Origin of the sequence: Marinicella sediminis, assembly GCF_002000055.1 — a bacterium.
GTDB classification, from domain to species: Bacteria; Pseudomonadota; Gammaproteobacteria; order Xanthomonadales; family Marinicellaceae; genus Marinicella; species Marinicella sediminis.
This window is the reverse complement of sequence record NZ_MVBD01000007.1, coordinates 57,672-115,342: the sequence shown is the minus strand read 5'-3', so window position 1 is coordinate 115,342 and position 57,671 is coordinate 57,672. Positions and strand designations below refer to the sequence as shown.

General features: G+C 50.3%; 45 protein-coding genes (1 of these 45 only partly in view). 21 read left to right on the top strand and 24 right to left on the bottom strand.

The genetic code is table 11. The features are described 5' to 3' along the window. Positions 1-606: the 5' portion of a GGDEF domain-containing protein gene (locus tag B0475_RS11090; RefSeq protein WP_077411927.1), read on the bottom strand. Its footprint begins 459 nt before the window's first position; the window shows 606 of its 1,065 coding nt (coding positions 1-606); its start codon is at positions 604-606; its stop codon lies off the left edge, out of view. A 92-nt stretch (positions 607-698) separates the two neighbouring features. Here B0475_RS11090 and B0475_RS11085 point away from each other — a divergent pair, with 92 nt between their 5' ends. Together B0475_RS11085 and B0475_RS11080 are read left to right on the top strand one after the other, a co-directional pair. Beyond that, a complete protein-coding gene (locus B0475_RS11085; protein ID WP_077411926.1) occupies positions 699-1,328 on the top strand; it encodes a CAP domain-containing protein in 630 nt (209 codons plus the stop codon). A 449-nt stretch (positions 1,329-1,777) separates the two neighbouring features. Beyond that, positions 1,778-3,316, top strand: a complete 1,539-nt coding sequence (locus B0475_RS11080; RefSeq protein ID WP_077411925.1) for a serine hydrolase domain-containing protein — start codon at positions 1,778-1,780, stop codon at positions 3,314-3,316. Between the two features lie 25 nt (positions 3,317-3,341). On the opposite strand, the gene B0475_RS11075 is transcribed toward B0475_RS11080, so the two are convergent. Further along, positions 3,342-4,619 (bottom strand): FG-GAP repeat protein, encoded by a 1,278-nt coding sequence (locus tag B0475_RS11075; protein ID WP_077411924.1) that lies wholly within the window; start codon positions 4,617-4,619, stop codon positions 3,342-3,344. A gap of 365 nt (positions 4,620-4,984) precedes the next feature. Between B0475_RS11075 and B0475_RS11070 the strand changes: the two genes are divergently transcribed. After that, positions 4,985-6,628, top strand: a complete 1,644-nt coding sequence (locus tag B0475_RS11070) for a Na/Pi cotransporter family protein (protein ID WP_198538217.1) — start codon at positions 4,985-4,987, stop codon at positions 6,626-6,628. On the opposite strand, the gene B0475_RS11065 is transcribed toward B0475_RS11070, so the two are convergent. The 4 genes from B0475_RS11065 to B0475_RS11050 form a co-directional block, all read right to left on the bottom strand. Then, positions 6,622-7,773 carry an aminotransferase class I/II-fold pyridoxal phosphate-dependent enzyme gene (locus tag B0475_RS11065; protein WP_077411922.1) on the bottom strand — a complete coding sequence of 384 codons (1,152 nt, stop codon included), beginning with the start codon at positions 7,771-7,773 and terminating at the stop codon, positions 6,622-6,624. The two genes, B0475_RS11070 and B0475_RS11065, sit on opposite strands and share 7 nt — an antisense overlap. 102 nt (positions 7,774-7,875) lie before the next feature. Further along, complete coding sequence (gene bioB, locus B0475_RS11060; RefSeq protein WP_077411921.1) at positions 7,876-8,841, bottom strand: biotin synthase BioB; 966 nt, start codon at positions 8,839-8,841, stop codon at positions 7,876-7,878. Between the two features lie 285 nt (positions 8,842-9,126). Then, a complete protein-coding gene (locus B0475_RS11055; RefSeq protein ID WP_077411920.1) occupies positions 9,127-13,305 on the bottom strand; it encodes an Ig-like domain-containing protein in 4,179 nt (1,392 codons plus the stop codon). Positions 13,306-13,320: 15 nt separating this feature from the next. Continuing rightward, positions 13,321-14,502, bottom strand: a complete 1,182-nt coding sequence (locus B0475_RS11050) for a PQQ-dependent sugar dehydrogenase (RefSeq protein ID WP_077411919.1) — start codon at positions 14,500-14,502, stop codon at positions 13,321-13,323. A 262-nt stretch (positions 14,503-14,764) separates the two neighbouring features. Between B0475_RS11050 and upp the strand changes: the two genes are divergently transcribed. From upp to B0475_RS11035, 3 genes are all read left to right on the top strand, one after another. Then, a complete protein-coding gene (gene upp, locus B0475_RS11045) occupies positions 14,765-15,391 on the top strand; it encodes a uracil phosphoribosyltransferase (protein ID WP_077411918.1) in 627 nt (208 codons plus the stop codon). A 62-nt stretch (positions 15,392-15,453) separates the two neighbouring features. Beyond that, a complete protein-coding gene (locus B0475_RS11040; RefSeq protein WP_077411917.1) occupies positions 15,454-16,179 on the top strand; it encodes an SGNH/GDSL hydrolase family protein in 726 nt (241 codons plus the stop codon). 65 nt (positions 16,180-16,244) lie between these two features. Further along, entirely contained in the window at positions 16,245-17,294 is a 1,050-nt protein-coding gene (locus B0475_RS11035; RefSeq protein ID WP_077411916.1) for a 2OG-Fe(II) oxygenase, read from the top strand. On the opposite strand, the gene B0475_RS11030 is transcribed toward B0475_RS11035, so the two are convergent. Then, complete coding sequence (locus B0475_RS11030; RefSeq protein ID WP_157892879.1) at positions 17,288-18,610, bottom strand: serine hydrolase domain-containing protein; 1,323 nt, start codon at positions 18,608-18,610, stop codon at positions 17,288-17,290. The genes B0475_RS11035 and B0475_RS11030 overlap by 7 nt on opposite strands. Before the next feature lie 169 nt (positions 18,611-18,779). Here B0475_RS11030 and B0475_RS11025 point away from each other — a divergent pair, with 169 nt between their 5' ends. Genes B0475_RS11025 through B0475_RS11015 form a run of 3 tightly spaced genes read left to right on the top strand, consistent with a single transcriptional unit; the run spans position 18,780 to position 23,211 of the window. Beyond that, positions 18,780-19,541, top strand: a complete 762-nt coding sequence (locus B0475_RS11025) for a LolA-like protein (protein ID WP_077411914.1) — start codon at positions 18,780-18,782, stop codon at positions 19,539-19,541. A 15-nt stretch (positions 19,542-19,556) separates the two neighbouring features. Continuing rightward, positions 19,557-22,688 (top strand): VPS10 domain-containing protein, encoded by a 3,132-nt coding sequence (locus tag B0475_RS11020; RefSeq protein ID WP_077411913.1) that lies wholly within the window; start codon positions 19,557-19,559, stop codon positions 22,686-22,688. 55 nt (positions 22,689-22,743) lie between these two features. After that, complete coding sequence (locus B0475_RS11015; protein ID WP_077411912.1) at positions 22,744-23,211, top strand: GNAT family N-acetyltransferase; 468 nt, start codon at positions 22,744-22,746, stop codon at positions 23,209-23,211. Here B0475_RS11015 and B0475_RS11010 read toward each other — a convergent pair. From B0475_RS11010 to B0475_RS10995, 4 genes are all read right to left on the bottom strand, one after another. Continuing rightward, entirely contained in the window at positions 23,186-24,391 is a 1,206-nt protein-coding gene (locus B0475_RS11010; protein WP_077411911.1) for a S41 family peptidase, read from the bottom strand. The two genes, B0475_RS11015 and B0475_RS11010, sit on opposite strands and share 26 nt — an antisense overlap. Before the next feature lie 68 nt (positions 24,392-24,459). Next, positions 24,460-25,239: a helix-turn-helix domain-containing protein gene (locus B0475_RS11005; RefSeq protein WP_077411910.1), complete on the bottom strand. Its 780-nt coding sequence runs from the start codon at positions 25,237-25,239 to the stop codon at positions 24,460-24,462. Between the two features lie 12 nt (positions 25,240-25,251). Then, positions 25,252-25,845, bottom strand: coding sequence for a hypothetical protein (locus B0475_RS11000; protein WP_157892878.1), 594 nt, complete (start codon positions 25,843-25,845; stop codon positions 25,252-25,254). Next, on the bottom strand, positions 25,835-26,377 hold the full coding sequence (locus tag B0475_RS10995) for a hypothetical protein (RefSeq protein ID WP_077411908.1): 543 nt from the start codon (positions 26,375-26,377) through the stop codon (positions 25,835-25,837). The genes B0475_RS11000 and B0475_RS10995 overlap by 11 nt, the downstream gene beginning before the upstream one ends. A gap of 65 nt (positions 26,378-26,442) precedes the next feature. On the opposite strand from B0475_RS10995, the gene ggt reads away from it, so the two are divergent. From ggt to B0475_RS10975, 3 genes are all read left to right on the top strand, one after another. After that, positions 26,443-28,137 (top strand): gamma-glutamyltransferase, encoded by a 1,695-nt coding sequence (gene ggt / locus B0475_RS10990; protein ID WP_077411907.1) that lies wholly within the window; start codon positions 26,443-26,445, stop codon positions 28,135-28,137. A gap of 198 nt (positions 28,138-28,335) precedes the next feature. Beyond that, the gene (locus B0475_RS10980; RefSeq protein ID WP_077411905.1) at positions 28,336-28,980 is read left to right on the top strand and encodes a DUF11 domain-containing protein; all 645 of its coding nucleotides are present in this window, start codon (positions 28,336-28,338) and stop codon (positions 28,978-28,980) included. Positions 28,981-28,996: 16 nt separating this feature from the next. Further along, complete coding sequence (locus B0475_RS10975; protein WP_077411904.1) at positions 28,997-29,845, top strand: class I SAM-dependent methyltransferase; 849 nt, start codon at positions 28,997-28,999, stop codon at positions 29,843-29,845. Between the two features lie 7 nt (positions 29,846-29,852). On the opposite strand, the gene B0475_RS10970 is transcribed toward B0475_RS10975, so the two are convergent. The 6 genes from B0475_RS10970 to B0475_RS10945 form a co-directional block, all read right to left on the bottom strand. Beyond that, complete coding sequence (locus B0475_RS10970; RefSeq protein ID WP_077411903.1) at positions 29,853-34,376, bottom strand: glycosyltransferase; 4,524 nt, start codon at positions 34,374-34,376, stop codon at positions 29,853-29,855. A 359-nt stretch (positions 34,377-34,735) separates the two neighbouring features. Beyond that, on the bottom strand, positions 34,736-37,261 hold the full coding sequence (locus B0475_RS10965) for a M14 family zinc carboxypeptidase (protein ID WP_077411902.1): 2,526 nt from the start codon (positions 37,259-37,261) through the stop codon (positions 34,736-34,738). Continuing rightward, positions 37,258-38,505: a multifunctional CCA addition/repair protein gene (locus tag B0475_RS10960; RefSeq protein ID WP_077411901.1), complete on the bottom strand. Its 1,248-nt coding sequence runs from the start codon at positions 38,503-38,505 to the stop codon at positions 37,258-37,260. Before B0475_RS10960 ends, B0475_RS10965 begins: the two co-directional genes overlap by 4 nt. Further along, positions 38,502-40,493 (bottom strand): transglycosylase SLT domain-containing protein, encoded by a 1,992-nt coding sequence (locus B0475_RS10955; RefSeq protein WP_077411900.1) that lies wholly within the window; start codon positions 40,491-40,493, stop codon positions 38,502-38,504. Before B0475_RS10955 ends, B0475_RS10960 begins: the two co-directional genes overlap by 4 nt. A 2-nt stretch (positions 40,494-40,495) precedes the next feature. Further along, positions 40,496-41,146, bottom strand: a complete 651-nt coding sequence (locus B0475_RS10950) for an HD domain-containing protein (protein WP_077411899.1) — start codon at positions 41,144-41,146, stop codon at positions 40,496-40,498. After that, positions 41,143-42,045 (bottom strand): recombination-associated protein RdgC, encoded by a 903-nt coding sequence (locus B0475_RS10945; RefSeq protein ID WP_077411898.1) that lies wholly within the window; start codon positions 42,043-42,045, stop codon positions 41,143-41,145. Before B0475_RS10945 ends, B0475_RS10950 begins: the two co-directional genes overlap by 4 nt. 246 nt (positions 42,046-42,291) lie before the next feature. On the opposite strand from B0475_RS10945, the gene B0475_RS10940 reads away from it, so the two are divergent. After that, positions 42,292-42,474, top strand: coding sequence for a hypothetical protein (locus B0475_RS10940; RefSeq protein ID WP_077411897.1), 183 nt, complete (start codon positions 42,292-42,294; stop codon positions 42,472-42,474). A 156-nt stretch (positions 42,475-42,630) separates the two neighbouring features. Beyond that, positions 42,631-42,792: a hypothetical protein gene (locus B0475_RS17670; RefSeq protein ID WP_157892877.1), complete on the top strand. Its 162-nt coding sequence runs from the start codon at positions 42,631-42,633 to the stop codon at positions 42,790-42,792. Here B0475_RS17670 and B0475_RS10935 read toward each other — a convergent pair whose 3' ends face one another. Both B0475_RS10935 and B0475_RS10930 read right to left on the bottom strand, forming a co-directional pair. Next, on the bottom strand, positions 42,793-43,923 hold the full coding sequence (locus B0475_RS10935; protein WP_077411896.1) for a saccharopine dehydrogenase NADP-binding domain-containing protein: 1,131 nt from the start codon (positions 43,921-43,923) through the stop codon (positions 42,793-42,795). Continuing rightward, positions 43,907-44,512, bottom strand: coding sequence for a DUF4166 domain-containing protein (locus tag B0475_RS10930; RefSeq protein ID WP_077411895.1), 606 nt, complete (start codon positions 44,510-44,512; stop codon positions 43,907-43,909). Before B0475_RS10930 ends, B0475_RS10935 begins: the two co-directional genes overlap by 17 nt. 149 nt (positions 44,513-44,661) lie before the next feature. Between B0475_RS10930 and B0475_RS10925 the strand changes: the two genes are divergently transcribed. The 5 genes from B0475_RS10925 (at position 44,662) to B0475_RS10905 (ending at position 49,407) form a co-directional block, all read left to right on the top strand. Next, entirely contained in the window at positions 44,662-45,264 is a 603-nt protein-coding gene (locus tag B0475_RS10925) for a LysE family translocator (RefSeq protein WP_077411894.1), read from the top strand. 65 nt (positions 45,265-45,329) lie between these two features. Further along, complete coding sequence (locus B0475_RS10920) at positions 45,330-45,881, top strand: RNA polymerase sigma factor (RefSeq protein ID WP_077411893.1); 552 nt, start codon at positions 45,330-45,332, stop codon at positions 45,879-45,881. Next, positions 45,878-46,606: a hypothetical protein gene (locus tag B0475_RS10915; protein WP_077411892.1), complete on the top strand. Its 729-nt coding sequence runs from the start codon at positions 45,878-45,880 to the stop codon at positions 46,604-46,606. The genes B0475_RS10920 and B0475_RS10915 overlap by 4 nt, the downstream gene beginning before the upstream one ends. 10 nt (positions 46,607-46,616) lie before the next feature. After that, positions 46,617-48,146 (top strand): HEAT repeat domain-containing protein, encoded by a 1,530-nt coding sequence (locus tag B0475_RS10910; RefSeq protein WP_077411891.1) that lies wholly within the window; start codon positions 46,617-46,619, stop codon positions 48,144-48,146. Between the two features lie 67 nt (positions 48,147-48,213). After that, positions 48,214-49,407: a HEAT repeat domain-containing protein gene (locus B0475_RS10905; protein ID WP_077411890.1), complete on the top strand. Its 1,194-nt coding sequence runs from the start codon at positions 48,214-48,216 to the stop codon at positions 49,405-49,407. Between the two features lie 72 nt (positions 49,408-49,479). Here B0475_RS10905 and B0475_RS10900 read toward each other — a convergent pair whose 3' ends face one another. The 3 genes from B0475_RS10900 to B0475_RS10890 all read right to left on the bottom strand — a co-directional run bounded on the left by B0475_RS10900 (position 49,480) and on the right by B0475_RS10890 (position 53,989). Continuing rightward, on the bottom strand, positions 49,480-50,223 hold the full coding sequence (locus B0475_RS10900) for a hypothetical protein (protein ID WP_157892876.1): 744 nt from the start codon (positions 50,221-50,223) through the stop codon (positions 49,480-49,482). 186 nt (positions 50,224-50,409) lie between these two features. After that, entirely contained in the window at positions 50,410-50,871 is a 462-nt protein-coding gene (locus B0475_RS10895) for an FKBP-type peptidyl-prolyl cis-trans isomerase (RefSeq protein WP_077411888.1), read from the bottom strand. A 79-nt stretch (positions 50,872-50,950) separates the two neighbouring features. Further along, positions 50,951-53,989 carry an aminotransferase class III-fold pyridoxal phosphate-dependent enzyme gene (locus tag B0475_RS10890; protein ID WP_109862386.1) on the bottom strand — a complete coding sequence of 1,013 codons (3,039 nt, stop codon included), beginning with the start codon at positions 53,987-53,989 and terminating at the stop codon, positions 50,951-50,953. A gap of 225 nt (positions 53,990-54,214) precedes the next feature. Here B0475_RS10890 and B0475_RS10885 point away from each other — a divergent pair, with 225 nt between their 5' ends. Continuing rightward, a complete protein-coding gene (locus B0475_RS10885) occupies positions 54,215-55,219 on the top strand; it encodes an isoaspartyl peptidase/L-asparaginase family protein (RefSeq protein ID WP_077411887.1) in 1,005 nt (334 codons plus the stop codon). Positions 55,220-55,285: 66 nt separating this feature from the next. On the opposite strand, the gene B0475_RS10880 is transcribed toward B0475_RS10885, so the two are convergent. After that, positions 55,286-55,687 carry a hypothetical protein gene (locus B0475_RS10880; protein WP_157892875.1) on the bottom strand — a complete coding sequence of 134 codons (402 nt, stop codon included), beginning with the start codon at positions 55,685-55,687 and terminating at the stop codon, positions 55,286-55,288. Positions 55,688-55,913: 226 nt separating this feature from the next. Further along, positions 55,914-57,020, bottom strand: coding sequence for a murein hydrolase activator EnvC family protein (locus B0475_RS10875; RefSeq protein ID WP_077411885.1), 1,107 nt, complete (start codon positions 57,018-57,020; stop codon positions 55,914-55,916). 220 nt (positions 57,021-57,240) lie between these two features. On the opposite strand from B0475_RS10875, the gene B0475_RS10870 reads away from it, so the two are divergent. Continuing rightward, complete coding sequence (locus B0475_RS10870) at positions 57,241-57,666, top strand: rhodanese-like domain-containing protein (RefSeq protein WP_077411884.1); 426 nt, start codon at positions 57,241-57,243, stop codon at positions 57,664-57,666. The last annotated feature ends 5 nt before the right edge of the window (positions 57,667-57,671 follow it).

Sequence of the window (57,671 nt, the reverse complement as noted above, 5' to 3'; positions counted from 1 at the left end):
GTTCATCAGGCCGGTCAGGTGATCCCGGGTTGCCATGGTCTGTAATTGTTGCTGGGCCTTTTCATTGGCCAGTTCATAAGCATGTGACATGCCCCAGATGGCCATCACCACACACACCACATTGGCCACCGCAGCCAGTGATTGCCAGAATGTCAGGAAGTCAAAGTGCATCAGGTGCCAGGTAACCACCAGCCCCAGGAACAGCGAGGTCAGTAACAAACCCCGCCTGGAACCCAGCAATAAATAGGTCATTAAGGGTATGGTGGTGATCCAGATGTGGATGTTTTGGCTGACTCCTGGGTGATTCAGGGCAAACAACAGAAAACAGCCAAAAAACACCACGTAAGTGGTCGCCAGGCTCAGGTAGGTGTTGAAGGGGATGGGTTTTCTGATGCGCCACAGCGCCAATGCCGTGATCAGGACAATGATCAACTCCAGCCAGGCCAGCAGTTGCAGGTCCCTGTTGAAGTTGACGATGGCGAACCAGAATGCGCCAAAGAAGTTCAGCAACAACAACACCTTGAACACGTTGATTCGGTGGGTGCTGATGGCGTCATTGGTCATGAATGAAGTACTGGCTCGGAGTGATTGATTGCCAACCATCATAACCAAAGCGTGTCAGGCTGACAATCCTGATTGATCGGTCGCAGATGATACATGTTAGGATATGGCTTCAATCACATTATTTTTTATCAATTATGTTTGCTCTGTTGATCCTGTTATCGGCGTTGTTATCAGAGCCCTCCGAGGGTGATGCATCGGATTGTGGCCTGAACCCTCAGTCGCTGGAATTGGCCAGCCTGGTCATCAACCATACATCGCAAAAGCGCACAGCAATGAGGTGTAATGAATTGTTGGCTGAGATCGCTGCCAAACGGGCTGCATCATTGCTCAACGGACAAATTGATGAACAACATACACCCAACCAAATCCTCATTGAAAACGGCTATCGGTTTGCCTCTTTTTATCCACCTACCGGCAATCAGGTGGAAGCAGTGGCGAAAAACATGCGGTCGGCTGAAGCGGTCATGACTTACCTGACGCAGAGCAACAAGCACCATGATCATGTGCTGGGCTATGGTGAGTTTTTTTCCCGGCAAAATGAACTGGGTGTAGGTTATGCCGAGAATGAAGCGGGTCAAACGCAGTATGTGGTGCTGATTGCTGAACCCTATGCGACGCCAAAAATTGTGTATAAACAAACCTTCCAGGCCCCCAAAATGGTCACCAAAGCCAACTGCCCAAAAAACTGGCGACATTCCAGTGATGCTCAGGTGAGGAAAGTCTGCAAGGGCATCGAAGCCAGAGAAAAACAACAAAAGAAATAACAAGCTACAGAGAAAGAGCATTCTGGGGTACTGTTTGAGAAAAATAAACGGCCTCCTGGCCTTCAGAACACTGGTGTAAAGTCGGAGGAGTGTGGCGTCCCTGCCTTTTTTTCCTTGTTTTGACTGAAGAGAGCGGCGTCCTTGCCGACAAACCAAGGCATCCATCCAGGGTTTCAGACAGCCTTGTCTGTTTTACCACTGCTTCCTGTCAATGGCCTGACATCCGTGTATGGACAGACCTTGTATCCATGACATGCCATCAGTTTCCGTACTCGCTATTCCTGGTCCTCATTGTATCGATGGGCCGCAAAAAAAACTTTTACTGGCGGGACAAACATTATGAAAAACAGGACACATGGGCGGGAGACAGTGGTTTGGCCAATTTTTCCCGATTCATTGAGGTATCAAGCCAGGCCTCCATTATAATGATCCATCAATGACCGGAGGTGATGATGAAAAAAATGCTGCTGTTGTTGCTTTTGAGCTTTTCCACAGTTGATGGATTTGAATGGCCGGAACAGACTCCGGAAGCAGCCGGATTGGATGCGGCATATCTGAATGCCGCCATTGCTCAGATCCAGTCAGGCGAAGTGGGTCAGATTCGTTCACTGATCATCATCAGAGACGGTCAACTGGTGACTGAGCGGTACTTTAACAACAGCGGAGAAAAGCGTCCGGTGTTCTCAGTGACCAAAAGCATCGGCTCGGCCCTACTGGGGATCGCCGCATATCAGGGCGCCGAAATCAATCCGGCTGCCTCGATCCTGGATTACTTGCCTCAATATGACAATGTCCCCAATCGGGCTCAGGTCAGCCAAATCACCTTGCATGATCTGTTGAATCAACGCCATGGATATCGTTGGGATGAGTGGAGTACACCATTCACCGATCCGGCCAATCCGGTTTACCAGATGATGGGAACTTTTGACTGGTACCGAACCGCCACGCAATGGTCGGTGTTAACCACCCCGGACCAGCTGTTTGCTTACAGTTCGGGCCATTCTTCACTGATGAGTCCGATACTGCAAAACCGCACCGGCCGGGATGTCTATGAATTTGCACAAGCCGAATTGTTTGACCCGCTGGACATCACCGATACCGACTGGAATGTGTTTGATCCCCGTAATCCCAGTCAGGGCATCACCGATTTCCCCTGGGGTCTGCAACCCATGGGTTTTGGATTGTGGATGAAACCCATTGATCTGGCCAAGGTGGGTGAACTGTACCGCCTCAACGGTGTGTGGCAAGGTGAACGGTTGTTGGGTGAAGAGTGGATCAGTCAATCGGTGGTCAGGTACAGTGACGGCAACAGCGACCCGGCGGTGTTCAGCAGTGAGTATGCCGGATATGGTTATCAGTGGTGGATCACCCGTTTGACCGATGATCGGGGTCGGCCATTTGACATGTATTATGCCAATGGTTTTGGCCGGCAGTACATATTTGTGATTCCACAGATCAATACAGTGATTGTCTCCACCGCCGCTGACTACAACACCAGCAGTACCACGCCTGGTATGGGCACGGTGTTGCGGGAAAACCTGTTGTTGGCATTTGGTACAGATGAGTTGCCGCCGTTTCCCATGTCCAGTGACCTCAATGGTTCCTGGTATGATCCGGCCACCAATGGTCAGGGCATCAACATTGAAATCCTCAATGAAGGTCAGACATTTTTAGGCTATTGGTATACCTTTGATGCCACTGGCGATCATCAGCGTTGGTTCACCCTGCAGGGTGAAGTTGTCAATGATGTGGCCAGTTTTCAAATCATCAGCACCACCGGCGGGGTGTTTGTGGACCCGGCGACAGTCGAATTATCGGTATGGGGCAGCGGCACCATGAGTGCCACCGATTGTTTGTCAGCCACCTTCACTTTTTCATCTGAGGTGGAATCAGTTGCCGGTGAAATACCGTTGTCAAGACTCACGGGTTCGACCGGCGGCTGCGTGAACAGCAATCAACAAGCTCAGCCAGGCCCCAGGTTGTACTGAGGCCTGAGCATGCGGGACCAAAGGATCAGTGAGCTGATTTTTTCAGCCTTCCTGTATGCAGCAACTTTTGCTGGTGCAAGTGGGCAGCTCCTGCTCCTGAAGGACTGGCATCCATACCAGTGGCACCGATGATGATATGACCCGTACTTTGATCAAGGCTGCGACCAAACACATGGTCGCCGACATAATCTGGTTGAAACGGCTGGTTTTGTTGCCATAATTGAGCAGATTGGTTGAACTGGTAGGCTGCCCCGGTGAGGTTGTCATGCGCATAGGGTGCGCCGATCAGTGCTGACCCATCCAGCAGACTGACGGCTGAGCCAAAACGATCTCCGGACGTCCCGTCCATGGCGGTCAGGGTGGCGGTATGTCGCCAGCCAAATGAATCTTCTGCAAACACCAGGGCAGCGCCCTGTGCCAGGTTTTTACCAGTCGCGCCTATCAGTGCCTGTTGGTCATCAAGGCTCACTGCGATACCAAACCGGTCGTTGTATTGTCCATTGGGATCAGACAGTTTTGCTGATTCAACCCATTCACCCATATGCCATTCAAACAGGTAAGCTGCTCCGACGGGGGTGCCATTGATCTGATGTTGATGAGCGCCAATCAGGGCCCGGTCTCCTGACAAGCTCACGGCATGGCCAAACTGATCTCCCTGGCCACCATCAGCGGCATTGAGTCTGGCGGTTTGGACCCATTGGTCTCCCTGGAGTTCGAACACATATGCCGATCCGCCGCTTTGGGCCACTGCGTCATGATGACTGGCACCGATCAGAATCCGGTTTTCAGATTGACTGATGGAAATACCAAAAAAGTCAATGTACTGTCCATCCAGGGACGTTAATTTGGCGGTTTGTTGCCAGCTCAGACCGTCAAACTCAAAGACATAAGCTGATCCTGAATCGGTACCCAGATCATCATCCTGCACCGCGCCGATCACTGCGGTGTTGCCTGACAAGCTAACGGAATACCCGAATGAATCGCCTGCTTCACCATCAGCCGCCAGCAGTTTGGCTTTTTGAGTCCATTGGTTATTCGACCAAAGAAACAGATATGCCGCACCAGCCTCAAGTCCATTGTCATCATCTCTGGGAGCGCCGGCCAGAGCCCATGAGCCATCAATCGCCACAGCATGCCCAAAACGATCATCGAGATATCCGGTTTCTGGATACAGCAGGGTGGACGTGTTGTTGGAAGCGGTGCTCATGCTGTTGAGCATCGGACCACCATGAACCATCGGTGGCAAAGTCAGGACGATGAGTCCAAACAAGCGGAGGGTGGATGATGTTTTGTGCCGGTTCATATTGAACTCCTGTATTGTTATAGGTTGAGTTTGTTGGCAACTGTATTCGGCATGCTCTTTTCAAAGGCTGTGTTGATTGTAGAGTTCATCAGTGTTCCGTGCTTTTAAGATCAGGACAATCACTGTCAGGATTGAGCCATGAAGGATGAAATTTGCTGTTCTGACAAACTGTCCATCAGTTGCTTGCTTTGATAAACGCAAGCCTGGGACAATCCTTGTCAAGAATGTTGTTCATCTTGTCCAATGAGTTCATGGCTGTACAAAACAGGATTCATCATTATTTGCACAATGATTGATTTGCATCATACCGATTGCCTCGGTGTTGGGTGATAATGGTGGGCACAAGGGTCGCAAAGAGGATTGACATGGCGTTTTGGCAGGCATTGGCCGGACTGGGTTTGTTTCTGTTTGGAATGAAGCAGCTTGAGCTTGCTCTGAAAAAAGTCGCCGGACCGGGTTTCAATCATTGGATCATTCATTCCACCAATCACCCATTGCGTGCGGTGTTCACCGGTATTGTGGCCACTGCCATGGTACAAAGCAGCTCTCTGGTTGGCCTGATTACCCTGGCATTTCTGGGTGCCGGCATCATGCCGTTGGTCAATGGCATCGGTGTGGTTCTGGGTTCTAATCTGGGTACCACGTTCACTGGCTGGATGGTCGCCACCCTGGGGTTCAAGGTTGATATGTCACTTTGGGTCATGCCTTTGCTGGGTGTCAGTGGTCTGGGCTGTGGTTTACTCAAAGGCCGTTTACAATCCATCTCATTGTTGTTGTTGGGTCTGGGCCTGTTGTTGCTCGGGCTGGACTGGATGAAAGGCAGTTTCACGCAATTTTCTGCGGAATTACAACTGGATGTGTTGCAAGGTTATCCGCTGGTGGTCTACCTGTTATTTGGGGTGGTGATCACCGCCATCATTCAAAGCAGCTCAGTGATGATGATGCTGGCATTGGCCGCGCTGTATGCAGACATGCTCAGCTTACCAGCCGCCGCTGCGCTGGTCATCGGTGCTGATCTGGGCACCACCAGTACCGTACTGATTGGCTCATTGCAGGGTGCTGCTGCCAAACGACGGCTGGCAATGGCCCATGTGATTTTTAATCTGGTGGTTGATGTACTGGCGTTTTTGTCTATTGGCCTGATTTTGTCGTTAATCAGCTGGTTACACATTGATGATCCCTTGTTTGGGCTGGTGGCTTTTCACAGCATTTTTAACCTGACCGGATTGTTGTTGTTTTTGCCTTTCATCCGCCAGTACAGTGCTTTTCTGGAACGATTGGTCCAGGACCGCGAACCGGCCCGAACCGTGGCCTACATTCATGCCGTTCCGGCAACCGTGTCAGAAGCAGCCATGCTGGCCCTGAATCAGGAAACCAAAAGGCTGATTGCGCTGGTGGTGGTGTTCAACATGCGGGTGCTGAATTTCAGACAAACCATGATCTCTGATGATGAATTACCAGAGGCATTCAGTCACCAGTCCGACGCGACTTTTTACCAGCACCTGAAAAGCCTGGAAGGAGACATCATTCATTATGCCCTGCAAATCCAGAAACACAACCCACATCTGGAGTCGCAGACAGTGCCTGGTGTCATCAGCATGGCCCACAGCATTGATCACCACATGCAGGCCATCAGGGCAGCCATTTATGCCGCCAAGTCCATCAAGGACATCCGTGACAACATCGAACAGTTCCAGTTGCCCAATCAGCCCCGGGTGGCTGATTATTTTGCCGGTTTGATGAACCAGGCAGCCAGGGATTATGAGCAGTTGGTTGAACTGGTGATGCAACAAGAGGAGATTCTTGCAGAGGATTTACAACAACTGAAAATGCAGGCCAACACAGCTCGGCGGGAATTCAGACAACACATCCATCAACACATGTCTGATGATTCAGTCAGTGGTCATGAGTTATCAACTTTATTGAACGTCAACAAAGAATTGTACAACTCCAAAAGCGCCCTGGTTAAAGCGTTGGGAAATGTTCGTAAAACCCGGTCGGTTCAATAATTGCCAATCAGGCATTGCACCAGTAGATCAATGTCTTCATGTTCCAGGTGGTGGCTCAGGGTGATGCGTAACCGGCACTGATTTTTGGGTACAGTGGGTGGGCGGATGGCGGTGGTGGCGATGCCACACTGTTTCAGATAGGCTGTTTTTTCGAGGGCAGCCTGTTCTGTTTTGAGCATAATCGGCTGGATGGGTGAGTCGGTAAAGCGGGCGATCTCAGCCAAGCCGTATTTGCCACACTCCTGTCGGTAATGATGAATCAGATCGAGGACCTTATCGCGGCGCCAGGGTTCTGTTTTGATGATTTCCAGCGCTTTCAGGGTGGCTGCCACCACGGGAACCGGTAATGCGGTGTTGAATTTATAGGTGCGGGCAAACTGAATGATGGATTCGATCCAGTCCTCAGAACCAGCCACATAAGCGCCACTGGTGCCAAATGCTTTGCCAAAGGTTCCCGAAAGGATCGGAACCTCTGTTTCGCTCAGTGACTGGGTGTCCAGCACGCCGCGGCCATTGGTGCCCATGACACCCACGCCGTGACAATCATCGACCCACAGCAGGGCGTTGTAGGTGTGGGCGCTCAAAGCGGCCTGAAATAACTCATGTGAGTCTCCGTCCATGCTGAAAACACCCTCAGTGGCCCACAGTTTGAAACGGTTGATGTCTTCCTGTAACAGGGCTTCGGCCTTGTCGTTGTTTAAGTGGGCATAGCGTTTGAGTTCAGCGCCGGTCAGCATGGCCGCATCAATCAGAGAAGCATGATTCAGACGGTCCTGAATGAACCAGTCATTTTTTTTCAGCAAAGCCTGTGCCACACCGAGGTTGGCCAGATAGCCTGATGAAAACACCACCACCCTTGGATAACCCAGAAAATCTGCCATGGCATATTCGAGTTCCTGATGCATGGAGGTGTAACCTGACATCATGGGTGAGCCGGTTGAACCGAAGCCAAACTTCAGGGCGGCCTCATGAGCTGCCTGAATCACCGCTGGATCACTGGCCAAACCCAGGTAATCATTGCTGTTGAAGTTCAGCATTTGTTTGCCTTCAACAGAGACATAGCGTCCCACTCTGGATGTCCTGGCATGGCGTATCCGGAACAGGTGGTTGGCTTTGAGTTTTTCCAGTTCTTTTACAGGGTTCATGAAACACCGTTGTTGTCTGTAGACCACTGACCCATCAGCTGGCTTTTATAAAGTATACCCGATGGTTCTGACAACTGAAAATCTGGCGTTCAACTCAGACAATCAATGCCGTTGTGGCATCGGTTCAATACCCAGTTTTTTGAACAATGCCAGGTCTTTGTTTTCCTCTGGGTTGGCTGTGGTCAGTAGTTTCTCGCCATAAAAAATCGAGTTGGCGCCGGCCAGAAAACACATCGCCTGAACCGCTTCAGACATGTCATTGCGTCCAGCTGATAAGCGCACCATGGATTTGGGCATCATGATGCGGGCCACGGCAATGGTGCGGACAAAGTCCAGTTCATCCAGTTTATCTATGCCATGTAATGGCGTGCCTTTGACCTGAACCAGGGCATTGATGGGTACGCTACCCGGGTGTTGCTCCAGGTTGGCCAGTGCCATCAGCATGCCACCCCGGTCTTGCTGTGATTCACCCATGCCGATGATGCCTCCGGAACAGACATTGATGCCGGATTGCTGAACATTCTTCAGTGTATCCATGCGCATTTCAAATTTACGGGTGGTGATGATTTTCTGATAATAAGACTCTGAAGTATCGATGTTGTGGTTGTAGTAATCCAGCCCTGCAGCGGACAGTTTTTCAGACTGTTCAGGGCTCAACATGCCCAGTGTCAGGCAGGTTTCCATACCCAGTGCTTTTACCCCTTTGACCATTTCAATGACCTGGTCCAGGTCACGGTCTTTGGGGCTGCGCCATGCTGCACCCATACAAAAGCGGGTGGCACCCTGTTGTTTAGCCAGGCCAGCCTGTTCAACCACGGTGTCGACCTCCATCAATGGTTCGGCTTCCACTTCGGTGTCATAGCGCACCGATTGCGGACAGTAATTACAGTCTTCCGGACAGGCACCGGTTTTGATACTCAGTAAGGTGCTGATTTGTACGTGGTTGGGATTAAAAAATTCCCGGTGAATCTGCTGGGCTTTGAACAACAAGTCGTTGAACGGCATGGCAAACAGCTGGTCAACATCTTGCTGGGTCCAGTCGTTTCTGATCAGGGTTTCATCGGTCATGGTGAGGCTAAAAAAATCAAAAACAGAAGTATGCGTGGCCGCGGGGCTACAGTCAATGCCTGATCAAAAATAAGCAGTGGATTAAATCAAACGACTGTTTGCATAATGTATGCGATCTGTACCTGAAATTGAAGAATGGGTCTGAAAGGGTTCAGAACATATGAATAAATGATCCGAATGATTCTCAGGACCTTTGGTTGATCAGAGTGTCGAAAACGATCTTGATGGGCCCTAAAAAAATGAGGAGCAGGGGGATTGACACCATGCTCCTCCAGTGGTCAGAAGTTAATCAAAGCCATCGGCAAATATCAGGTCGGCAGGTACCACACTGTCGGTACCATCCAGCGACCTGAGATAAGTCAGCAAATCAGCAAAGTCATTGGGAGAGAGGGTTGAAGCCACGCGGTGCGGTGCGGCCATCAACAAATCATCTGCTGTTGATATGATCACTTCATCGATCAGCACCTCCTGATTACCAGCATAAGTAAAACTGATGGTGTTGTTGGTGCCGTTATTCATTACCACACCTTCCAGTCTGGCTGCTTGCCAGTCAAGCCGGATGTTCGATGGTGGGACGGACAGGGTATGGCTGGCGCCATTGACTTGAACCGTGAGATCCAGGGACTGATTGTCAGAACCAATGACCCGGATTTCAATGGCAGAGGGTCCTCCTGAACCGCCTTCAACCTGACTAAATGTGATGGTGCCGGGCAGTTGGATAAAGGTTCCATAGGCACTGCTGTCCTGGTTGTACTCAATGAACTGAGGTTCAAAGGCTCCTCCGGAAAGCACCGCATCTTCAGCCTGCAGGTTCTGGCCGCCAGCAACCATGAAAACATCTTCCAGGGTGTGGGCCGAACCGTCATGAAAATAAGGAGCGGTTTGCCATACACTCAGCAAAGTTGGGGTGTCAATGCCATTGAGTGGACCGTTCAGGCGTCCACCGGAGCTGTCTCTGAGGGTACCCACGTCATGTAATTGGGGGTTGGCACCCAGTTGACTGTTTTGATAATCATTGTCTGGTTGGTGGCAACCATCACAACTGAGGGTATTGAATACCTGTGCCCCACGGCTGGCTGCAGCGGATAATTGGCCGTCGTCAAGGCGGTATGGACTGGGAGGAAGGGAGTCAGATGACAGCGAACTGACATAAGCGCTGAGTTGATCCAGTTCAAGCGCAGTCATCGCATTGGGGACGCCCAGCGAATCATTGGGTGACTGGCCGTCAGCCAGGAAACCTGTACCACCAAAATGATTCACCATGTCCAGCACAAAATCCTGAATTTCATCAAAGTTGGCTGACCAATGCACATTGCCGTGCCCGGTTCCCCGCCGGCCTCTGAGGTCCGTGGTGTTGCGCAATCCTTCCCCCCGTTGGGTAAAGTCCCACACGCGTCCGTCATGTGCCCCATCCAGGTGACAACTGGCACAAGAGATGTAGCCCTCAAAACTCATGTCATTCTGGCCAACCGGGTTGTTTCCGGCAAAATAGAACGCTTGTTTGCCGGCCAACTCATCGGCAGACAGTGCTTCATTGAGGGTGGTGTTCACTGTCATGGGATTTAACTGAATGGTTCCGCTGTTAAAAAACTCAGCGAGGTCTAACCGGGTCAGGTCACGGCTCATCAGGTTTTTTACCCACAATGACTGGTTAACCGGGTCATACAGGCTGGCCTGTGGAGCGGCGCCGCTGAGTGCCCTCCAGACACTGCTTTGTCCTACATTTTGTCGCACCGCCAGGTCATCGAAGGCGGCCACCGTGTTATTCCCCTGCAAGGTTATGAACACATAATCGCCTGTGGTGTTGAAAGTGATCGACGAAGGGGAGTCTGCATTGTCTACATCCATTCTGGAGGGTATCCCGTTGAAGCCAAAAAACTCTGGTTCATGTGGTGGATTGGCAAGCAGGTCAATCCTTCCGAGCATAGACCTGACGGTGGTGTCATGGCTGCTGGGCAGGTTGATCTCACCCTGTTGTTGAAAATATTCACCGCGGAAGGTGTCGGCTTTAATGGCGCTGTACCACAGCCAGTTATGGTCAGGGCTGATGGTCAGGCTGGTCAGGTAATTGGGCACGCCGGGGCCGTCACTGCCACCTGAATCAATGCCGTTCAGGCCGCGGTCCCGGAATAAATTCAGGGTGTTGCTTACGGTCATGTTCTGAGCATCAAGTTGCCAGATCACCGCATGGTTCTTCCTGGCCAGGAATTCTGCCACAAACAATTGCTGTCCATCGCCGGTCAGGGCCATGGCACGGGGCAGCGGTCCAACTTCGGTGCGCCCCAATTCATTGCGGGTCAGGGCATCGTATTTGACCACCTCTCCATTGTTTGGGTCTGCCGTTGCCCCATGGCCCAAGGCGACAAACATGGTCTGGCCATCGGCGCTGCTGAGTACCGATTGTGGTTGTGAACCATAACCAGTTTCAATGTGATCCAGGTATTGTCCTTGTTGATCGATGATGGTGATCAAAGCAGCATCTTCGCTGATGATCCATACCTGGCCGTTGCCATCAATGGCCAGAGATTTGGGGTTAAACTGATTGATCCCGGGGTGCCAGGCAGACAACTCAAATTCTGCCAGCAGGGTATTGGTCTGGGTGCTGATCTGAGCCACACTGTCGTTATCGGGATTGACGTTCCACAGCCATTGATTACTTGGATCCATGGCCAGCATAGAGGTGCGGCTGGGCGAGGCCAGGTTGATGGTATTGACCACCGTTTGGGTGCGGGTGGCGGTGACCACAGAGGACGTGCCGTTGGGTTTGATGTCCCGCACCTGAAGCTTCACATTGAAATGCCCTGGCACAGCAAAGCTGTGACTGATGTCGCTGGTTGAAGACCAGCTGGTTGCTGGTGTGCCGTCACCGAGTACATATCGGTATTCAACGGGGTCGCCTTCCGGATCAATGGCGGTGGCGGTGAAATGGATATTGACTCCGGGAGATGCCGGACTCTGGCTGCTGTCAAAAGAGGTGATCTCCGGCGCCTGGTTGGCACCGGCGATGCCTCCACCGGTGGAAAAACTGAAAGAATAACCTTCAATGCCATTGCCTGCGGCATCCTTGATGCCACCGGCTGGAATGATCACTTCATAAGTGGTGTCAACTGCGAAATATTGTTTCGGAGTGATGGTCAGAACGCCATCGTGAGAAAAGGCATGCCACACATCAATCGGCTGGCCACCAACCGGTCTGACAATCAGTGACACCCCGTTGACGATGGTGAATGATTCCAGTTCTTCTGCGATGACCAGGCTGATGGGCGCACCAGTTGGATAATTCACCTGGCCATCCTGCGGGATGTGGTGCCCCACATAGGGACCACGGGTATCCGGTGTAGCCTGGTGACACCAGACACCGATGGCATCCCGTCCGGCAAAAGAATAACCTCCAGTAATCAGCATATTACCCAGCGGCAGTAAGTACTGACTGGTGTCAATCTGCCCTGCCACGCTACCGGCTGGGCGGTTGTTACCTACTTCATCAAACTCATGCACTATTTGCAGGGTTTCGAGGTTGATTTTGTGCCGGCGGGTGAAAATGAATTCATCCTGAGTTTGTACATAAGGAACATTGGTTCCGGCATTGAGGTCATCATCTCCCCGCAAGTCAAAGGTCTGGATCAGGCGCATGTCGGTGGGGTCACTGATGTCAACAATTTGCAGGATGTCGCGGTCTGAACCGCCAGCCAGGACCAGATAATCCTGCCAGATGGCACCCATGTACCCACCAATCAGGCCGTTGAGCCGGTCTACCAGCACAGGGTCCTCAGGTGGATCATTGAACACCGGACTGATGTCATAAGCGGCAATCCCCCGCATGGTGGCATCGGAAGTGATGAACAGCAAGTTGCCCAATAAGATGGAGTTTCCGGCAATGCCGTGCTCACCCAGTGGTTCCCATTCGGCAAGCAATTGATCTGCCCGGTACAGCCTCGCGGTGGCTGGTGTGGGTCCGTATTGCAGCCAGTTAAATGGCACCGACCAGGGGTAGAATATCCGGATTGAACCGGTATCAGGTGCCGCTGGTTGTGCTTGCCAACTGACCCAGTCAGGAGGATCGGGTGCATCCATCAGGTTGACGCCTACACCAGTTCGTTGATATGCGGCCCGCCAATGGCTGGAAGCGTAATCACCGATTTTAAAGTGACCATGGTTACCCTGGTTGGCCAGTGAGACCAGACCAGTGTCCGCATTCAGAAACAGGCTGCCAGGGTCATTGAAGTCACTGAACAGGAACTCTCTGACATCACCACCGGCCACGTTGTTGGTATAGATATGACCATTGTGATAGACAATGTTGGTGATGCGCCCCATGCCGGCTTGCCGGTAATGCAATTGTCCGGGCGTACAGGCCTGGTTGGGAAAGGCTGCGGGAACTGCGGGGATTTGTGCCATTGTCCTTGCCGGCAACAAAGCCGCCAGACAAATCATCAAAGCCAGTGTGTTGCTGGATTTAAACATGGAAAACTCCTGAATTCAGTTGTTATCAAAATCGCCGGTAAAAATATTGTCCCCTGGACCGGTGATTTTCAACACCCCGCTCCAGGCCACAGCATACAATTCTCCGGCTTCATCTTCCCCCATGCCAGTGACAGCAAAGCCGCCGATCAAGGTACCCATGTTGTGAACTTCCCAACCGTTCACACCCGGCCGGGCCACGAAATAATCACCATCACACCAGTCGGTGAATATGTACCAGCCTGCAAGGCCAGGATAGTCCTGTCCCCGGTATCGGTACCCACCAATGGCTGAACAGTAGTTGGACTCGGGATCACTGTGAGCCAGTGCAGCAATGGGCAGTTCATTGGGCCCATTGACATCACAGCCTCCTGCACCGGAAGCATCTGCGCCTTCAAAACAAGGCCAGCCGAAATTCTCGCCGCCATCACTGGTGGCCGGGACGTAATTGAATTCTTCCCAGCTGTCTTCACCCACATCACCGATGAACAGATCACCGGTCAGCCGGTCATGGGAAAAGCGCCAGGGATTGCGCAGTCCACTGACCCACACTTCATCTGCTCCGCTGATTCCAACGTAAGGGTTGTCTGGTGGTATGGCATGATTTTTTAATGGGTCTGAAGGAAAGTCGTCACCGTCCACATCGATGCGCAGGATTTTTCCCAGCAGGCTGTCAGGATCCTGAGAAGCCATCGGATCACCACTGCCATCTCCTGAACTGATGTACAGCAACCCATCATGGGGCCCAAAGTGTATGTCTCCGCCATTATGAGCACCAAAAGGCTGATCAAACGTCAGTATGGTCAACGCCGACTGGTCATCTGCGATGTTGGCGTCTGCGGCCGAAACACTGTACCTGGCAACCACTGTGTCGCCATTCAGATCGGTGTAGTTGACATACAAGAAACCATTGCTGGCATACTGTGGGTGAAAAGCCAACCCCAGCAGCCCTTGTTCACCCCCTGAGGTGATAATCCCGGAGATATCGAGAAACGGAGTTGGCAGGTGTATGCCGCCATCAATCACCTTAATCTGCCCCCCTTGCTGAGTGACAAACAGCCGGTCAGTGCCGTCTGGGGCATGGGTCACGCTGACCGGAGAACTGAACCCCCCGGCCACATCTTCAGTACCCAGGAAAGCCGGTTGTGCAATCACCTGACTGCACAAAATAATGCTCAATAACACAAATAAATTTTTCATATCCCACTACATTGATTGTTGTTTTATTATTCCGCCGCGATTCAGCCGGGGGTGTGGAAAGTCTAGATGAACACCTTTGAAATCGTCCAGTTCCAATGGGTTGAACGGTCTGATTCACAGAACCAACGGTTTAATTCAGCCCGATTCCGACTGCCGGATGGCTTGTTGTGAGCCAACCAAAGCGGTTGCAAGATTCTCCTTGCCGGCTCCATCAAAAGACAAAATCTGCTAGAATCATTGCCTCTTTATTCAAGCTGACAACATGGCCGTTTACGAAATCAAACACCCGCTGGTAAAACATAAAATAGGATTGCTGAGGCACAAAGACATTGAGGTCATGGATTTCCGCAAAATTGTGGCTGAAATTGGTGTCTTGCTTACTTATGAAGCAACCCGCGATTTATCGACAGAAAGTACCACCATCCCTACCTGGGCAGGAGAGACCGCTGTCGAGAAAATCAAGGGGCGGCAGATTTCTGTGGTACCCATTCTGCGGGCTGGTCTGGGTATGCTTGACGGGGTTTTGCAAATGATCCCTGGTGCCGGGGTATCAGTGGTTGGTTTTGCCCGCAATGAAGAAACACTGGAAGCAGAAGCTTATTACGAAAAACTGGTGTCAGACATCAAAGACCGTGATGTGCTGGTGATCGACCCGATGCTGGCCACCGGAGGCACCCTGGACGCGACTTTGGAGCTTTTGAAAAAGGCCGGTTGTCAACGGATCAAAGGGATTTTCCTGGTGGCTGCCCCTGAAGGCATTAAGCGCATTGAACAGCACCACCCTGAAGTGGATATTTATGTGGCTGCGGTTGATGATCGCCTCAATGAACAAGGTTATATCCTGCCAGGTCTGGGAGATGCCGGGGATAAAATTTTCGGTACGTTGTAAACAGCCAGAGTGGTCAGAATGTGGTCTGAAGCCGCTGTTTTTTGTGTGAAGTCTGGGGGCGCATGAACCGCAGATCGCGTCATCTGAAGTTGTTGAAGGTTTTGCTGGGACCGGTGTTGTTGATTCAGGGTTGGTGGGTCAGAAAACGCACTCCAGTATTACCAGAGCCTGTCAAACAGCCCTCCGGAACATGTGGCCGGGGTCCGGCGCTGAGCTTGTTGCTGGTTGGTGACTCTTCGGCGGCCGGTGTCGGGGCCAACACCGAAGCCGAAAGTTTGCTGGGTCAATTGATCACCAGGCTGAAACCACACCATACACTCAGCTACACCATGCTGGCAAAAACCGGACAGACCACAGCGGACGTCCTGGCGGAACTCGAACAAACAGTTGCCAAGCCCTATGATGTGGTGATCAGTGCGTTGGGCGTTAACGACGTCACTTCGCAGGTTCCTGTTGATCGTTGGCTGCAGCAACAACAAAAACTGATCGCCTGCCTGCAGGGAAAATTTACTGCCCGCCTGGTGATTCTGAGCGGTTTACCTCCGGTTGGAGAATTTCCGGCCTTGCCTTGGCCCCTGAATGCTTTTCTTGGGGCTTGTGCTGATCAATTGGATCATTGTCTGACACAAATGTGTGAAGAACATCGTGGTGTCTGTTTCCATTCACTGCGCGGATACCCTGATACGGCAACCGCGGCCACAGATGGATTTCATCCAGGGCCTGACGTGTACCGCCATTGGGCAGAGTATCTGGTAACCACCATCGGTGCACACCATCAGGCCGATTGATGCCCACTGAGGTCATGGGCCTGGTGCTATAATGAGCAACTCAGATCATATGCCAGATTACAGCCATGCTTAATCAGAAAACCATTGACGCGCTGGACGAATACAAAAAGCAGTTTCATCAGGCCAAACCATTCCGCTATGTGGTGGTTGATGATTTTTTTACCCCTGAATTCTGTGCACAGCTGTTGAAACAGTTTCCTGATTTCAATGATCAGGATGCCATTGATGAAAACCAGACCGTGGGTCGCAAAGCAGTGGTGCAACAAGTACCGGAGATTGGCCGCGCCTACCGTGATCTGGACCGGTTGGTGCAAAGTCAAGCCTTCATTAATCAGGTTGAACACATCACCGGTATCGAAGGTCTGCTGTATGACCCTCACTACATTGGAGGCGGTACCCACAACAACCTGAATGGACAGGAGCTGGATCCTCATGTGGACTTTACCCACCACCCGATCACCAGCCATCACCGGCGACTTAATTTGATTGTCTACCTCAATCGTCAGTGGTCGGCAGAATGGGGCGGACAGATTCAGTTTCATAAAAACCCAAGGCTGTCACCAGATGAGGATGAGATCATCAGTGTTTTGCCATTATTTAACCGGGCTGTGTTGTTTGAAACCCACAATCACTCCTGGCATGGATTTCCACCGATCAGTTTGCCAGAAGAGCACAAAAACCTGAGCCGGAAATCTTTTGCGTTGTATTATTACACCCATCAGCGTGCACAGCCGGTTGATCCACACTCCACGATTTATGTTGAGCGGCCACTTTCCGAGCGCTTTCAGACAGGCTTGAAATTGAATGCCAATGATGTGACTGAATTACAGCAAATGATTGGCCGTCGGGATCAACACCTGAAACGGCTATATACCACCATCACCGCTCAAACCAAAGAACTCAGCCGCATAAAAGCTGAAGTCATGCGGTTGAAAGCAGCAACCGGAACACCCGATAAACAGGCCCGGTTGTTACAGCGGCAAATGGAATTGCTGAGTTTTGATGAATCGCGGATGTTTCAACGCATTCAGGAACTGGAAAATTCAACATCCTGGCGAATCACCGCGCCATTGCGACAAATCAAACGCTGGTTCAGGCGTCGAGGCAGTCACTGATCAGCCACCTTCAGGTACTTTTGTGGTTCTCCCCAGCCATGTAAATCCAGGCTTTCAATGACGCCTTGCGGGTCTTGATTGAATTGAATCCTGACATCGATCATGCTGAACTTAAAGCGCTCATCACCGACATAAATCAGCGCTTGTCTGGGTTGCTTTTCTGCGGTGAAAAACAATTGATCATGAAGCAGTTTGATGACAATTTGACGGTCTGAACCGGTTTGTTGAAATGTACCGCTGAAGACCTTGAGCGCATCAGTGGTGATGGGTACCGGAAAATCGTATTCACGCATGGGTTGACTGGCATCCATCAAATGAATGGCCAGGTCTTCAACGTCGTTACGGCTGTTGTTGGTGATGGCAGCCACCACTTTACCGCGTTGCGGATCTACCATCAGCATAGAGCGAAAACCACCAGTACCCCCATTGTGCCAGTAAACCCCGTTTCGAACATGCCAGCCCAGACCAACCTTGAGTTGCTCCTGCTGGTAATGAATGGTTGTTGCCAGATCCATGGCTTTGCTCAGTTCCTCAGGTGGGTTCAGGTAAGCCACCCCATAGGCCAGTAAATCAGTGATTGAGCTGCGGATTGATCCGGCACCTGCCAGGGCCTGGAAATTCCACGGCGAGGTGCTGGTCTGGCCTGAGTAACCAATGGCCAAGTGCTCCTGCGGTACCTGATCAAGGGTCATGTATGTGGCCCTCAGGTTCAATGGTTTCAGAATGTGAGATTCAACCAACTGATTAAAACTGTGTCTGCCAATATTCGCCAGGGTTTCGCCAAGCAGGCCAACGGCCAGGTTGGAGTAGGCGTATCGATTTCCGGCGGAACCGGGCTGGATGGTCTGCAAAGCTTCAAGCATCAGTTGTCGGTCATAACTGCCGTATGGATCATCGCCAAACACCGGCATGTTGTTGGGTACCCTGGGTAGACCGGAAGTGTGGGTGCTGAGTTGTTTTAGCGTGATCGGCTGATCATTGGCATCACGTAATTGAACAAGTTCGGACCAATGTTGTTCAACAGGATCATCGATTGACAACTGACTTGAGGTGGCCATTCTGGCCAGCAACAGGCCAGTGAAGGTTTTGCTGATTGAACCGATCTCATACACCGTACCGGTGTCGGCTTGCCGTTCGTTTTCCAGGTCCTGCCAACCACTGACGTGGTAGTCGGTTAACCCCTGATCGTAGACTGCCAGCGCAATTGATGGATTGATTTGGTGGGTCACCCGCAGTTCAGCTTGTTGCTTGACTTCAGCAGGGATGAGGGCGTGGCTGCTGGCCACCCAAAATAACAACAAGACAGCGGTTTTCATGATCGTTCCAGATTGAAAAGACATTCATTATAGGCTTCTGCTGAGGATAGGGACAGTCTCAAAAGTCATCCATCGTTATACCGGGATACGTGACCAACAGCACTTATATTTTCGGGATTTATGATTAGAATGATTATGTGTATTTTTAATGACGAGAGGAGTGAATCGAATGAAAAAGCAATTGATATTGATGGTGGGTCTGTTGGGATCTTCTTTAACCGTTTCGGCAGAGCAATCACTGGATGAGGTGTTGGCGGAATACGTTGAAGCCCGTGGTGGTTTAGAAGCCATTGAAAACACCAAAACCATGAGAACCACCGGCAAAATGGTTATGGGACCTATGGAAGCACCTTTTTCTTTTACCTACAAAGCGCCAGATAAAGTCTATACCACTTTTGAGGTGCAGGGCATGAAAGGCATTCAGGCATATGATGGTGAAACCGGTTGGCAATTGATGCCATTCATGGGCAAGCCAGATCCGGTGCTGATGAGTGATGATGAGTTAAAACAAGTCAAAAACCAGGGCGAAATTGAAGGACCGTTGATCAATGCAGAAGCGAAAGGCACGACCCTTGAGTTGATTGGCAGCACCGAAATTGAAGGTACCCCGGTGATTGAAATCAAAGCCACCAAAAAAAATGGCGATGTGATACATGTGTTTCTGGATGAAGAATACAAACTTGAGGTCATGACCCGTGCCAAAGTCAGTGCCATGGGCCAGGAAGTTGAAGCAGAAACCTACTTCAGTGATTACAAAGAAGTGGGTGATCCGGCTTCACCGGTGGCTCACAGCATGGCTGTAAAGATCAATGGTAATATGATGCAAAACATGATTCTTGAGGTCATTGAATTCAATGTGGATGTCAGTGATGATTTGTTTGCCATGCCGGTTGCTGAGACTGCTCAGGATGCTGCTGAAGTCACAGACTGATACAGGACCTGAATCATGAAAAAATTTACCAGTATGATTTTGGCAGGCCTGCTTGTGCCTGCCATCAACGAGGCCAAACCGGTCAAAGTTGATTCCTATACATTTGGCGGATTGCAGGCCCGCTCCATAGGTCCGGCAGTGATGAGTGGGCGGATTTCAGCACTTGATGCAACCCATGGTGATGTGCCGGTGATTTATGTTGGCACCGCCAGTGGTGGTTTATGGAAGTCCAAAGACGGTGGTATCGGATTTGAAGCGATCTTCGATGAGCACAATCAATCCATAGGTGCCGTTCAGGTGGATGACAACAATCCGGAGCTGGTCTGGGTCGGCACCGGGGAATCATGGGTACGCAATACCGTTTCCGTCGGTGATGGTGTTTACCTGTCCAAAGACGGTGGAGATCAGTGGCAGCACCTGGGTTTGCAAACCACAGAACGCATTGCGGCCATTGAGGTCAGTAGCCAGTCCAGTGACACGGCATTTGTGTGTGCCACTGGCGCGTTGTGGAATGACTCGGCCGAGCGGGGGGTGTACCGCACCACCGATCAGGGTTCCAGCTGGGAAAAAGTGCTCTATCTTGATGAGCGTACTGGTTGTTCAGATTTGGTGATGGATCCCAATAACCCCAACATCATTTATGCGGGCATGTGGGAATTCCGCCGTTATCCTGATTATTTCACTTCAGGTGGAAAAGGCAGTGGTTTGTATCGTTCGGTTGACGGAGGTGACAGTTGGCAGGAAATGACCAATGGTTTGCCTGCGTCGGAAAAAGGCCGCATTGCGCTGGCCATTGCCGATTCACAAAGCACCACCGTGTATGCGACGGTGGAGTCTGAAAACACCGCTTTGTACCGATCTGATGACATGGGTAAAAACTGGCAGCGAAAGTCTGATGCCGGCATGGTCCAGATGCGGCCTTTCTACTTTGGAGAATTGCAGGTTGATCCGGCAGATCCTGAACGGGTGTATAAACCCAGTTTCATCACCGTGACCAGTGTCGATGGTGGTGAGACCTTCAGCTCAATGTTTTCAGGTGGATTCAGCATCCCTGTCCACCCCGATCATCACGCATTGTGGATCAACAAAGACAACCCCAATCAATTGGTTTTGGGCACCGATGGCGGCGTGTATATCAGTTACAACAAAGGCGGAAACTGGCGCATGGTGGGCACCCTACCGGTGAGTCAGTTTTATCATGTATCACACGACGATCAGTGGCCTTATCATGTGTATGGGGGTCTGCAGGACAATGGTTCCTGGGAAGGGCCTTCGCGGGCACCAGGTGGCATCAAACCAGGAGACTGGAACTCCATTGGTATGGGGGATGGTTTCTGGGCTTTTGTCGACAAACATGATCATAACATCATCTATTCAGAATACCAGGGTGGCAAATTACTGCGATTGAACCGCACTGTTGGTGAATTGAAAAACATACCGCCGGTGGCGCAGGGTGAGGAAGAAGACCTGAGGTTTAACTGGAACACGCCATTGCTGGTCAGTGAAGCCAAACCAGGCACCATTTATTATGGGTCACAGTACCTGCATCGTTCCACAGACCGGGGTGAGTCATGGCAAACCATATCTCCTGATCTGACCACCGATGATGATAAGAGACAGCGCCAGGCGACCACAGGTGGTCTGACCATAGACAACTCAACCGCAGAAAACAACGCCACGATTTATACCATTGCGGAATCATTACTTGATCCAGATTTGTTGTGGGTGGGTTCTGATGACGGTTTGATTCACCTCAGCAGAAATGGTGGTGATCAATGGCAAAATGTGGGTAAAAACATCAAAGGGGTGCCCAAAGGAACGTGGGTTTCGCGCATCACAGCGGGCTTTCACAATGCCGGCACAGCTTTTGTTACTTTTGATGGTCACCGCAGCGGTGATATGAAAACCCATACTTACCGCACCGACGACTATGGCCACAGCTGGCAACGGCTGGCTGCTGAGGATTTGGGATATGCCTGGGTGTTGAAACAAGATCGGGTCAACCCAGACTTGTTGTTTTTGGGAACCGAGATGGGTTTGTATATCAGCATGGATGGTGGCGCAAACTGGGCCAGATTCAAGGAGAATCTACCCAAAGTGGCGGTTCATGATTTGGTGATTCATCCCACTGAGCATGATGTCATCCTGGCGACCCATGGCCGTGGGGTGTATATCATCGATGACATCTCTCCCCTGCGAGCACTGACCCGGGAAAAGCTGACTGAAAATGTGGTGATGCTGCCTTCCAGACCATCGGTCATGGTAGAAGGTGCGGCATTGCAAAGCTTTTCCGGAGGTGATGATTTCATTGGTGACAATCCTTCAGAGGTGGCAGTGATTTCTTATTACCTTAAAAAACGTCACATGTTCGGTGACATGAAAATCAATATCCTCGATGAAAATGATGAAATCATCACCACATTGGTTGCAGGTAAACGGCGTGGGATCAACCGGGTGGACTGGCCGATGCGGCTGAAAGCGCCTAAGTTTCCACCTTCGACTTCTCTGGTCCCGGGTTTTGTCGGCCCCAGGGTGGCTGAGGGTACCTATAAAGTGGAGTTGATTAAAGGTAAAAAGACCTATTATTCAACGGTTGAATTGGTGCCTGACCCACGTTCTGAGCACAGCAGAGAGGATCGCCTGGCCCAGCAGAAACTGTCCATGCAATTGTATGATGCCATCAATGACCTGACTTTCAGGCTCAGCCAACTCAAAGATGTGGTCACTCAACTGGATGAGCGGTCTGACCTGAGTCGCTCAGCAGAGAAAAAGGCCGAACAGTTTGAACAGGCGTACAACGATCTGAATGCCCGGTTCACCGCCACCAAAAAAGGCATGATCACCGGTGAATCAAAGTTGCGTGAGCAATTGGGTACGCTTTTTGGCAATGTGGTGGGCTACTCGGGCCGTCCCAGCCAGACACAATACCAACAAGCCGAAGAATTGATTGCGGAAGTTTCCGTGGCCCTGGATGCCGGTCAGGCGCTGCTGGACAAGCAATTATCTGGGCTCAATAAAGCACTGGGCGATGAAGCGGCCATCCAGTTGCTCGACCGGGCCACCTGGGACGAGAAGAATGGTTTGGGCCTGGCTACTCCGCCAGTCAACAAAGCTTGGCTGGTGAATGGTGCCCACATTCATCACTGATGCAGTGTTGTGATTTAACTTTAAAAAGGGGCTGGTTTCTGGCCCCCACTGGGCTGTGAACATTCAATCTGCTCAGGCTCATCATGCACTTGCTTTGAGCGACCTGGCGATGCGTTCGAAAGCCCATTGGGGCTACGATCAGACCTTTTTGCAACAGGTCAAAGATGAGCTCACTTACCATCCGGAAGATTGCCTGAACCATCCCACTTTTGTGGCCACTGAAGGTGATCAGCTGCTGGGTTTTTATCAGCTGATCAGGTTGGTTGATCAGCGCTATGAATTGGAAGCCATGTTTGTTGAACCCGCTCATATGGGACAGGGCATTGGCCGGCAACTGTTTCAGCATTTGGCCCGGCTTTGTGTAACACTGGGGGTGAGTGAAGTGGTCATTCAAGCGGATCCGTATGCCGAGGGTTTTTACCTCAATGAGGGATGCGTTCGGGTGGGTAGCAGACCATCTGGCAGCATACCAGGGCGGGAACTGCCGGTACTCTTGTTCAAAGTGCCTTCAGCAAATATTTGATCGCTGCGGCCAGCACATTGTCTTCTGCAGATTCATCGGGTAGCACCGTCAAATCGGGCTTGACCTGTTCCCTTGGTGTGCCATCAACGCGCCGCAATTGTTCAACAGGCATTTGAAAACCGTAACTGAGGTGAGTGATGTCAAAGCCTTGAACTGCGCCCAGTAATCCAGCCATTTTGGTTCCTGCCACAGTGGCCCTGCCCATCCCCTGAAGCCCGATGGCCAGCCCTTCTCCCATGCTGCCGGTCCAGTGATTGACCAGCACCACCATGGGTTTGTCATAGTGCCTGCCTCTGGGTTCAACCTGCTCAATCCAGCGGCGTGGAATTCCGGGCTGCTCATCGTATTGTTCAATGAAGCGGTGTACTTGATACGGTTGTGTCTGGCTGATCAGACGGCTCATGATGGCCCGGGCGATGTAACTGTCGCCACCGCCAATGGTGTTGCGTAAATCAAGCACCATTCCCCGGGTGTGTTGCAGTTCATCAATGGCCTGGTCAAACGCGCTGATCAGTTGGTTGTTGCCGAGGGAGTTGTTCACTGTGATGATGCCCAGGTTCTGTTCCGTACGGCTGGTCAGTAAATCAGGTTGGTCAGCGGTTTTGAATTGGTTCAGGTCAAAACGGAGTAGCTTGTTTGTTGTGGCAAAAACCACCTTTCTGGGTTGGTGGTAAATACCGGCGAGTGTTTTGTTGATGATCCATTCCTGATGTTTGCGTTTGGTTTTATCCAGACAACGGGTGGGGAAGGCTTCGATCACGGCTTCAGGTGACTGCTCATTGATGCTCACTAACCGGGCTCCGACGGGGAGACTTTCAGGCTGACTCAATTGGTTTTTATGGTAGTCACTGAGCAGGAATTCACCACCGTTGTTTTTGCTCACCACAATAGGGCCGTAAAGGCGGTAAGAATCACGGGTGTTGGCTTGCAGGTGCATGTGGTTGTCTGCAAATTCCAGCATCAGTTGTTCCAGGTGAGTCATCAATTGCCCGCTTGTCTCAAGGTGTCCGGTTTGGCGGTAAACCCTGGACAGACATGCCATATCGATGCCTTGTTCATCCAGATAGGCATGATGGCTTTGTATTTGTGCCAGGACGTGGTTAACTGCTGCCTGATGATTGGCCTGTGCTGTTTGCATGTTGATGAGCAATATAGACAGCAAAGTGAATGGGTTTTTCATTACAGGTACTCCAGTGAAAATCCCATCATAAACAGCTCATCAACAACTGTCTTGTATGAAATTGCAGTTCAGCTGAGCCAGGGTTTGCGGAAGCTGGCCGGAGTGAGACCGGTGAGTTTTTTAAAATGGCGGTGAAAATGAGCGGCATCGTAAAAGCCGCATTGCAGGGCCACGTCAGTGATTGGAACACCCTGACGCAACAATTGCTGGCTGCTGAGGATGCGCTGATTGATGACAAACTGCAATGGTGTCATGCCGGTTTCTGCTTTACACAAGCGAATCAGTTTAAAGGAACTGATCCCGGTTTGTCTGGCGGTTTCTGCAAGCTTGAATGGCTGATCAATGGTTTCTTGCAAGTGGTCCGTTAGCCAGGAGTGATCAGCTACCCGGACAGGTTCATGCAGCTGTTCGGTGAGTAATTGATCCAGCAGCTTAATGATTTGGTGAGCGCTGATGGAGCGGCCTGTTTGACTGTGATGTTTGATTTCTTGCAAGAGTGAGCTTGCCCCGGTGTTGTGCAGCACATGGGCAAAGCGTGGGGCGATTCCGTTGTTGCGGTGACTGAATAAATCAGGAGAGACATACAGGGTGAAAAAACTGTGACCCATTGGCTGATCACAAATGGTGGTATGGATCTCATCGGGGTGGGTAATGATCAGGGCATCCGGCCAAGCGCACAGACAATGGCCATTGATTTGGTTTTTAAACAGTCCCGACTCATTCAAAGTGATCTGAAATGTTTCATGACTGTGAGGTGCAAAACTGTTCTGGTACTGTTCAGCCTGCAATGCGGTGAGCCCATCGAGCATAGGAAAACGCTGATAAGTGGCTGAACCGTTGTGCTTCATGGGCGATTTTGATCAATACTCCAAAGCATCAAATTCCTCGATATTTCTGAGCAGTAACAGGGTGCTTTTTTCAATGTTTTCGCGGTTATTCGCGTCGGCCAGTTGACGCATGGAATCGGTGATGGCAATCCACCAGCGCATGTGGCCGGCACTCAGCTGAGCAGCCACCGGGACCAAATCCCTGACCAGCGCCAGTGAGTGAATACAGGTTTGTTTCAGACAAACCATGCTCTCCAAATCCAGTTGCTGTGATTCTACCTGCTCAATGAAACGGCGAATAACATGGGGGTCTTTTTCTAAGGCCACTGAAGGCATCGGTTCGGCGTGTTTGTCGAGAAAGCCAATATCCAGATAAGATAAAAAGCTGCGCAAAGAACCCCGTAAGGACAACCACAACTCATTCTTGCGCTGCATTTCACGGCTTTTTTGAAAATAAGATAACAGCCCAATCCAGAAAAATCCCTCCAGACAAAACCCAATCAGCTCCGGTACCAAATTGTCACGAAAAGCAAATTCGGTGTTTTGCGCCATGAAATACTGAAACAAGAAAAAAGCGGCCAGTCCGAAGACAGCCATTGGTGCATACATCAGGTATTTATTCATCATCGGCTCCCTGAACATAGGCTTTGACCACTTTGACAATTTTTTTGGCCTCAGCACCAGTCAGGTTCAACGGCAAGCCTTGCAGATAGACAATCAAGTCTTCACGCAATGGAATCGGAATGATGTCGTCCTGAGTACCGGCATGGTGCAGGGCAATCGATTCAAGGGCTTTTTGTTCTTCCAAATCTCTTTTTTGAACTTGTTTGACAGGAGCCATATTGGAACCTGTTGAGGTGAAAGCTTCGGGGTTATTCAGCCAGTCAAAGTAGTCAGCAAGGGCAGATTTGAGCCGTGAGTTGTAAAGATTCATGGCTTCTTCGCGAATTGAACTGTCTTCCATTTTGTGTATGCGTGAGCACAATTCATCAACATCCAGCATCCGCAGGTTGATGCGTTCTTCAGCAGTGACGTGATCCAACAGTTTTTCTGCGGCGGTTTTTCGGCTGCGGGCCACCCCTGGGTTCATGATGCCGGTTACAGCAGCCTCTTTGAGAAAGTCCAGTAAGCCGTTCTTGCTGTAATTTTGCTCCGCCATATTCACGTCCGCCTAAAAAAGATCGATTATAATCATTACGAACCAGCAACACAAAAGTTAACGAAATGATTAAAAATACCTCACAAATCTTGTTTTTATTGATGATGACTTGTACGGCGCTGGCCGCTGATCGGGTCACTGGTCGCGATTTTGCTACCCGTTCACCGGTTTTGGCCACTCAGGCCATGGCCGCCACCTCACAGCCTTTGGCCACCCAAGTGGCCCTGGATGTGATGAAAAAAGGGGGCAACGCCGTGGATGCGGCGATTGCCGCCAATGCCATGCTCGGACTTGTGGAGCCCACCGGAAATGGTATAGGCGGTGATCTATTTGCCATTGTCTGGGATGCCAGGAGCCAAAAGCTGTATGGCCTGAATGGCTCAGGCCGATCGCCCAAATCCCTGAGCAGGCAGTGGTTCCTGGATAATGGATACGAAAAAATCCCTTCCCATGGTCCCTTACCGGTATCGGTACCTGGTACGGTTGATGGTTGGTTCATGTTGCATGACCGGTTTGGCCAGCTACCAATGAAAGCTGTGCTGCAGCCAACCATTGACTATGCTGAACAAGGCTTCCCTGTATCCCAATTGATTGCTTATTACTGGAACCGGTCAGTACCTATTCTCAGCCAATGGCCTGGATTTACTGAGCAATTTACCCTCAATGGACAGGCCCCAAAAGAGGGTGAGATATGGAGAAACCCCCATCTTGCGAAGACCCTGAAAAAGTTGGTAAAAGGTGGCAGAGATGCATTTTATACCGGGAAAATGGCCCGCACCATTGCAGAATATATGCAGGCCAATGGTGGTTTTTTGAGTTATGAAGACCTTGCCACCCATCGTGGTGAGTGGGTGGAGCCGGTGAGCACCAATTACCGTGGCTATGATGTTTGGGAGTTACCTCCCAATGGCCAGGGCATCGCTGCGCTGCAGATACTCAACATCATGGAACAGTTTGACCTGAGCGGCATGCAACACGACTCTGCCGAATATGTCCACCTGTTCACTGAAGCCAAAAAGCTGGTATTCGAAGACCGTGCTAAATACTATGCAGATCCGGCATTCAACGACATTCCCGTTGCTGATCTGATAGCCAAACCTTATGCCAGGTCACGGGCTAAGTTGATTGATCTGAAGAAAGCCGGCAAACACTATCCGGCCGGGAATCCGGCACTCAGTCATGGTGACACCATTTACCTGACCACCGCAGATGCGGCCGGCAACATGGTCTCATTGATTCAAAGTAATTACCGCGGCATGGGCTCTGGTATGACGCCGCCAGGGTTGGGTTTTATCCTGCAGGACCGCGGTGAAATGTTCTCCCTGGAAGCGGGTCATTTCAATGTGTTTGAAGGTGGCAAGAGGCCGTTTCACACCATCATTCCTGCGTTCATAACCAAACAAGGCGAGCCATTCATGAGTTTTGGTTTGATGGGTGGTGCCATGCAACCACAGGGTCATGCTCAGATTGTCATCAATATGGTTGATTTTGGTATGGATGTACAGGCTGCTGGTGATGCACCCCGCATCCACCACACTGGTTCATCGGAGCCAACCGATGAAATAATGACCGATGGCGGAATCCTTAATCTGGAAACCGGCTTTCCTTATGAAACGATCAGGTCACTGATGCGGATGGGGCACAAGATACAATTTGCCAATGGACCTTATGGCGGGTATCAGGCCATCATGAAAGCCCCCAACGGGGTTTATTGGGGGGCATCAGAATCCCGCAAGGATGGTCAGGCCGCAGGCTATTGAATCCGCTGTTTTTCAGTCCAATACCCCTTAAAACCTCAGTCATTCAGCCAGGCTTGAATGGTTGTGGTGCTCAATCAGGTACAAAATCGTGGTCAATTTTTCAGAACTTGGTTATAATGACACAACCAAGGCATCAGACCGGAGCCCAAACGGGCATTGTTCTGATGCAGGTGTTCATCAACAAAAGGATTGATTGATATGAAAAAAATCATTACAACGGTCAGTGCAATGACATTGACCATCCCAGCGGGACAAACCCAGGCCGACGACAACAGCCCGGCGCCCATTATGCAGAACAGTGCTGAATGGGTCTATGCCAATGACAGCCATTTTCGAGGTTCAGGATTTGTCGATATCACGGCAAATAAATCGGTGTTTCTCTCGGCCGACAATGACAACAGTGGCGACATCACCCTGGGTGATGAATTGCATTACACTGTCGAAGTCATCAACAACGAGACCTCCAGTGTATCCGGCATGTTCGTGCTGGATGTATTGCCCTCTGAGCTGGAATTAAACCTCGGTACAGTTGGTGTGACCCAGGGACTTGTGATCAATGGCAACATGGCAGGTGACAGCCAGGACTTTGTGTACGTCAACCTGGGCAGCATTGCTCCAGAGTGGTTTGCCTTTGTTGAATTTGATGTGACTGTCACGGAATTGGATCCGGGCCTGAACATCATCTCTAATCAGGCCGAGATTTATGGTCCTTCAGGTAGCTTCTTTCTGTCCGATGATCCGAGCACCGCAGGCTTTGATTCTACTGATGTGGAAGCCTTTGGTGACTTGCCAAACCTGATTTTTGCCGATGGCTTTGACCGTCCCCCCAGCGGCGGGTTCTGATTGATCCTTCCCAACTGTGGAACGTTATGATGCCACCAACCCATACCATGCCTGGTACGAGCACTGGCATCGCTATCATTGGGTGTGCCAATTCATCAAAGACAAAGTGGTGGCAGATCTGGCTTGTGGGGAGGGCTATGGCAGCGCTTTGATGGCGGCGGTGGCCAGCGAGGTCACCGGGATGGATATGGACGCGGCTGTGGTGGCGCAAGCCCGGGCCAAATACCACGGCAGAGCAAACCTGAGACTTATCGCGGGGGATATCCTCAACACAGGTTTGTCATCAGCATCAATGGATGTTCTGGTGTCATTTGAAACCCTGGAACACCTGACTGACCATGAAAACCTGTTGGTTGAATTCAAGCGCCTGTTAAAAACAGATGGCGTGCTGGTGATGTCCACACCTGACAAAGCAGTTTATTCAGGACACGAGGCACATAATGAGTTCCATGTGAGGGAGCTGGAAGCGAAAGAATTCAAAAATTTCATTCAACAACATTTCGCACACAGCCTTTTTTATGGGCAGCAACTGACCACCAATTCGACATTGATGCGTTTGGATGACGAGACCACAGATGCTCAATTGATCCATGCTGCGCAAGGTCATGAACAGTCACTGATCAGCCAAACAGGGGCTCCGACTTACCTGATCGCCGTGGCCAGCGATGCTGCTGAATCACTGCGGGCCTTTGAACAATCAACTCCAAACAGCGTGTTTAATGAGGCTGATAATCACTTGTTCAATCATTATGAACAGCAGATCAAAACCCTGATAGCCACAGATCAACGGGTCGCTGCGCTGGAGTTGCAGCTCAAAAAACAAACCCTGTTGATTCATCAGTTACAAGCCCGTCTGGGTCTGTAATAAAACCTTAAAAACCAAGAGCAGCCAGCCATTCGGTCAAGTGGTCTTCCAGCCAGAAGTGTTCATCCACCCATGTTTTCATGTTCATACCAGCCTTCTGGCGGGCTTCCTGGTGATTTGCCCACTCAACGATTTGTTTGCTCCAGAGTGTCGGTTCATTGGGTAGGCAGACAGCAGGAGAATGTTGATAAGCGACCAGATCTGAAGCCACAACAGGTAAACCCAGGGCGCCGTATTCAATCAGTTTCAACTGACTCTTGGCCTGGTTAAAGGGGTTGTCAACCAATGGAGCAATGGCCATGTCCAGTTGTAATTGTTGTAGTTGTTCAGGGTATTCGGCCAAAGGCACAGGAGGATGAAATTCAATGTCAGTATCAGTCAGTCCCTTTGGCTGGTCACCAAAAAACACCCACTGACAAACATCCCTGGTTTGTTCAATTACAGGCACCAGCCACTGCAGGTCAGCCTCATGTTGACCGGCACCAGCCCACCCAATACGGGGTTTCGGGTTATGGCTGTATTTTGGGCCCATGGGCCAGATGTTTTTTGACAAGCGATTGGCAATGACCCTGATGTCGTGATGTAAATGGGCATATTCATTGGCCAGAAACCGGGTGCTTGTCACCACCAAGTCAGCCAGAGAAAAGGCCTGTCTCAGGCGTTCAGCCATGTCATCCGGTGATTGTTCGGCAAAGGGGTTGTAATCGGGTATGTCGGTCATTAAGTCATCGATGTCCAGTACCACCCTGATGTTCAGTTGCTTTTTGAATTGTTTCAGTGCGGCCAGCCGGGCATCAGAATAATAGTGCTGAATATACAGAACGTCAGGCTGTAACCGGTGTAATTCATAAGGGGTGGGCAGATGTTGCTGACTGGCAATCGGCAGAAAGTGCACACTGATGTGGTTGGCGGCAGCCAATGCAGTCAGTGGAGCGGTGACCCGGTAAAAACCGCTGGCCCAGTGGTCATGGGCAAAAGCCACTACCCTGGGCAGGTTTTTTGGTGTTTTGAATGAGGTGATCAGATGATCAGGTTCAGCCAGTCGACGGGTACTGAATGCGGCAGGATAATGGCTGAGTGGCAGACGGTGTTGGTTCAGCTCAGTCAAAGTTTGTCTTTGTTGGCCCAATGAACTGATGGGGGCTGATAAATCCAGTGCGGGAGTGCCCTGTTTGTAAAGTCCTTTGATTTCAATAACGCCTGCCTTCATTTGCCCTTGCTGCAAAGCCAATGAGCAGCGCAATGCGTTGTAGTGCATTTCTTTGCTGTTCAATAGGGGCCTGATTTGCTGCCAGGCTTGCAGCTTATACACCACACAATCATCATCTATCAGTTCGTGTTCCCAGGCTTGAAATGGCTTGTCAAAACGCCGGTCTCTGATTTGTCCGGGACTGACAAAATAAGGTGCGCCACCTTGCTTGTTGGCAATCAGGTAGTCACCATGACGGTCTTTGGCCAATGCCATTGACACCACATCCAGTTCGGTATTAAGCAAACTGATCAACAATTTTTCAAGACAATCCGGGTGCCGGCAACGGACGTTGTCTCTGAGGTACATCACGTGGGTATAACCGGAGTCTTCTGCTGCCGGGTTGTACGGATTTTCCGCAAGGGCGTTCAAACTGATGAGCTCGCACCACGGTTGCGCCAGCAGGGTTTGTTGTCGCAGGTGATCAAGCCACAGCTTGGTTTGCTGAGGATCACGATGGCACTCAGTGACCACCCGTAATTTCAGTTTTCTTTGTAGATAGACTTTGCGCCAATGAGACAAGCTTACAGACTGGTTAGATTCCTGTGCTGATCGGGTTTTCCAGTTGTTAACCCACCAGGTGTCTGGCATGGCATAACTGTAATATGGAAAGTGACTGATGCGACCGGGCTGTTGCTGATGAGTCAATCGCAGACAGTCTGCCACACTCCAGTCAGTCTGTTTGGGTGATTGGCTGAGGCAGGTCTTCAGAGCGCTGCCCCGTGCCAGTATACAGCCAATGGCCTCGTATCTGGTCAGGTGATTTTGCCATGAATATAAACCGGCAAACTGTGGAGCGTAGAACTGTTCTTGTTGATCGAACAGGGCAAAATCTGCAGTACTTAACAGGCTGGATTGTCGGGCAAAACAACTGACCCAGTTGCCCAAATTCTCATTGGTTTTGTGACCACTTTCAATGACCAGGACAGGGGATTGTGCGTCCAGCGAATCCACGTGAGCGGGTTGGATGAATTCAGGTGATTTGAGTTGATTGGATAACCATTGTCTGGTCTGTTGACGGGCTGTTGAGTCAGAGCCAAGGATCAGGCAGCGTAAACCCTCTGGGGCATCCTGCCAATCGGCAGCGGCTTCCAGTGTACGTGGTGCATTCAACCACTCAGACATCTGTTGATACGCGCTGTTGGCCGGTGGCTTCAGGCAATAGCCACGGTCTGTTGCGGAGAGTGTTTGACCATTGTGGGTGGTTTTATCAGGGGTGTGTTTATGGTAATTGGCGGTGATCACTGCCACCTTGTCTGGTTGGCTGTCCCGGTACTCAATGGTTCGGTCAGCATGATCTGGGAGGTTTTCGTTGACCCATTTGCCGATGGTGTTTTGCAGGGCATGCAGATCACCAGGCGGATACAACAGGCCGTGCACGCCCGGATTGACTCGCTGCCCCAAAGCCCCCACATCCGGGGCGATGACCGGTGTACCATGCAACATGGCTTCAGTGAGTGTGATGCCATAAGTTTCAGGGATCTGGCCGGTGAAAATCACCAGATCAATGGAGCTCAGCAATTCACCCAATTGAGAGGTCTCATAGGAGCCATGACATCGAATGTTCAAAGTTTTCAAGGCTTGTTTATACCTCGGATCAATGCCTCCAATGACATGCCATTCGAAGTCCCTTGAACCCATCAATTGGCACAGCTGCAGGAATGTCCCGGCACCTTTTAAAGAGCCAAACTGGCCCAAAAAAGCCAGCTTCACCGGGTGTTGAGTGATTGCTCTGAGTGGCTGTGAATGGTTGGGGTAGAAACAAGGATCCAGCACTTGTGACCGGTTTTTGATGGCTGGGTATTTTTTCAGATAGCTGTTCAGCAGGTATACACTGGGAAAATACAGCTTTTTGGCACCCTCAACAATTCGTTGGTAAAGCCGTTCTCTGAGGGCCATAAAGTCTTCTGTGTCGAGAGCGGCTTTCTGGGTTTTTTGCCTGATGCATCGTTTACAGTCCAAAACATCGGGTTGCCAATGTGTTTTTCCACAATAGACTTCCTGTCCATCAACGGTGTTACTGAGACTGAAAATCTGGCACAGGCCGGTGTGGTCATGAAAGAAAAACCAATAGGGGATATCGAGCTGATGGCACAGCAGAGGCCACAACATGGTGCCCACACCAACCAAAGAATGAAAGTGAACACCGGCATAACCACCCGCGGCTATCAGTTGGACGAACCGTTGGTCGTGCAAGTCATGCCAGGGATCAGCCGGAAAATTAAAAACCACATGATTGGCCAGGCTTTTCGGCATGGGGTGGACAATGACATGAATCCGCTTTTGGGCAAATTGTTGTTGCAGAGCGTCGCTCAACTGGTAGGGCACCAGTACGGAGTGTATCAAGCTGTCATCCATTCTGAGTAACAACTGGCGGGTGAATTGTTCTACCCCGCCTTTGTTTTCCAAACCGTGTACCACGTGCAGCAGGTGCTTACCTGGGTGACGATGATTGTGTAGATAGGCATCAATCAGACTGGCCGGGTTAAAAGCCATGAAACGGGCCACTTCAGCCTGGTAATCAGGCCACCTCAAGTCCAGCAGCAGTTGATGTCTGGACTGCAGTGTGGATGCCTGACAGGAAAAACTGGCTGAACCCTGATGATACACAAAGGCAGCAGGTGCGCTGGCCACCTGGAGCCCGAGTTGACGAATCCGCATACTGTAATCACATTCTTCACCATAACCAGGGTGGTAATAGGGGTCAAATCCACCCAACTCCTCCAGTACCTGTTGTTTGAGCAGCAGGCAAAACCCCACAGCGGTGGGTAATGGGTACCATCGGCCCGAGAAAACCGATAAGTCCATTTTGGGATGGTGGTTTTGCAAGGAAAGCAACGTGGCGTTGTCAGACAAAGGGCAGACCGCGCCCACCCTGGAGTCACTGGCTATTTCCAGCAGTTCGTCCAACCATCCCGATGTCACCCGGGTGTCGGCATTGAGCAGCAGTAGATTCCCAGGTGAGTCATTCATGTGCTGATTGATGTTGTGCAGATAACCCTGGTTCTGCGGGCGGTGTATCACGGTCAGGTGAGGCCACTTGTCGGTCAGTTGATCGAGGTAAGGTTTCACCCGTTCATCGGTACTGGCATCATTCAGAAAGCACACAGGGTGCACATGTGGGGTGTTTTCCAATAATGCAAGACAGCATTGTTTCAATGCATCAAAGCCATTATACACCGGTACCACAATGGTGACCTGAGCAACGACGTATTGGCCGTTACTGGTGTTGAATTGACTCTGCCTGAGGGTTTTTTTCAGTTGGTTTTGAATTGAGTTCATGGTTCATTGGGTTGGCCAAATAAAGTCCTTTCATATGGGTGATCAGGTGCTGAATGACCGGACAGCAAGTCGCATCAGCGGGCATTGTGCTTGCAAAACACTAATAATCCATATATATCAATAACATAAAGAGTTTTCTTAAAATAAAACTAAAAAAACTTAGTTTATTTCTTGCATTAAGAAGAAGGCGTATGTTATTGTTTAACATAACAAATGTGCCCTAAAACCGATTTCTCAAACATTCGGTTTATACCTCTTAATCCCACACCCTTTGGGCGTGGGATTTTTTTTATTTATTCATCCGCAATGTCTTGATCCTCATCTTGGGGTTTGGCTTGATGAGACTGTCGGCCATGTTATCAATTGGTGCGTCTGATCAGATCAGCCATAAAAATGGCATTGATGATCCACCTTTGGGTGCCGTGCCAAAAAGCGCGAAAATTTGGGTTAAAGCCAAATTTAATCAGTGAGCCTTCGCCGTTCCGTTCAGCGATAACCAATGGAGCGGATTGCAGTTTCTTATGCCAGTGATCAGAAACAAAACCGGCGGCACGTACCTGGTCGGTCACCTGCAAAGGAGTGTCATACAGGTTGTCGGTGGGCTGCAAGACCGCGCGACCTTTCATCAGTGCATACTGGGTAGGTAAATGTGTGCCGAAGGACAGCGGGTGACTCAGGTCTGCCCGGGCCTCAACAATGGCACCACCCAATACTTTTTCAGCAGCATCCTGGTCATAATCGGCATAGGCCTTCCAGCCAGGTTGGTCTTCCTGTTGATCCGTGACGGCTTCTTTTTTACCTTGTTCTGAAGCTTGTTCCTGTTTCTCTTTGATTGGTTTTTTCAGGTTCTTGTCTGCCCAGTTGGCTGCCCTTTGTATGGCGATTAAATGACCGCCCTGACGCATCCATTGAATCAGCTTTTCATTCATTTTTTCATTCACACGTTGTTGATAGTTGCCATCAGGCATGATGATGTGTGTGTATTGGTGGAGTTTGACAGAAGACAAATCAGACAGTCTGACTTTGGTGAGCGGCAGGTATACCCTGGTATCAAAAAGATGCCATAAAGAACCCGCCTGATAGGCATCAACGCCATCGCCAACCAGCATCATGACTTTAGGTTTTTTCAGTTTTTGTACCACCGGAGAGCCCAGGTCGACACCACTGTCAGCCAGGGCTGTAGTCAGTGGATACCATTTGACCTTAAACGCATCGCTGATGGTGCTCAGGGTGGCAAATAACTGATCTTCATTGGTTTCGGCATTCACCGGAAGCACAAAGCTGCCGGCTGGTAATTGATGGCCGTCTATGTTTAGGGGTTTGCCGCTGATCATCACTTCGGTTGATTGCTGGCTGAGGTATTGTAACGCCGCAGGAGCTTGCCCGCTGTGCCAGTCGAAAACATAAGCCACCGCATTTTTTTGATAGGTGTTCTGTGGTTTATCAACGATGGGTTGTTGGTTTGTTCTGAGGTTGTTTTTAACCTCGCTCCAGGGCAGCCCCCAGGCCATCCCCAGGTGCCAGGCTGAGACATCGTAGAAGGTGTTGTCATTGAAACTGGTGCCGGTACTGAACAGTGATTGAATCAATGTGGTTTGAGGCTGATTAAGGCTGATATAGATCGATTGGCCGGCCGGGTAGTCATGACCATTAATGGACTTGTCATCGGCCAATGTGGAAAACCTGATGCCGTGGCTGGTCAGGAATTGTTGCAGCATGACTCCCCGGCTGAGGTTATCAGAGACATCCAGCAAATAGCCATTGACCGACAATTTAGCAGCTTGTTCAATGGCATTTTTGAAAAAGTTCTTTTTGTATTCAATGAATCCCTGGCGGTTTTCGTGACCACCTTGCAAAGTCGATATGGCGGTCAGAAATTGGTTGCGGATGCCGGCAGCCAGGCTCCGTTGACCATTGCGGGTATCAATCACGCCACCCATGGCACGGGCTTGTTCAAAGAGGATGCCCACGCTGCCTTGCAGGTCTGGATAAGTGGAGCCTTTGCCGGGATAAAAGTCATCAAAGCTTTCTTTGCTGTAGTATGGCTGAGCCACCTGATCGAGTGCTTTGGCGTGGTAAGTGGCCAGTTCTTCGGTCAGTTTTACATTGGTGTCACTGATCAGTGGATTGGTGCGACTTGGTACGCCGGGCTGAAAGAAAAAACTGGCAGCTGATCCCATTTCATGATGATCGGTGAGGATGTGTGGTTGCCATTGCTGAAACTGTTTGATGCGGGCTTTGGATTCGGTTTGGGTCAACAGCAACCAGTCACGGTTGAGGTCAAACCAATAGTGGTTGGTGCGTCCCCCGGGCCAGATCTCATTGTGTGACATGTCATTGGGATCACTGACAGTGGTCAGTGACCGGTGGTTGTTCACATAAGTGGTGAACCGCGACAGGCCATCCGGATTAAAGCTTGGATCAATCAGCACCACTGTGTCCTTAAGGGCAGCTTTGATGGTTGGGTTGTTGGTGGCCAGCAGGTACCAGGCGTACAATACAGCCGCATTGGAGCCACTGGATTCATTGCCATGAACACTGAAACCATTCCAGATTTTCAGCACATTGGGGTTGGATTTGGTGGCTTCAAGCTGTTCTATATTGCTGGCATTACTGATGGCCAGCAAAACCAACCGGCGACCTTCATTGGTGCGGCCATAATCAATCAGCCTGGCTTCCGGTCTTGATGAGGCCAGGATGCTCAAATAAGAAATGATCTGGTCATGACGCAGGTGGCGTTCACCCAAAGGTTGTCCCAGCACAGTTTCCGGTGAAGGAATGCTGGCATCGTACATGCCGCCTTTGGGCAGGTAATAATCAAGGGGTTCCGCGAAAGCCGGGGCGCAGAATAACATAACGCCGAATAAGGTAGTGAGTCTTTTCATGATGTGGATGTGATGAGTTGTTGTTTCTTAGATTGTATGGCAGTGACCCGCAATTGTCTAATCGCATCGCCCAACTCGCGGCCTTGCAGGCCAGCTGCAAATAACGGTTGTTTATCTACATTGCGGGCAGCTTTGAATAAGTTGCGAAGGTAGTTGGCCTGAGGGTAGCGTTTGAATGCTTCGCCCCAGCGGCCGGTGGCATCAGCCTGACAGGCCTGAATAAACTTTTCTACCAGTTTGGGTTGACGGTAACCATCAAGTCTGGCAAATAATTTTTCGACGGTTTCTGGTTTGAGTTCCATCACAGTGTGGGCCAGCAAATGCCATCGGCACACCAGCACAGCAAGCTTTTTATAATGATTCGGCACTTTGAAGCGCCGGCAGACTGCCTTCACCAGTGGGACGCCTGCGGCTTCATGACCACGATGACTGGGTAACACCTCTTGCGGGGTGATGCCTTTGCCCAAATCATGGACCATCACTGCAAAAGCCACATCATTATCCAGGTTTTTGGCCTGATCAATGGCCAGCATGGCATGAATACCGGTGTCCACTTCAGGGTGCCACATTTTGGTTTGCGGAATACCGTACAGGCAATCAATCTCAGGGAGGATGATGCGAAGGGCACCGCAGGCGCGCAGGGTTTCAAAAAATGCCGAAGGGGTTTCCTGATTCAGACTGCTTTTGATTTCCTGCCAGACGCGTTCTGCAACCAGTGCTTCGATTTCACCGTCATTGACCAGTTGTCGCATCAGTTGCAGGGTGTCAGGGTGCACCGAAAATCCAAGGTGTGCGAGGCGACTCATGAACCGTGCCACCCGCAAAACCCTTACCGGGTCCTCGGCGAATGCTGGTGAAACGTGTCTGAGTTGTTTATTTTCAATGTCCTGCTGTCCACCGTAGGGATCAACCAGTTGCCCATCTGCGGTCATGGCCATCGCGTTGATGGTCAAATCACGACGTGCCAGGTCATCTTCCAGGGTAACCTCGGCAGAGGTGTTAAAGGCAAAGCCATGATAGCCTTTGGCGGTTTTGCGTTCGGTTCTTGCCAGGGCGTATTCATCTTTGCTTTCAGGGTGTAAAAACACCGGAAAATCCTTACCTACTGGCAGGAAACCAGCCTCTGCCATTTCCTCTGGAGTGGCCCCGACCACCACATAATCCCGGTCTTTGACGGGCAGGCCCAGTAATTGATCCCTGACGGCTCCGCCCACCAGATAAATGTCATGTTCATCCAGGCTCATGGAGCACACTGTATCGGCGCTTTTTGTTGGCTGATGACGGGGTTTGGCCAGGCCCGGCTGTTGCTTTGATTGATTGGTAAAGTGGGCATCCAGTAGCTCATGCGTTTGGGTTGGGCATGTATCAACCAGTCGTAGATCGTGACATTGGACAGGATTTTGGTGATGTACCCACGGGTTTCTCTGTAGGGAATGGTTTCCAACCAGATGTCTGGGGCATGGGGGAAATCCAGGCTCCAATCTTTCGACTTGCGCTCACCGGCATTATAGGCAGCAGCCACCAGCAATGGATGATTGAACTGTTTAAACAGGTTTTTTTGATACTGTACGCCCAGCTGAATATTAAGAGGTGGTTGATGCAGTTGGTTGTTTTGTTGAATCTGTATGCCCAGCTGTTGCCCCAATTGTTTGGCGGTTGATGGCAATAACTGCATCAATCCATGGGCATTGGCATGGGACACCGCATCTTTGGTCCAGGCACTTTCCTGTTTGATGATGGCCATCACCCACTGTGGCAATGGAGCGGTGCCATTGGCGTGTTGTTTTATCAGGGTTTCATGGGCAATCGGATAGCGCAGCTGATAATTGTCCCAGGCACCCAGGTCAGCCATGATGGCAATAGACTTGGCGTACCAGCCTTCCTGGGTGACCACGTGTGCCAAAGCCTGTTTGTCAGCTTTGCCCAGACCTCGGTAAGCAAGATTCCATTCACTTCTGGCCATGGACAACAGACCCACATGGTGCAGCTCGATGGCTCGAACGATACCGGGCGAAGGAGTGTAGTTCGGGTTGTTGACTGGAATCGACTGCTGACAAAGCTGATAAGGTAAACGCATGTGATCGGCAGCCAGAAAACCATAGTAATTGGTTTGTCTGCTGAGTTTGCTGAAGGTGTTTTTGGCGGTATTTACCTGTCCTGTTTTGGCCTGGGCGCGACCCAGCCAGTATTGCCAGCGGGCCTGGTCAAGCTGGCGCTTTGGCATGTGCAACAGGGCATCAAGAACGGCCGGCCAATCTTCATGATACAGATGATACCTGACCATCCAGGCTTTGATTTGATCATCCCTGAGGTCATCAGGCAATTGTTTCATGGCATCAATCGAAAAGGGCTCATAATCTGTGGCAGCAAACAGCGCCATGGTGCGTTCAACCTGGAGTACTTGAGTGGTGTTCAGTTGGTGGGCCGTTTTGATCTGATCCCAGAATTTATGCAAAGTAGCAGGTTGTTTTTTGGCCAGCCATTGACTTGACTTGTGAATCATCCAGGGTAATTCGGGGTTGGGTGCCCAGTTGACCGATTGTCGCAGAGCCTGTTCGGGTTGTTCAATCAGTTCAATGGCTTGTTTAACCCAAACCGGGGTTGATTTCAGCCGGGTTTTTAAATGATGAATCAGTGAAGCATTGTGGCTTTCAAATGCCAGTTTGATCCGCTTGATGACCATTTCTGTGGTCAGCTGACCTTGCTTGTGCCACCAGTTAAATACGTCATCACAGGCATCTGGTGCCGATAAGCCGTTGAGCCACATGTGTTGTATGAGTGGGCCCAGGCCACTGGTCTGGCCGGTTTCAATGCGGGCGCGCAAGTACCAGCACTGTTTCTTACCTGAATCCAGCCCATGGTGGTGTCTGAGGTAAGCAGTCCAGGCACTTTGCTGACCCATGGCATTGAGCAGGTGACTTTTCAGCTTGCGGTTCAACGGACTGTCGGGGTGTTGCTTTTTGAAATCAGCCACTCCTTGTTCTGGCAATTGATTCATTTGGCTGCGCAACAATGCGTAATCAAGATAATGAGACAACGCATAACCTTTCAAAGCACTGCGGTCCTGTTGTACCTGTTGGGTGTTGCCGGCCAAGGCCTGGCTGTACAGTTTGCCGAACAGCTGTCTTTGTTGCTGAACACTCGCAGTGGCCGCCAGACTCAGCATCATCAAACCCAAAACCACCAGTAGGGTCAATTGCCAGCGTATATGTGTGAAGTGGGTTTGTGTCATGGTCAGGTCAGTTCGTCTTCCAGTTGAGATAAATATTGTTGCATAAACTGATGACGTTTGCTGGCTTCCTGCAAAGCAGCTCTGGTGTGAAAGCTGTCCTTGAGTTTCAATAATTTGGTATAAAAGTGATCAATGATGGCCGCTTTGTCATCAGGTGTTCTATGATAACAAAACGGGTCTTCATGAAACGTTAAAGGATTTCCAAAACTGGCACCCACCAATAAAGTCCGGGCGATGCCAATGGCACCCAAGGCATCCATCCGGTCTGCATCCTGTACGATCTGAGCTTCCAGGGTTTGACAGGGAATGTTGGCAGAATAGCTGTGTGCTTCAATGGCATGGGCAATGGCTGGCAGTAAATCGGCTTGATATCCCCATTCTGATAACAGTTCGGTGGCTTTACCGGCAGCCAGTTGTGACGCCTGGGATCGCAACCGAGAAGCTTTGCTGACCTGTACGCAATCGTGTAGCCAGGCGGCTGGCAAAACCACCTGCATATTGGCCCCTTCCTGATTGGCAAACTGTACTGCGCTGTTTACCACCCGTTTGATGTGGTTGATGTCATGTCCTGGATCGACGGCTTCTATCTGGCTGACCGCTTTTTCAAATATGGCGTGCCATCGTTGTAAGTCATCGGGGAGTGCGATGTTCATCCCTGATCACCAAAAACACCGAACAGGCTTTTCAGCATGGCCCTCAGTTCCAAGCTGAACAGGGTGAACCGGCTGTCCAGCATTTGCCATTCTGATTCAATGGTGGTTTCGTCCAGCTGATCAAGTACGATGTCTGTGAATTTGATTTTCTTGATGCCCATGTCGTGGGCCAAAACCAACTCAATGCGCTGTTGATACTCCAGACCGAGTTGAGTGACCAGATAGCCATTGTCGATGTGTTGTTTCATCTGGTCATCAAGGTGTTCAATGTTACGGCCCCGAACCACCCCCTTATTGTCATCCAGGGTTTCCAGAACGATTTCACGGTCCAGTTGAAAGCCGGCGTCACATTGGGCCTGCAACACCCATTGTGTCAACACCTGAGCCATCGCAGAAGAAGGCCCAAATGCTGAGGCCTTGAATGAGCCCAGGGTTTGTCTGAGTTGTGAAACCAGGTCTTCAGCGGCATTCTGACTGGCACTGTCTACAACCAGTAGGTTGAGTTTCAAATCGAGATATGCATGCACAACTTTGGGTTTGACAAATGCCTGCGGCAACATTTCCAGCATCAATTGCTGCTTCATGTCAGTTTGTTGTTTGCGCCCCGGTTTTTGTCCGGTTTCGGTTTTGATGTTGTTCAGCTGTTGGTTTAACTGATGATTAACCACCGCAGCAGGTAACACTTTTTCTTCTACACCCAGGCTAAACAGCATGGCATCGCCACTTTTGAGTACAAATAATTCGCTGTCCTGTCCAAACGGTGATACCCAACCCTTGGAAACCGCTTCCATGGGAGCACAGCTTTTCAACCGGTCATTATGGAGCACCTCGGAAAACGCTTCAGCGTCCATGGTGAAAGGCTCATTGAGTTGAAACAAACGGGCATTTTTAAACCACATACTTCATCCTGAATTAAAACCGACTATTCTAATGAAAAACCCCGTTCATGGATATCTAATCTGCAGATTTGTGTCGTCACATTCAGAAAAGTCAAGGTGGCTGTGAGTTGACATCCAACTGCAGCACATGACTCAGCGAGGTTGCTTGATTTTGTTACTGACAGGGTGTACTTTTTGTGCTATTTTTACTTTACTGATGGTTTACTGTTGGATTCAGTAAATGTTCGAAAAATTGAGAATTGAGTCATGTTTGGATTTTTTAAAAAGAAAAAAAAGAAACCAGTCGAGCGGGTAGAGCGGCGTAAAAGGCAAAGGCGAAGCGTTGAAAATGATCGCAGGGGAGATGTGCGCTGGGAACCAGAAAAAGAAAACCGCAGATCCGGAAAGGATCGTCGCAAAGGCGCAGATGCCTGGGATGAACGCGATTAATACGGTCTGCCGGCAATTATCTCTGGTAAACGAAACTCACTGAAAATACTGCTATTTATGAACAATTGTGGTATTTTCATCTTGTGTTCCTGTGTTTTTAGAAGCAGTTCATGAACACATGTGTGAGATATTAATAAAGAGAAAAAGGGCCAAACCATGTTAGACGCACCCCAGAATACCAAGAAAAAAACTTATCGGTATGAACCCATTGAGCGGCGCAGAAATGACCGACGGGGAGATCAGTCAGATCGACGTACAGTCAGCAGGGACGATGTGAAATCTGACCGCAGACAAGAATCAGACCGGCGCAAGAAATGATCATTCAATGACCTGAACACGGGTACTGATGTTCAGTCCTGACAATCCGTTCAGGTATTCATCCAGGGTCAGCAGATTGACACAGGGGTGAACTCCACTGTTCAATGCCTGATGATGTATTTTTTCTGTCAATAAAATGGCTGGAACCGCTGGAATCTGCGGGCCGCAACCAGCAAAGGCTTCTAAAAACCATTGTAATTTAATTTCCTTGCCATCCGCATCCAGGGCTGAGATGTTGACATGCATGCCGCCGTCTTCAGTGCCCAAAACATCAAACCAGTGACTGATCTTCAGCAGAAAAGCCGCCCGGCGTTCGAGTTTCAGTGGCAGCCCTGTGCGGACCAAACCAGCGGTCAGCCACATTAACAAGTGCAATACTTTGCTACCCATTCCGGCGGAAAATTGTAATTCATCCAGGGAGAAATGATCGGCCAACAGGTCCAGGTCCGGGGCTTCGCAGTTTGCCATGAGCCGTCGTCCGATGTGGGGGTAGTTTTGCAGATATGTATCCATCCAGCCATGGCGTTGGCGCAAGCTGCCAGTCCAGGGCTCAAGGGGTTTACCAAGATAAGACAACACCGCTCGGGTGGTGGCCAGGCCCCTGGGCGTTTTCTGGCCAGGTGTGATGCCCATTTGAATGTGTTTGAAATGGCTGATCTGATGGTTCTTCTGTAACCAGGCCAAAACCGCAGAGGACAGCGCGGGCACAGTACTTGCTCCGGTGATGGCAGTGACCTGTTGTTGTTTGGCCAGGCCATCAAGGTTGTTCATTTGTTTGACGTATTGACGGCTGTCAGCCAGGTCAATGTAGTGACACCCGGCAGATAAAATCATTTCGGCAATGTCGGCATGTTGGGTTTGAAATGGTCCGCTGGTGTGGATCACCAGCCAGGGGTTGAGGCGTTTCAGCTGTGCTTCCAGATGCTGATGAATATCAAAACAAGCCGCGCTCAGCCGGACGCCAGGGTGTTCAATTCTGAGTCGTTGGATCAGTTTTTGAGCGGACGCCTGATGCCGGCCATTGACCAACACCTCGTAACCCTGTTTGGCCAGGGCTCTGGTGATGCGTTGACCAAAGGTGCCGTAGCCTCCCAGGATCAGGATCCGTTGGTGGTCAGTTCGGTCGTTCATGGAAAACACCGGTTTGATAAAAAGTTCGTTTCAGCCAACGGTGATCCATGCTTATGGTGAAACGAAAATCTCCATTGCCCAGGTCCTGATGAATGACATGAGTTGCTCCCGGGCTCAGCCAGTGTGGCAAGGGCAGGTACCAGCGATTGAATTTCCAGAAATAACGGCTGCTGCGAAAATGTAATTCACCGTCTTCAGCACTGACATCGAGAAACATGCCAAACCCTCCACCAACCATTTCCATCATGCGACCGGCATCGTCCTTTTTAATGGAAGTGACCTGAAAAGGTTTTTTGTCAGGGAAAAAATATGTCCGTTGCCAGTAAACGCCGGATTGACCAGGGCGGGTGGTGAGCCGCACTTCCATGGGGATGTGCTGACCACGGTGAGGACTCAGGGGGTTGCCGATCACCTTGGTCAGGACGGCAAATAACCAGCCTGCTCCTGAGCAATAGACTTCATCCATTACGCCATCATAAATAATGGGCTGTTGTTCAGTGGGTAAGCGATTAAAGCGTCGCTGGACATTGGGGTGTAATTGATGCCAGTTTTTGCCCAATTGCCATTTGATGGTGTTCTGGTGTTGCATCCGTAATGTTCCGTATAGGTGGGGCTCAGGCAGCGGTAATGGCAACTCATTGCAGGATTTGTCTGGTGTAACAAAACCCCCGTCATCGTGCTGTACCTGCGCAACTTTATATTATACTACAGTCCCTCCACACAGACCGTTTTATTGGCATGCTTGACGCCTGGATTAACCTTGTTATTTTTGCTTTTTTATTGCTGGGATCACCGGGACCTGCACCTATGGCGGTGGCAGCCACTGGAGCGGTGTTTGGTTTTTTTCAGGGCCTGAGGTTCGTCGCCGGCCTGATCGCTGGATTCGCCCTGGTGTTGTTGCTACAAGCCTGGGGCATCAGTTGGTTGTTCAGTGCTTATCCAATGAGTCAAGTTTGGATGAAGTGGGCGGGTGTGGTTTATATCACTTGGTTGGCCTGGAAAATCGCCATGGTCAGACCGGTTACAGAGCCGGGTGTGGCCGCTGCAGCCCCTGGATTTGTTGATGGTTTCGTTTTGAATGTCATCAATCCCAAAGCTTATGCCGCGCTGCTGGTGATTTATGTTGAATTTTTGTTGCCCTATTCCACCCCTGCCAAAGCATACATCATGACTGGTCTGGTGTGCTGGCTGTTGGTGGTACTGATTGATTTGTTGTGGTTGGTCTTTGGTCAGTTCCTGCGGCCACTGATGTTGAAACCGCTGCCGGCCAGCCTGATCAGAGCGGGGTTTGCTCTGGCCATGCTGATCACAGTCTGGTGGGTGGTGCTGATGAACGGTTGATTGGCTCGATCAAAATTATTTCATTTTTTAATAACCAAACCAGACCGGACTGCGTTTAAGCTGACATGATGAATGAAATCGATGAGCGAACCGTACAACAAGCCAAAGGGGGTGACAAACAAGCCTTTCGCCTGATTGTGCTGCATTATGCACAGGCGGTGAACCGCCTGGCTTATCGATACACGACCGACAGTTCACAGGCTGAAGACATTGCTCAGGAAACATTCATCAAGGCCTTCCAGGCCATTAACCGTTACCAGCCAAAGGCAAAATTTTCAACGTGGTTGATGCGCATCACCACCAACAGTGCGATTGATCATTTACGCAAGGCCAATCGCCACCTGGCCACTTCTCTGGATGATGCTGAGCAACGACATGACATCACCGATCACCGCATTGCCAGCGATGACCAACTTGACCTGCAACAACGTTTACAGCAGGCGATGTCTGCATTGAGTGATGTAGAACGCATCGCAGTGACCATGAAACACCACCAGGGCTACTCCATTGAGGAAACAGCCCAGGTGTTAAACATCAAAAAAAATGCCTGTAAACAAACCCTTTTTCGCGCTGTTAAAAAACTGCGTAAACAACTGAACACTGAGGTGATTGCATGAATCCCATCGAAGATGAAAAACTGTTGATGATTTATTTCGATGAAGCTGATAAAGCGGACATTGATGCCTGTCTGAAATCACCGGACAGTTGCCGGCAGTTGGATCAACTGGAGGCAGACATGACGGTCATTGAACAAGCCCAGGATCAGCAACATCAGCTGCCTGAAGATTATGGTCAGCAATTATGGAATCAGATCGCCGATCGGTTACCTGAAACCCCGGGCAATGCCAAATCCCCCGCTCATTTCTGGCAGAGACTGATGAATGGTTTGGTACAGCCTCAGTATTCTCTGGCTGGTATGGCCATGGTAGTGGGTCTGGTGCTGGTGGCATATATTGCCGGCAGACAACAATCAGATCTGTCTTCAGGAGATGCTTTGCAACAGCAGTTACTGGCGCAAAATATCCAATTACACCTGACCCAGAGTGAAATCTTCCTCACCCAGGTCAGCAACGGTAATGGGTTGGCCAATGCCAGCTCTACCGCTCAACGTTTGTTGACTTCGAACCGAATCTTCAAACAAGCACTGGCCGGCAACGACGGCCAGTTTACCCAACAATTGTTACAGGAATTAGAACCTGTGTTATTGGAGTACGCCAACGGTGCACCGGCGCAAACTCAGCAACCCGAGGCCAATTGGGTCAGTGATCAGAACGACAGGCAACTGATGTTCAGGATCAAGGCGATGAAACAGCAATTGGCAAACCACGATGAAATTATTTAGGAGCACAACCATGAAAACCAAACTACCCATGTTGATCGTCATGCTGAGCTTGTTTGGCCTGAGTCAGGCCGAATTGTTCACAGATGACCCCAAAGAAGCCTATGACCATGGGCACACCACCATGCAAAGCAAAGAATGGGCGGCTGCGATAGAAGCATTCAAGGTGGCGGCCAAAGCAGAACGCTTAACAGCTGCATCGATGTATTGGCAGGCCTACAGTCATTATCAACTCAGACAGCGGGTGCAGGCCAAACGTTTGTTAGAAAAACTGATCCGTCAACATCAGGACAGTCAATGGGCTGATGATGCCAGGGTGCTGTTGTTTGAACACGGTGATGGAGATGAAGTCATCACCCATCAGGAAGCAATGGACGAAGAACTTAAATTGTTCACCTTGCAGCAAATCATGTTCAATGACCCGCAAAAAGCCTTGCCAAAGGTGTATGAGATGTTGGAAAAAAGTCAGTCGGAACGGGTGAAGATGAACGCCATCCAACTATTGGGTCTGAGTGATCAGGAAGTGGTGGCTGATTATCTGTATCGGTTCATTGAAGCTGAAAAAGATCCTGGTTTGCAACACCAGGCTATTCAGATGCTGAGTTTGCGAGACAGCAAAAACAGCCGTGACAAACTGCTCAGGCTTTATGAGAAGAGTTCGGATATTGAGCTCAAATCAGCGATCATCCAGGGCTTTATTCATCATGATGACAGCACTCAGCTGATCCAGCTGCTGAACAAAGAGCAACACCCCGATTTGAAAATGTATCTGATACAAATGCTGGGTATCAAAGGTGAGGCCGCGGCCCTTAAAAACATCTATCCACAGGCCAAAGGAGATCAAAAGCGAGCGATCCTTGAAGCTTTGGGTTTGTCCGGAGATGCCTCCTATTTATATGCAGTGATTGATGCGGAAACCAATCCTGAAATTCGCCAACAGGCCATCCATGCTTTGATCATGGTTGATGATGAAGGGTTGGGCACATACCTAACGGACTTGTATCAGAAAGCCGTTGACAATGAAGAAAAAGATGTCATTGCCCAGGTGTTACTGGCCACCGATGCGGATCCGCAAACCATTGTCAGTCTGATAGAACAGGAGTCCGCTGCCGAGCGCAGACAAGCCCTGGTCAGCACCTTGATGGTGATGGATGCCGTGGATGCCCTGCGCACTGTTTATGCCAAAGAAACCGACCAACAAACCAAAGCTGCGATCATCAGGCAATTTGGCATCATGGATGCCACAGATGCGCTGATGGACTTGTATCAGGATGACCCGCAGGTTGCTGAGGAAGCGGCATTTTATGAAGCTTTAGGCTTGTCCTCTGAGGCCTTGAACATTGACTTTTTGCTGGATCGTTTCAAAGCAGGTGATCACACTGTGAAGCAAGCGGTACTCAATGCGCTGATGATGCAGGACAATGTCGATGCCATGGTCAAACTTTTGAAAGCAGAGACCGACCATGAGGTCAAAAAACAAATCATCCAGATGATCTCTGTCACCGATGCCGATGCGCTACTGGACGCCATCGAAAACCCTTAATACCTAACAGTTAACCCTATCTTTTAACGGGTGCAGGCCCTGAACCTGCACCCTTCAGGAGCACACCATGAAAACATTGCTAGCCACTTTGGGTCTGTTGACCCTGTCTGCGAGCCAGGGCGCATCGCAGCCATTTTTTAACAACCTCAACATTCAGTCCAGCGAATTGTCGTTGGTTGAGTATGTTGACCAAAACAAGCGTTCAGATCAATGGTTTGCCTACAGCATTCCAGCCGCAGAAGAAACCCGATCCATGTGCTGTTATCAGCATGGGGAAGAATCAGTTTGTGACCTCAAGAAGAGTCAATATGGCTATGGTTCATCCAGTGACAGCCCGTTGACAGACCAGGTGCATTTTTTTGTGCATCTGAACAACGGTCAGGTTGATCAGGTGATGCCTGTTGGTGATCATTGTGCGGTGAAAGCCGACGGTATGGAAATTGCCTGGCTAGAGCATGTCACCACAACACAAAGCCTGCAATGGCTGACCACTCAAGTCAAATCTGCAGCTCAGGAACAGGCATCAGGTGGATTGTACGCCATCAGTTTGCATCCGGGTCAGGCCGCCACCAGTGCCTTGTTTGCGCTCGCAACTGAGCAACAGGATGATTATTCCGAACAGGCGGTGTTCTGGTTGGGTCAACGGCAGGATGGCTTTGCGTCTTTACAAAAGTTACTGCAGGAGCTACCGGTGGGTGAAGTCAGAAGGCACATCAATTTTGCCCTGAGTCAGCAGCACAGCACAACAGCGGTGGATTTATTGAAAGAGGTCGCCCAACATGACCAGGACCAGCAACAGCAGGCTGATGCCATTTTCTGGCTCTCACAAACCGATGATGTGGTTGATTTACCGGCATTTCTGATCGACTTGATGAGCCACACAGAACACCTGGAAATCAAAGAAAAAGCGGTCTTCAGTTTATCTCAGATCAACACCGAAGCTGCCAAAGAAGCACTGGCCGGACTGGTCAAAGACCACCTGGATGAAGAAGTGCGTGAGCAGGCTTTGTTCTGGCTGGCACAAAACAGTCCTGATCGGGCCAGGCCGGTGGCGATGAATGTGTTGAGAACCAGTGTTGATGCCAGTCAGCAGGAACATGCTGTGTTTGTGTTGTCTCAACTACCGGGAAAACAATCTTCTGAAGCCTTATTTACTGTGGTCGAAGGTGCATACCCGAGGTCAGTGAAAAAGCAGGCGTTGTTTTGGCTCAGCCAATCAGGTGATGATGCAGTGATCAGTCGTCTGGAACAATTGTTTTGAGCAACCATGACCTTTGCCCATCAAAAAACCCTGGTCGACCGACCAGGGTTTTTTTGTCGGTTGGTGACTTGATTACAGTTGTACTTTTCTGCGCACCAGTACAGTCACAGCAATCATCAGACCACCCAACAAGGCCAGGCTCATCATTCCAAGCGTTGGAACCCGGGGAGGAGGGAAACCACCCTGGAAGTTATCAAACTGAATGAAAGCAGGACCAGTGAAGTCTTCAGGGATATCCATTACCAGGGCAATTCTCACAGCTTGGCCAGCGAAAGAAGACACGCCAACAGAAGCGGACTGTGGTCCTGAATCAGTGACCAGGTCACCCGCTGTGGCGGTCAGAATCAGGTCGGATTGTAAGGCAGCTCCTCCACCTGATGGCTGTACCTCCAGTGACATGGTGCGGTCAACTGCTGCCCCAAAGCCTTGCAGGTCCCAGGCGCCCCTGTAGTCAAATGTGATGGTACTGATGTCACTGGGGAGCACCACGTCTTGAGCAAATTCGACCACCCCAGGTCCATCGCCATCAAACCCGGCGATCAATGAAAAAGCGCCATCAGTGGCCTGGGTCAGAAAAAAGCCGAAGCCGATGTCGGTTCCATCCGGTACCACAGAAATGGGAATGAAGGGTGAATTGATGTCGTTGATGACCCAACCTGTGGTGTCACCGGTTTCAAAACTGCAGTTGGTGAACAGATTACAACCACCGCCACCACCGGTTGTTGCATTGCCGGAATCTGGTTGGAAATCTGACTGATAAGGCTGGGCATTCAGGCCAGTGGCTGCGAGCAGCAAAAACAGAGATTTTTTAAACATGAGCATCAATAGTTAAATGAAGTTATTACATTCTAAGCTCAAAGACATGAAAAATATAAGGTTTTTTTAACAATTCTGTGATGAATTGAGGTCATTTGACCCAATTGGCACGGGGAAGGTTCGGTTTTTTGCTGGAGTCAGGACACAAAACCACCGCGGATTGTGTCCTGATGATGTCTGTTTGATTCAGTGAGCGTGGTTGTGTTCCAGTTCTTCTTGGGTGGCTTCACGCACTTCTTCAACACTGACTTTGAAGTGCAAGCGTTGACCGGCCAGTTCATGATTACCGTCGACGGTGACCACATCATCAACCACTTCAGTGATTTTGACCGGTACCGGACCGTGTTCGGTTTCGGCATGAAAGGTCATACCAACTGCCACGTTATCAACGCCCTGGAAAGCCGACATGGGAACCTTTTGGACCATTTGCTCGTGGCGTATACCGTAAGCTTCTTCAGGTTCAACAGTCACTTCAAAAGCGTCCCCAACCTCTTTACCTTCCATGGCTTTTTCCAATCCGGTTATGATGTTGTTGGCTCCTTGCAGAAATTTCAGCGCATCACGGCCTTCTGAAGAGTCCAAAACGTCGCCCTGGTCATTGGTTAACGTGTAGTGCATCGCAACCACACAGTCTTTTTTGATTTGCATTATGTGTCCTGTTTATTGAGTAAACCGCCCATTTTAACATACCAGCAGCACAGATTCCTGCCATCAGTGGTTGTTCTTTTCAGGCTTGCATGGCGGTCTCGTTGAATACTTGTTCAAGGCGTTGCAACAACTCATCGGCATGATGAATCTGCATGGTCATTGGTGGCTTGATTTTGATCACGTTGTGATCCGGGCCATCGGTACTGATGAGGATGCCCAATTCCCGCATCCGGTTGGCCAGATAAGCGGCTTGTTTTTCAGCCGGTTGCAACTGTTCATCACACAACTCGAAACCCAAAAACAAGCCCTGACCCCGAACGTCTTTGATCAATGGAAAGCGTTCGCTGAACGCCATTAATTGCTGTTTCAGGTGGTCACCGACCTCTAGGGCCCGTTGTTGTAGGCTTTGTTGCTTGATGACCCGGAGTACGGCCAGGCCAATGGTTGCCGACACCGGATTGCCGCCAAAGGTATTGAAATACTCCATGCCATTGGCAAACTGGTCAGCCACCTTTCGGGTACAAACCACCACCGCCAGTGGGTGGCCGTTGCCAATGGGTTTGCCGATGGTCAGTATGTCAGGTACCACCCCATGAGCTTCAAAGGCCCAGAAATGAGAGCCAATGCGCCCACAACCGACCTGGACTTCATCGGCAATGCAGACCCCGCCAGCAGCCCTTACGGATTGATAAACCTGTTGCAGAAAGCCATCGGGCAGTTCAATTTGCCCGCCGCATGAGACAATGCTTTCGGCGATGAATGCCGCTGGCCGCCGGCCCTGCGTTTCCAGTTGTTGGATCACCTGCGCTACATGACCGGCATACGCTGCACCGGCATCCGGCGTGCGGTACAGACCGCGGAAGGTGTCGGGCAGGGGGACGATGTGGGTGTGTTGCGGCGCACCGTGGCCACCGTGACCATCAAATTTATATGAGCTGATGTCAATACAGGCATTGCTGTTTCCGTGATAACCTGACTCCAAGGCAATGACATCTTGTTCTCCAGAGCAGGCTTTGGCCATGCGTAAAGCCAATTCGTTGGCTTCTGATCCGGAATTCACCAGATGGACCACTGATAACTCAGCGGGCAAAGTTTCCAACAAGGCTTCGGTGAACCGTACGACTGCCGGATGGAGGTAGCGGGAGTTGGTGTTCAACACCGCCATTTGTTCTTGGCCAGCAGTTACCACAGTCGGGTGTTCATGACCGACATGTGCTACGTTATTGCAGGTGTCCAGGTATTTTTGACCCCATTGATCAAGTAAATACACGTCATCACCGCGGAGCATTTGAAGCGGTTCTGAATACGATAAACTGAGTGATTTACCCAGGTGTTTTTGACGGTAATCAATCAGCGCCTGATTGTGCTGTGCCTGATGTGACCAGTTGCTGCTTTCCTTGAACAACCATTCCGGGTTGGGGCACAGGCTTTGCATGGTGGTTTGATGATTTGGTGTGCAGGCACCGGGAAAATCGTGTTCATGGCCCAGCAAATCGTGCATCAGTTGAAAGTGCAAATGAGGGCTCCAGCCACCGTTTTCATGGTCTTCACCGGTCCAGGCCAATAGTTGACCTGCTTTGACCTCATCGCCGGTGATGTGGAGTTGCAAAGTTTGGCGGCTGAGGTGGCCATAAAGGCTGTAAAACACCACTTCCTGATCAGCTGCCAGGAAGCGGTGCTCGAGGATCAGGGTGGGGCCATAATCACGGCGGTGATCGTTGTCATGCAGACCCACCACGACTCCTGATAACGGGGCATGAATCGCCGTACCGGCATCCAGCCAGACATCCAGTCCCAGATGTATGGTGCGGTACTCACGACCTGTATTTCCTTCAGTGCTGAAGGCCTCAGAGGCATAAAAAGACCTGGGTTCGAGGTAACCACCAAGCAAAAAATGCCCGGGATATCGGTTTTGTAGCTGATGCATTTGAAACAGCTGTAAGGCATGGTTTTCATAATCAGCGGCATTGCCCAACAGGGTGCTGCCCACACTCAGGTCGACCACATGGATGTGCTTTTTATGACTGTGTTCGGGGAACACCTCAGTCAGACTGACCGCTTGCTTTTGAAGGTGCTCTTTCAACAGAGCCTGTTGTGGGTGGGCAAGCAGACCACAGGCTTCTCGAAAGCGGAAGTGGGCAAATTCTGGGTGTATGGATTGCCAGCGCTCAAGCAAGTCCCAAGCCGGTTGTTCACTGATTGATTTATAGGCGTTTTCAGGCGCTTGCTGGCGGGCAATGGCTGCCTGAGTCACACTGACTGCCAGGCGCATACCAATCAGTTGGTACAAATGAGGCAGTTCTTCGGGCAGCAAGGGCATCACCTGGTGATAACCCCGGAGCAGTTGAACAGTTGCTTCCAGTGGATCGGGTTGATCCATCAATACATATGCCGCAGCGATCGCAACTTCATTGATCAGTTGGCTGTGAACCGCATCCCCAAAATCAATGAACCCAGTGACTCTGGCCAGTGAATCACTGGCCATGCTTACCAGCACATTGTTGTCATTCAGGTCATTGTGAATCACTTGCTGTCGCAGTTTCTGATAGGTTGACAAATGGCATTCAAACAAATCAATGAAGTGGTTGAGCAGGGCTTTTTGTTGTTCGCAGTGGAGTGACAGGTGGTCTTTGATCCATAAACACTGTGCCAGATCCCAGGAGAATTCACGACAGGCTTTGGGGTGATCAAAAGCTTCAAGGGTTTTGTCGAGGCGAGCCATTTGTGCGCCCAGGTGGTGAATCAGTGATGGGTTGTGAGGGCGGAATTGTGACCACAAATGGCCATCCACCCAACTTAACACGCGCATCAATGGGGTTTGGGGTTCTGCGCTGAGCGGGGTGATCCATAGCTGTTGTTGGTCCAGTACTGGTTGCGGCAGTTGCAAATGATCCACTGGGTGCTGGCAAAGGTGATTCAGCAAAGCCGATTCAAAAGTCAACGCTTCGGAGCTGACAGAGCAACTGATTTTGACGGTATACTGACTTCCTGACTCGGTGGTCAAACAAAAGTTGTGATCGACATCCCCAACCAGGGGGGTCAGCTCTCCGGTCAGTTGGTGGTGTTGATCCAGCCAGCTCAGGACCTGCTCTGTGTGGATGGAACTTGGCATGTTCATGTTGTAATCCAGGTTCATATTGTCCACTTTGCCCGGGGCAGTGAACTAATGGGTCATAGAATCATCCTGTTGGCCAATGAATAAAAAAATGTTCAGTCATTGTGCAGGATTGCTGATTTTTTGCTATTGTAGTTCATCACTGGCTGGCAGCAAAGCACCAGTGAACATTGACCGATCAACACAGGTAAAACCATCAATCAATACCTGAATCAGAGGACAACACACATGAAAATCATCACCACATTATTGTGCTTACTGGGGGGACTGGCCATGGCCGCAGAACAACAAATTTCTCTTGTCATACACGGCGGTGCCGGAACCATCAAACGGGATCAGTTGAGCACTGAACAAGAACAAGCCATCAAACAGTCATTGCAGGACGCTCTGAACGCAGGATATGCGGTGCTGGAAGGCGGAGGCGATTCGACCCAGGCAATCATAGCGGCGATCAAAGTGATGGAAGATGCACCACATTTCAATGCCGGTAAAGGAGCGGTGTATACCAAACCCGGGAAACATGAATTGGATGCTTCAATCATGCGAGGCAGTGATCTGCAGGCTGGTGCTGTGGCTGGCGTGTCATTCACCAAAAACCCGATCATGGCAGCAGAACAGGTGATGCTTAACTCCCCCCACGTGATGTTGGCAGGCAGTGGGGCTGACACGTTTTCCAAACTGCGCGGACTGGAACAGGTTGAGAACAATTACTTTGACACCGAAGCCAGGTTCAAAGCCTGGCAGGAAGTGGATGCCAAAACCCGAGCCAAACAAGCAGAAACCGCTGATGGACAAGATGTACTGGATGCCGAATTCAAGTTTGGCACAGTGGGTGCCGTGGCCTTTGATCAGCATGGAACCATTGCTGCGGGGACGTCAACCGGTGGGATGACATACAAAGCCTGGGGCAGGATCGGCGATTCCCCGGTGATTGGCGCAGGTACCTATGCCGATAACCGCAGTTGCGGGATTTCGGCGACCGGTCATGGGGAGTTTTTCATACGTTATGCAGTGGCCCATGACATCTGTGCCCGGGTGCGATATCAAGGTAAATCATTACAGCAGGCTGCTGATGAAGTGATCATGCAGGAGCTCAATGAGGTGGGTGGATCCGGTGGCATCATCGGCATGGACCCACAAGGTAACCCGGTGATGGTGTTCAATACCCCAGGGATGTACCGGGGTTACCGAACTCCTGAAAAATCTGCGGTTGCGATCTACGGTGACGAATAAGACACACACATAAAAAAGGCCGGTTCATCCAAAGAGTCACCGGCCTTACGAGGTAAAAAGTGTGAATTATTTCACTTTATAAACCACCGGTTCCCAGTCTTTGGTTTCGCTGCTGGATGCATCATAAGCCACATAGTAGGACTTACCGTCTTCCACGGTGATTTTCAGGGTGTTTTTCAGTTCCCGCATACCATTGCGTTCTCTGACGCTCACAGTTTTGGTGGTGTAATTGGTATCGATGGTCGGTGAAAACCGCAGTTCATACTCACCAGGTGACAGCCAAACAGCCGAACCGCGTACAGTGATGTTTTCACCATTAACCATCAATAACCTCATTGGAAACAATTGCTTGGCATTGATTGAATGGTTCATGATGATTTTGGCAGACGGTTCGCTCGGTGAGGCGAAATCGTAGGCAAAAACGGTACTGCTCAACAGCAGTGTGACGAGTATGGTGATGCGTTTCATGTCTTTCTCCTTGGTGTTTTCAGGGTATAAATGTGTTGTTCTATTAATCATAATCCCAGCAAACTGAATGAAGTCTGAATCAAAAGCTCAGATGAAATTCAAATCAAGTTTTTTCAATTGATGTCTCGTTTTTATCACCACCTTGTCGTATTCTGGTGGCGGTGTGGTCAACTGCCAGGCAGTCATCAACACGCAACAACAAATGATGACCTGCCTGTGGTTGAATCTACTTAAACCAGGGCATTGGGTTGGTGGGGTCGGCAGCCTTGCGGATCTCGAAATATACGCCGGTGGGGTCGATGTTTCCTGAATTTCCGGCTGTGGCGATTACCTGCCCGGCCTGAACCCAGTCACCCACTTCAGCCAGCAGTGATTCATTGTGACCATAGAGGGTCATGTACTCATCACCATGGTCCAGCACGATCAGCAAGCCATAACCACGCAACCAGTCGGCAAATGCCACCCGACCATAAGCCGAAGCCACCACGTTCTCACCGGGCTCATCACCAATCACCACCCCGTCCCAGCGACTGTAGCCGGCCCGCAGTGAGCGGAACGATCGAATGATGGATCCATCCAGGGGTTTATTCAAACGGCCTTTCAAGCCGGCGAAAGAGGTGTCTTCACCCAGGTTTTCAGGCAAGTCATCCAGGTATTGGGTGATTTGTAACAGCAGTTGATTGAGCCTTTGAGAGTCTTTACTCAGGGTGTCATTCTCGGTTTGGTAACTGCGGATGGTTTTTCGGAGCTCGGCCAGCACAACTGCCCGCTGTCTTTTTTGTTCGAGCATGGCCGACTGTTCAGTCTGTAATTCATTTTGTTGTGCCAGCAATTGATCTTTCTGTTCACTGATACGCAGTTGATAGGCTTCAAGTTGTTTGATTTCCAAAGCAATGTTTTTGATCAATTCATACAGCTGGTGCTGCAGGTATTTAATCTGATGCTGGGTGATTTCAGCCTGCCTGGTGTTGGGATTGAGCAACATCATTTTCAGAATCCGGTCATGATTGATGAAAATGTGCAACCGCAACAGTTCCCCCATTTGTGATTTTTGCTGACTGATGCTGTTGTTTTTACTGTTGATTTCCCCGGTTAAAACGGTGATTTGTTTTTCAGCGGTGGCCACCTTACTCTTCAGATCCCTGATCAGCTGGCCCTGGCGGTTGATGCGCTGATCCTGAGCTTCCAGTTCCCTGATTAAACCAGCTTCCTCGCCTTCGGCTTTATTGAGGGCATTTTTGAGATCGCTCAGGCGCAATCGTATGTCAGCCAGACGGGCATTGATCTCAGCCTCATCAACATCATCCTGTGCCATGCCGGATGACAAAATCATCAGACTCAACAACAAAATCAATAGGCGGAATAACACTGGTTTGGGTGCGGGACAGGTGGTTAATTGGCAGCCATATTAGCAAACTCAAACCGCAGAAAAAACTGTTTTCGCGGTCATTCTGTTTGATTCGGTCAGATAACGGGCCTTTTTGTGACCGATGACTTGATTTTTTACGCGCATACCTTATATTGTCCTTTTTTATTTTTCAGGTGGACAGCAGATGTCACAATTGGTTGAATTTGCGGGCAATCATCCCTTCATGGTGCTGATGTTTCTGGCGGCATTGTTTTTATTTCTCAATGCTTTGTACAAAGAAAAAAGCCAAACCCATCAAAACGTCAATGTGGATCAACTGACCCGATTGGTGAACCAGCAAAACGCTCAGGTGATCGATGTGCGCCCCAAAGAAGCCTTTGATCAGGGTCACATTGTCAATGCCATCAACCTGCCTTTGTCAGACATCACCGAAGGCAAAGCCAAGATAAATAAACTGAAGAAAAAACCTGTGGTGGTTTGTTGCCAGATCGGCAAAAGCTCACAAACCGCCAGCAAGCAACTGACAGATGCTGGTTTCGAGCAGGTTTTCAACTTACAGGGTGGCATCAACGCCTGGATCAGTGACAAATTACCATTGACCAAAAGTTAAACCAC

What these genes read in the sequence shown, in the direction of transcription:
- B0475_RS10980 (WP_077411905.1), top strand. Translation starts at nt 28,336, where the DNA reads ATGAAAAAAATCATTACAACGGTCAGTGCAATGACATTGACCATCCCA.
- B0475_RS10965 (WP_077411902.1), bottom strand. Translation starts at nt 37,261, where the DNA reads ATGAAAAGACTCACTACCTTATTCGGCGTTATGTTATTCTGCGCCCCG.
- B0475_RS10885 (WP_077411887.1), top strand. Translation starts at nt 54,215, where the DNA reads ATGAAAATCATCACCACATTATTGTGCTTACTGGGGGGACTGGCCATG.
- B0475_RS11055 (WP_077411920.1), bottom strand. Translation starts at nt 13,305, where the DNA reads ATGTTTAAATCCAGCAACACACTGGCTTTGATGATTTGTCTGGCGGCT.
- B0475_RS11025 (WP_077411914.1), top strand. Translation starts at nt 18,780, where the DNA reads ATGAAAAAGCAATTGATATTGATGGTGGGTCTGTTGGGATCTTCTTTA.
- upp (WP_077411918.1), top strand. Translation starts at nt 14,765, where the DNA reads ATGGCCGTTTACGAAATCAAACACCCGCTGGTAAAACATAAAATAGGA.
- B0475_RS10935 (WP_077411896.1), bottom strand. Translation starts at nt 43,923, where the DNA reads ATGAACGACCGAACTGACCACCAACGGATCCTGATCCTGGGAGGCTAC.
- B0475_RS11000 (WP_157892878.1), bottom strand. Translation starts at nt 25,845, where the DNA reads ATGATGAATAAATACCTGATGTATGCACCAATGGCTGTCTTCGGACTG.
- B0475_RS11030 (WP_157892879.1), bottom strand. Translation starts at nt 18,610, where the DNA reads ATGAAAACCGCTGTCTTGTTGTTATTTTGGGTGGCCAGCAGCCACGCC.
- B0475_RS11085 (WP_077411926.1), top strand. Translation starts at nt 699, where the DNA reads ATGTTTGCTCTGTTGATCCTGTTATCGGCGTTGTTATCAGAGCCCTCC.
- B0475_RS11075 (WP_077411924.1), bottom strand. Translation starts at nt 4,619, where the DNA reads ATGAACCGGCACAAAACATCATCCACCCTCCGCTTGTTTGGACTCATC.
- B0475_RS11050 (WP_077411919.1), bottom strand. Translation starts at nt 14,502, where the DNA reads ATGAAAAATTTATTTGTGTTATTGAGCATTATTTTGTGCAGTCAGGTG.
- B0475_RS10875 (WP_077411885.1), bottom strand. Translation starts at nt 57,020, where the DNA reads ATGATTTTGTCATCCGGCATGGCACAGGATGATGTTGATGAGGCTGAG.
- bioB (WP_077411921.1), bottom strand. Translation starts at nt 8,841, where the DNA reads ATGACCGATGAAACCCTGATCAGAAACGACTGGACCCAGCAAGATGTT.
- B0475_RS11005 (WP_077411910.1), bottom strand. Translation starts at nt 25,239, where the DNA reads ATGAAGCACAACGGTTCAGCCACTTATCAGCGTTTTCCTATGCTCGAT.
- B0475_RS10910 (WP_077411891.1), top strand. Translation starts at nt 46,617, where the DNA reads ATGAAAACCAAACTACCCATGTTGATCGTCATGCTGAGCTTGTTTGGC.
- B0475_RS10890 (WP_109862386.1), bottom strand. Translation starts at nt 53,989, where the DNA reads ATGAACATGCCAAGTTCCATCCACACAGAGCAGGTCCTGAGCTGGCTG.
- B0475_RS10930 (WP_077411895.1), bottom strand. Translation starts at nt 44,512, where the DNA reads ATGCAACACCAGAACACCATCAAATGGCAATTGGGCAAAAACTGGCAT.
- B0475_RS11020 (WP_077411913.1), top strand. Translation starts at nt 19,557, where the DNA reads ATGAAAAAATTTACCAGTATGATTTTGGCAGGCCTGCTTGTGCCTGCC.
- B0475_RS10915 (WP_077411892.1), top strand. Translation starts at nt 45,878, where the DNA reads ATGAATCCCATCGAAGATGAAAAACTGTTGATGATTTATTTCGATGAA.
- B0475_RS11035 (WP_077411916.1), top strand. Translation starts at nt 16,245, where the DNA reads ATGCTTAATCAGAAAACCATTGACGCGCTGGACGAATACAAAAAGCAG.
- B0475_RS10920 (WP_077411893.1), top strand. Translation starts at nt 45,330, where the DNA reads ATGATGAATGAAATCGATGAGCGAACCGTACAACAAGCCAAAGGGGGT.
- B0475_RS11065 (WP_077411922.1), bottom strand. Translation starts at nt 7,773, where the DNA reads ATGAACCCTGTAAAAGAACTGGAAAAACTCAAAGCCAACCACCTGTTC.
- B0475_RS11010 (WP_077411911.1), bottom strand. Translation starts at nt 24,391, where the DNA reads ATGAAAAACCCATTCACTTTGCTGTCTATATTGCTCATCAACATGCAA.
- B0475_RS10870 (WP_077411884.1), top strand. Translation starts at nt 57,241, where the DNA reads ATGTCACAATTGGTTGAATTTGCGGGCAATCATCCCTTCATGGTGCTG.
- ggt (WP_077411907.1), top strand. Translation starts at nt 26,443, where the DNA reads ATGATTAAAAATACCTCACAAATCTTGTTTTTATTGATGATGACTTGT.
- B0475_RS10955 (WP_077411900.1), bottom strand. Translation starts at nt 40,493, where the DNA reads ATGACACAAACCCACTTCACACATATACGCTGGCAATTGACCCTACTG.
- B0475_RS10895 (WP_077411888.1), bottom strand. Translation starts at nt 50,871, where the DNA reads ATGCAAATCAAAAAAGACTGTGTGGTTGCGATGCACTACACGTTAACC.
- B0475_RS10880 (WP_157892875.1), bottom strand. Translation starts at nt 55,687, where the DNA reads ATGAAACGCATCACCATACTCGTCACACTGCTGTTGAGCAGTACCGTT.
- B0475_RS10995 (WP_077411908.1), bottom strand. Translation starts at nt 26,377, where the DNA reads ATGGCGGAGCAAAATTACAGCAAGAACGGCTTACTGGACTTTCTCAAA.
- B0475_RS10940 (WP_077411897.1), top strand. Translation starts at nt 42,292, where the DNA reads ATGTTTGGATTTTTTAAAAAGAAAAAAAAGAAACCAGTCGAGCGGGTA.
- B0475_RS10960 (WP_077411901.1), bottom strand. Translation starts at nt 38,505, where the DNA reads ATGAGCCTGGATGAACATGACATTTATCTGGTGGGCGGAGCCGTCAGG.
- B0475_RS10970 (WP_077411903.1), bottom strand. Translation starts at nt 34,376, where the DNA reads ATGAACTCAATTCAAAACCAACTGAAAAAAACCCTCAGGCAGAGTCAA.
- B0475_RS10900 (WP_157892876.1), bottom strand. Translation starts at nt 50,223, where the DNA reads ATGTTTAAAAAATCTCTGTTTTTGCTGCTCGCAGCCACTGGCCTGAAT.
- B0475_RS10950 (WP_077411899.1), bottom strand. Translation starts at nt 41,146, where the DNA reads ATGAACATCGCACTCCCCGATGACTTACAACGATGGCACGCCATATTT.
- B0475_RS10925 (WP_077411894.1), top strand. Translation starts at nt 44,662, where the DNA reads ATGCTTGACGCCTGGATTAACCTTGTTATTTTTGCTTTTTTATTGCTG.
- B0475_RS10905 (WP_077411890.1), top strand. Translation starts at nt 48,214, where the DNA reads ATGAAAACATTGCTAGCCACTTTGGGTCTGTTGACCCTGTCTGCGAGC.
- B0475_RS17670 (WP_157892877.1), top strand. Translation starts at nt 42,631, where the DNA reads ATGTTAGACGCACCCCAGAATACCAAGAAAAAAACTTATCGGTATGAA.
- B0475_RS11080 (WP_077411925.1), top strand. Translation starts at nt 1,778, where the DNA reads ATGATGAAAAAAATGCTGCTGTTGTTGCTTTTGAGCTTTTCCACAGTT.
- B0475_RS10945 (WP_077411898.1), bottom strand. Translation starts at nt 42,045, where the DNA reads ATGTGGTTTAAAAATGCCCGTTTGTTTCAACTCAATGAGCCTTTCACC.
- B0475_RS11070 (WP_198538217.1), top strand. Translation starts at nt 4,985, where the DNA reads ATGGCGTTTTGGCAGGCATTGGCCGGACTGGGTTTGTTTCTGTTTGGA.
- B0475_RS11040 (WP_077411917.1), top strand. Translation starts at nt 15,454, where the DNA reads ATGAACCGCAGATCGCGTCATCTGAAGTTGTTGAAGGTTTTGCTGGGA.